Origin of the sequence: Microbispora sp. NPDC046973, from assembly GCF_040644495.1 — a bacterium.
In the GTDB taxonomy this organism is placed as follows: Bacteria; Actinomycetota; Actinomycetes; order Streptosporangiales; family Streptosporangiaceae; genus Microbispora.
Genome location: NZ_JBEYWQ010000018.1, coordinates 56,519 through 113,106, shown reverse-complemented (window position 1 = coordinate 113,106; position 56,588 = coordinate 56,519). Strand labels below are relative to the sequence as shown.

Sequence of the window (56,588 nt, the reverse complement as noted above, 5' to 3'; positions counted from 1 at the left end):
AGTTCCCACCGCTCCCGCCAGAGTTCCCACGTCGGAACCGCGGCCAGGGCCGCCGCGGCCAGCCAGGCCGGAACGGCATGGCCGGCCCGCAGACGTGGGCGCCTCACGTCCTGTCCAGGTCCGGCCGGAACTCGTGCACCACTTCGATCAGGCCGGAGATGTGCCCGTTGAACTCGTCCAGCTCCTCGGCGGGCACCCACAGTTCGAGGATCGTCTCCCCGCCGACCTGCCGGACCGGATAGCGGGCCAGGAAGTCTTCGGGCAGGTGAAAGCGGGTCACATAGCCGACCCCGTAACGAGGAGCATTCCAGTCACGGGCGATTCTGATCGCGTAGTCCTCGTTGAGCACCGGATAGAAGATCGGCTGCTCGGGCAGCCGCGGCGGCCACGCCCGCCACCCGGACCGCCGAACCAGCTCCAACTCCTCCGGCCCGGTCGGCCGCCACAAGGTCGTCAACTCGTCTGACATGATCATCCTCTCCCGCGACCCCTCAACCTAACCGGCCGGCAGTGGGCAGGCAGCCGAAATGATCAGGCGAAGCGTACGGGGGCCGGGGACGGCTCAGCGGGCAGCGCGCACGATCTCCCGCGCCTCACGGGCGAGCTTCTCGTCGTACGGCCGGCCCAGCCCGCGCGCGAGCTCGATGGTGCGGTCGAGCAGCGCCAGCGCCTCGTCGTAGCGGCCCGCCGCGCGGCACGTCTCGGCGTAGGTGTGCAGGACATCGATCTCCAGCTGCACCTCGGCCAGCGGTTCCAGCAGCTCGAGAGCCCGCCGGTGGTGTTCGAGCGCATCCTCGGGTGAACCCGTGATCCGCAGCGCGACACCGAGATAGTTGTGGCACCACGCCTGGTTGTGCTGGAGATTGTGCTGCTCGGACAGCTTCAACGCGTCCTGCAGCGTTCGCAGTGACTCCGCCGGCTCGTCCGGCGCCAGTGCGAGACCGAGGGTGACCAGCCCGGTGATCCGTGCGGGCCCGTCCGCCAGGGCGACGGACGCCCGGGCGAGTTCGACGGCTTCGCCGCGCCGTCCGAGGCGAAGTGTCACCCATCCGTCGAAGGCCAGCGCCTGGGACTGCCCCATGTGGCGCCCGAGCTTCTCGAACAGGGTGCGCGCCCGCCGGAAGTGCGCCTGTGCCGTTTCGAGGTCACCGAGATCCCGGCGCACGAAGCCGATGCGCAGCGCGAGAGCGGCGGCGATGTCGTCGTCCGGCCCCGACCGCTCGGCCAGTTCGTAGGCGGCGAGCGCCTCGTCGAGGCGTCCGGCGGCGGCGCGGACGTAGCCGAGGTCCGCGAGCAGCGAAGCCCGCTCCTGGTCGCGGCCGAGACGCCCCGCGGCGTCCGCGGCGGCTTCGAGCAGGCGTGCCTGGTCGTCGGTACCGCGGTGCCGGAAGAACCAGACCCGCATGGCCTGCGGCAGCCCGGCCACCACCTCGTCCATGCCGAGGCGCACGGCGGCGTCGAAGCAGGCCACCAGGTTGACGTACTCGTGGTCGAACCAGGCCATGGCCGTCGCCGGATCGCCCGGCGAGGGGTCCGTGCGGTGCGGCGAGGGCAGGGTCCGGTCGTGGGCGACGGCCTGCGCCAGATAGTGCGTCAGGACCCGGCGCAGGGCGGCTTCGGCCCGTGGCTCCTCGTCGGCGGCGATGTCCGCCGCGTACTGCCGGATCAGATCGTGCATCCGGTAGCGCCCGGGTGACGGCTCCTGCACCAGGTGGGCGTCGACCAGCTCCTCCAGCGCGGCGGCGGCCCGGTCGGGCGGCATGTCGGTGAGCGCGCCCGCCACCGCCGCGTCGAAGTCGGCGCCCGGCAGCACGCCCAGCAGCCGGAACATGCGGCGCTGGACCGTGTCGAGCTGCTGCAGCGACATTCCGAAGGCGGAGTCGAAGCGGCTGGGGGTGGCGCGCAGCCGCTCGGCCAGCACGGCCACCGTCCAGCCCGGGCGGTGGCGAAGCCGCGCGCCCGCCATCCGCAGCGCCAGCGGAAGCCCGCCGCACTGCCGCAGCACCTGGCCGACCGCTTCCTCTTCGCTGAGCGAGAGCCCCGCCGCCCGGCCGAACAGGTGCACCGCGTCGTCGTCGGTCAGCGGCTCCAGGGACACCGGCGGCACTCCGTCCAGGCTGACCAGCCGGTGGCGGCTGGTGACCAGGACCGCCGACTTCCCCGCGCCGGGGAGCAGCGGACGCACCTGCTCCGCGTCGACCGCGTTGTCGAGCAACACGAGAACCCGCAGGCGGGACAGCTCCGACCGCCAGAGCGCCGCGCGTTCGGCGGTGCCCGCCGGGGGGTGCGTGACGTCCAGCGCGCCCAGCAGCCGGCCCAGCGCGGCGTGCGGCTCCAGCGGCTCCTGCCCCGGTGTGAAGCCCTGCAGGTCGAGATAGAGCCCGCCGTCCGGATACGCGGGGACGAGCCGATGGGCCACATGCACGGCCAGGCTGGTCTTGCCCACGCCCGCCATGCCGTCGACCGTGGCCGCCCCGGCAGTGCGCAGCAGCTCTTCGACCAGCGCGGACTCCGCTTCCCTGCCCGTGAAGTCGAACAGGTCGGCCGGCAGATCGTTGCGGCGCCGGGCGGGCGCCGCGCCGGCTTCGGCCGCCTCGGCCCACAGCGCGCGCAGTGGCCGGGGATCGCGTCCCACGGCCCGGCACAGCGCCACGACGGCCTCCCACGGCGGCACGAGCTGACCGGTCAGGTAGCGGGACAACGACGAGCTGCTCAGGCCCGTCTGGCGGGCGAGCGCGCGCAGGCTGAGCCCGCTCAGCTCCTTGATCCGCGCGAGCTGAGCCACCAGTCGCTCCTGGGGGCTGGACACGTGCAACACCGTACCCGTCCCGGCCCACACAGACGGATCGGCGATGCGTTTGCGCTGTTCAACCGGCTTCTCCGTGTCCCACGGTGTCCCACGGACCAGGCGGGACCCGGGGTGCCGATGGTCGGATTACTCCTGTCGGAAACACCCGCGTTGAAGGAGAAGCGATGTCGACCGAGCGCATGCCGAACCCGGCGGCTTTGATCCCCGAGGCGATGGAGGCCCTGATGGCGGTCAACAGGGCCGTCGCGGGCGCCGGAGTGGACGGCAGGCTGCTGGCGCTGAGCCACCTGCGGGCCAGCCAGATCAACGGCTGCGCTCCGTGTGTGGCCGGGGGCGTCCACCAGGCCCAGCGGCACGGCGTGACCGCGGACCAGGTGCATGCCGTCGCCGCGTGGCGGGAGACGCCGTGGTTCAGCGACGAGGAGCGCGCCGCGCTGGCCCTGACCGAGGCCGTGACCCGGCTCGCCGACCAGGCGGACCCGGTGCCGGACCAGGTGTGGGACGTCGCCGCCAAGCACTTCGACCAGAAGGAACTGGCCGCACTGCTGCTCAACATCGCGCTCGCCAACGCCTTCAACCGGCTCAACGTGCCGACCCGCCAGCAGGCGGGCGCATGGTGACACCGCCCCCGCCCGCCATCACCCGAAGCCACAGATCACAGAGAGAGGAAGTCCTCATGTCGAACACGACGAAGACCACCACCGCCAAGGGCCAGAAGTACGACGGGTTCACCGAAGAAGAGCGCGACGCGATGAAGGAGCGCGCCAAGGAGCTGAAGACGGGCGCTCGGCGGGGCGCCAAGGCCGACACGGAGAGCGAGGTGCTCGCGAAGATCGCCGAGATGCCGGAGCCCGATCGAGTGATCGCCGAGCGGCTGCACGCCGTAATCAAGGAGAGCGTGCCCGCCCTCACGCCGAAGCTGTGGTACGGCATGCCGGCCTACGCCCGCAACGGCAAGATGATCTGCTTCTTCCAGCCCGCGGCGAAGTTCAAGGCCCGGTACGCGACACTCGGCTTCAGCGACGAGGCGAACCTCGACGAAGGCGCCATGTGGCCGGCCTCGTACGCCCTGACCGAGCTGACCCCCGACGTCGAGGCGAGGATCGCAGCGCTCCTGACGCAGGCGGTGAGCTGAGAGCCGGACGCGCCTCCGTTGCACAAAGCCCTCCCCGGTTTTCGGGAGGGCTTTGTGCGGTGGAGCCGCCCAAGAGATCGAACCCTCGGCTCTCCCTGCTGACTCGTTTCTCGTCCTGCTTACAGCACCCTGCCACGCATGGCGGCGCGGGCGTAGTCGTCCAGGGACGCGCCGATTGTCGGCCGCTGACGCAGGAACTCCCTGACGATGCTCTCGGTCACGTCCAAGTAGGTGATGTGCCAGTGCCCCAGCCCGTGCAGAGCGCTCTCGACGCAGGCGACGTTCTCACTGGACAGCGTCTCCTGCATGACCCCGAGCAGCACTTCGTCGATCCTGCGCGCGACGGGATCACCCGGCCTGCCCCAAGTGGGAAAGACGTCCCACCACATGTAGCAGATGCTATTCAGGGGATTTTTCACTGATTCGCCGTTATCGCCATGACTCAACGCGTTCTGACACCGAGGTTCGAACAACTGGACGTACAACTGCCTGATCGCGGCGGCGCACCGGATTCGCAGGTTCTCGGGCACGGACGGGTTGTACAGTTCGCGGAACAGCTCGGAGTCGCCCGCGAGGAACCACAGGCCGTCCGCGACCTGCTGGGTCGGGTACGTCTCCGCCGCCCGACCGGCAGCGGTGAGGAATTCCGTCAGCGAGAGCACGCTGACGAGAGGATCTTCCGGGAAGTCGCCGCCGTCCCGCAGGACGAACAAGCGCTGCGTCCACGCTTCGGGATCGATCGCCACCTCCCGACTGTCTCACCCCACCGAGGGGCATGCACAGCTGCCGGCCGGTCTTGGCGCCCACGGTGGCGAGGATCAGCCGCCCGACGATAGGCGATAGCCGGTCTTCGACCCGCTCTCGCCACTGGCCGTTTCCATCCTGCTCAAGCCCCCGCCGAGTGACCTCGGCCAGCCGCCCGATGCGGGACGCCGCGGCCGGGGAAGGCTCCGCAAGCGATCTTCAACCGTCGGTAACTCCGCTGAAAGCGGTCCGGCGTACATCCAAGGTGGCACCCGTTCCCGGAAAGGACCCCCTGCGATGACACGCACCATCCGCGCTCTCCTCAGCGTCGCCACCGCTCTCGGAACGGTCGCCGTGACCGTCGCGGTCAGCACCTCCCCCGCGAACGCCGCGGCCTGCGACCCGTCCCGCGTGGCGCCGCCCGGCAGCCTCATCGGCGACCTGTGGCGCTCCAACGGCGGAGAGACAAGCGTCTACGGCTGCCCGGTCACCAAGGAGTACGGCTACGCCGACAAGCGCGGCTCCTACCAGGAGTTCCGCAACGGGAAGATCGTGTGGTCCCCCGGCATCGGCGGCGGCGCCTTGGTCCGCGCATACTACGCAGACGGCAAGGCCGTCTTCCGCTGGAGCGGCCTCGGCCGCGACTGGGACTTCTTCCAGGTCCGCTGGAGCCCCGCCGGCGGCCGGACCACCCAGGTGAAGGTCGGCAGGCTGACTCCGTGGAGCGGCGTGTATTCGGTGGACCCCACCTGCTACTGGGATGGTGGTGAAAACGTCTGCACCACCACCAATGGCCACGGGGGATACGTCAAGGCCTCCTTCATCGTCCAGGGTTGCGACCGCGGCACCTTCGGCTCCGACTGCGGCCCCTGGAGCATCCCCACCTCGGTCAAGGTCCCCCTCTAAACGGCTCGTCTCCAAACCGTATCCCCGCCTGGCGGATGTGTTTCCCGTTATCTCCCGCAGTGCCAATGGAGGGGGTGTTCGAGTGGGCGTGATACTCGCTCCAGCCGACGACGATGTCACCAGTCCGGACGTGAGCTGGTCGTGCACGTGGTTCGGCCACTTCCGAAGGGCACTGGCGGCAGCGGAGGGATTCGACCTCGATTCAATGGCCGGATTCGGTGGTGACGCGCCATGGAACACTGTGGAGACAACTCTCGCCCCTCTACTGAATCACCCGGATGACAGTGGCGACCTGACGGCGGCTGAATGCGCCCAGGTGATACCTCGCCTTACAGAGATCATCTCGTCATGGCGCGATGAGCCGTCGGAGCACTGGCAGGCGTACGCGGAACGGGGACACGACCTCATCGAGGTCTTGCAGGTGTGTGTGCGGCAGGGCGTCTCCCTCATGTTCTGCTGATACATCAATGGAAGAGCTTGACCGGCAGCGCCGTCACGGTCGTCCAGTAGACGGCCCGCCCACGCGGCCGCGAAGACGTGTCCGTTTCTTCCTCACGGCCCGTCGAGCAAAGCCGCACGCTCGAACTCAGAACGGCACTTCGACTCCGGCGTCACGCAAGTGTGCAAGCGCGAAAGAAAGGCACTGCCCCGCGCTGACCCCATCAACCCGAATGCCTCCGCTCAGCGGGCCGCCGCTAACGGCGAACGTCCATGGAGGCAGTCCCTCAGCCAATCTTTCCGCGTCAACCCTGATCATGGCGTTTATGCCCTGTTCGGCTAGCCATTCCAGGATGAGCAGCGCAGCATCTTCGATGCCGCTGTTCTGATCGACCTTCGGCCATCGCCTCTTACGCGCCGTCACGACAGGACACTACCGACAGGCCGAGCAAATGATCAGCCCAAGCGGCGGTCGGATCATCTGTCAGGGGCCTTCGGGGCCGTGGCGCGGGCGGCTCATCACGACCGATCTGGACGGTGGAGACGAGCAGGGCTTCGGCGTAGCCGGGTGGCGTCCGATTGTGTTCAAGCGAGGCCGACTTCGACAAGATCAAGACGGTTCGCGCGAACGCCATGTCATGGGAGGAGGCGGCGGCGTCTCGCCAGGATGCGGAACCGCCGCCCACCCTCCGTCACAAACCCTTGCCTTACCTATCGAGATTCGATAGATTTCCATCGCAACTCGATGGAAGGATGGGCCATGGGAAAGCTGACAGTGCTCGCGCTGCGCGCCGTGCTCGTGGTGGTGCTCGCCGGCACCGTGTTCGTACAGGCATCGATGGTGTGGGCGTTGGCCACCGACCCGGAGGACGGGTCGCTCCCGCTGACCCCACTGCGCGTGATCACAATCCTGGGCATGGTGTCGGTCCAGGTCGCCCTGGTCTGTGTGTTGCGGCTGGTGACGATGGTGCGACGCGGAACCGTGTTCTCCCACGCCGCCTTCCGGTACGTGGACGTCATGATCGGCGCGATCGTGGCCTCTGCCCTCGTGTGGTTCGCGGTCACGGTCCTCAATGCGCCGGGCCAGCGGGACGACCCAGGCGTCACCGTCATCATGGGCGGGGTTGGCGTGGCCATCCTGGGGGTCGCGCTCATCGTGCTCGTGCTGCGGATGCTGCTCGCCCAGGCCGTCGCGCGCGACGCCGAAGCGGCGCAGATGCAGGCCGAGCTGGACGAGGTGATCTGATGCCGATCGCCGTCGACATCGACGTGATGCTGGCCAGGCGGAAGATGTCCGTGGGCGAGCTCGCGGACCGCGTAGGGATCACGCCCGCCAACCTGGCGGTGCTCAAAAACGGCCGCGCCAAGGCGGTGCGCTTCTCGACGCTCGCCGCGCTCTGCGAGGTGCTGCAGTGCCAGCCGGGCGACTTGCTGCGCTGGGAGGCCGAGGACGCCGCGGGCGGATGACGTGCCCCACGATCGGTGCAGGCGCCCGAGCGAGACCGTTCCGGGCGTAGCGGTTTTCAAGAGCACTACCGGTTCTCCGCCCGCATCGGCCCTGACCCGCGGCTCAGTCTCTAGCAGAGGCCCGGCCCGGCGAGATCATCCCGCGCATCGCGGATCACCCAGCAGGGTAGCCCGCAGGTGATCTCCATCCCCTGGTATGGCTCCGAAGCTCCGCCCTATCTCGCGTTCAAGGTCCTCGCCACCTTCGCCCAACCGAGTTGCTGACGCTGGATGGTCCGGGCAGGTAGATCGCCTGAGCGCTGTTAGCAAGGGTGTTGGCAAAAGGCCCTCCCGGGTGGTCCGGGAGGGCCTTTGAAGTGGAGCCGCCTAAGGGAATCGAACCCTTGACCCCTTCATTACGAGTGAAGTGCTCTGGCCGACTGAGCTAAGGCGGCACGCCGCGAACGGCTTCGCACAGTCTACAGGGTCATCGCGGTTCTCGTGCACCGTCGCCGCCGGGAGCGTCGCGCCCTCTGATCGACTCCAGGAGCCCGATGCATTCCACGGAGATCGGTAAAACTTCCCCAGCCACCTACGGAATCTCCCTTTACCCGATGACCAGCGGAAACAGGCATACCAGGCGCATCTGTCACAGGAAAAGCGCCCTGTCTCGCCCCGCGGCGCCCACAAGCCGCCGGACAGCTTTGCCGCCCTCGCCGTAAGGTCGCCGCCCGCCGTCGGCAGGCGGCATGCTGGTCCTCGTCACGCAGGCGACGGCAGGGGAAACGACGGGTATGCGATCGGCCGGACAGAAAGCGAAGGTCACACCGACTCGTACGCGCTACGGCGGCGGTCCGAGCCAGCGGATGGCGATCGCGGCGCTGGCCGCGCTGCTGCCGTTCACGGCGTGTTCCAGCCACGCCCCGACCACCTCCGAGCAGCCGAGCGCAGGCGCGAAGGCACAGCCGGCGGTCGGGGCGCCCACGGCCGAGCTGCGGCCGTTCTACGAGCAGCGGCCCGCGTGGCGGGCATGTGGCGACGGCTTCCAGTGCGCCAAGATCAAGGTGCCCCTCGACTACACGAAGCCCTCCGGCGAGCGCATCGACCTCAGCGTGATCCGCCTGCCGGCCAGCGGCAAGCGCGCCGGCTCCCTGCTCATCAACCCCGGCGGGCCCGGAGGCTCCGGTATCCAGTACGCGCGGGCGGCCCGGTCCGTGGTCAGTGACAAGGTGCGCGCCCAGTTCGACGTCGTGGGGTTCGACCCGCGCGGCGTGGGCGAGTCCACCCCCGTCACGTGCATGACGGCCTCCCAGCTCGACGCGTACATCGGGATGGACTCGAGCCCTGACACGCCGGCGGAGGTCACGGCGCTCGACAAGGAGTCCAAGCTGTTCGCCGACAGCTGCGGAGCCAAGTCGGCCCGTCTGCTCCCCCACGTCGGCACGGCTGACGCGGCCAGGGACATGGACGTCCTGCGCGGCGTCCTCGGCGACCCCGGTCTCACCTATCTCGGCAAGTCGTACGGCACCTACCTCGGCGCGATGTACGCCGACCTGTTCCCCAAGCACGTGCGGGCGCTCGTCCTCGACGGCGCGGTGGACCCGGCCGTGCCGTCGCTGAAGTCCAACGAGGTGCAGGCGAAGGGCTTCGAGGTGGCGCTGAAGGCCTTCGTCGAGGACTGCTTCCTCAACGGCTCCTGCCCCTTCAAGAGCCGTACGGTGGACGGCGCGATGAAGGAGATCAGCGACCTGCTGACGAGGGCCGACCGGCAGCCGCTGAAGAACGACCTCGGCGACGGCCGGGTGGTCAACGAGGCATGGACCGTGATCGGCATCGCCACCCCGCTGTACGAGCGCGCGGCCTGGCCCCGGCTGCGGGGGGCCCTGGGCAAGGCGATCAACGAGGGCGACGGGACGGACCTGCTCAGAATGGCCGACCTGCTGGTCGACCGGCGGTCCGACGGCTCGTACTCGAACCAGACCGAGGCGAACATGGCCGTCAACTGCGTCGACCACCCCTACCCCAAGGCGCTCGACGTCTACCGGAAGGCCGCGGGCGAGGCCGCCAGGACGGCGCCGCACTTCGGGCCGTTCGTGATGTGGGGTTCACTGCCCTGCGCCTACTGGCCAGCGAAGTCCGTCGGCACCGACAAGCCGCTCAAGGCCGCCGGCGCGCCGCCCATCCTCGTCGTCGGCACCCTGCGCGACCCCGCCACGCCGTACGAGTGGGCTCAGGGGCTCGCCTCGGAGCTGACCTCGGGCGTGCTGCTCGGGTACGACGGCGACGGGCACACGGCCTACCGCAGCGGCTCGACGTGCGTGGACAACGCGGTCGACGACTACCTGCTCGCCCTGCGCGCTCCCAAGAACGGCACCGTCTGCCCGAAGACGGGCTGAAGGACGCTCAAGGCCTTCGACGGCGCGGCCCGATGATCGTCACGGTCGTGCCGAAGCCCAGCACGGGATCGGGCACGCCGTCTTCCTCGGCGCGCGGCCGTCATGGCCGTACGCCGCGAGCGGGGCGTTTCGGACGGGCCACCTGTCCAGATCTCTACAATTGCGGCACATGGCTTACCGGTGGCGATCACGCGAGCTGACCGTTCCAGTGACCATGGTCGCGGTCCTGACGGTGTCCGGATGCGGGGTGTTCGGCGGTTCCCGGGCTGCTCCCTCCGAAGGCGCCTCGCCGGCCCGGCCGCGGCCGTCCGTCACGTCCGCGGCGGCCTCTCTGGCCAAGGAGGGGTGGTTCGGTCCCACCGGCCCCCTGCACGCGCGGGTGGAGATGCGCGGGGTGGAGCGGTTGGCCGGCAGGTCCGTCCTCCGTTTCACGGTCACCTCGCTGGAGGACGAGGCGCGCCACACCGGGAACTCGTTCGGGACGGCGGCCGGCGACTTCGGCAGCTACCGCATCCCTCTCATCGATCCGGTCGGCGGCAAGGTCTACCACCCTCTGACCGACCAGGTGGGGACGCTGGGCAGCAAACCCGGGTACTACCAGCCCGGCGTGCGCTACGAGACCGTCGTCTACTACCCGCCGATCCCGGCGGACGTCCGCACGGTCACCGCGATCACGGCGGGTACGGCGGGCGAGTTCACCGGCGTGCCCGTGGTGGACGGGACCGGTGCCGGCGGCCCCCTCTCGCCGACGGCCGCCCCCGGCGCCACGCCCGCGCCGGGCACCACGGTGTCCTGGCCGCTGCGGGAACCGGCCGGGCAGGTCACCAGCACCGTCCAGGACCTGTACGGCATCACCGAGGGTGTGGAGAAGACGACCATCGCGAGCGGCGGCGACGAGACCGTGGGCCTGCGCACCGACGTGCTGTTCGCCTTCGACTCGGACAGGCTCACGGCACGGGCCAGGGCCGTGCTCGACGACGTCGCGGAGGAGACCCGGGAGAAGGCCGATCCGGGCAGGCCTCCCGTCCTCGTCGAGGGCCACACCGACGGCAAGGGCACGCACGCGTACAACATGGCCCTGTCCCTGCGGCGCGCGGAGGCCGTACGCAAGGAGTTGCAGGCGCGCCTCGGCGGGGCGTACCGATACCGCGCGACGGGCAGGGGCGAGACCGAGCCCGTGGCCCGCGAGGGCGGGGCGGACGACGAGGAGGCGCGCGCCAGGAACCGGCGCGTCGAGATCTCCTACCGGATCAAGCAGCCGACCGGCGGGCCCATGGCCTCGCAAGCCGCCGGGACCCATTCCGACGAGACCGCGACAGGCGGGGGGCGGCCGGCCCCGTTCCACGCGGACGACGGCGCGACCGTCGCCAGCCGGACCACCACCAGGCAGCCGTCCGGGCAGCGCCTCCGCCTCGACGTGAAGCCCTTCTACCGCGACGGCGCCTACCTCGTCGCGGTGTTCGACATCGTCAACCTCGGGCCCGGGGACCTCGGCGCGGGGACCGGATACGGCGGGGACGTCGCCTACATCGGCGGGTGGTACACCGGCTTCTCGGTCGTCGATCCCGCCTCGCAGACCGTCTATCGCGCCGTACGGATGGGACCGGACGACCCGCGGGGCCCTGACGACTACGTGGACCCGGGCTGGGCGACGTTCAACGTCAAGCCGAGCACGGGCAACCGCGGCTTCTTCTACGTGCCGACGCCGCCGCCGGGCGTCACGAGCGTGACCTTCGACGCCGGCCCCTTCGGCAGGATCGACCACGTGCCCGTACGTTAACCGGACCAGAACTGAAAGTTTCATGCGCGGTCGCCCCTTAGGGGAGCTCCGAAACCCAGTTCGGCCCAGTGACCGGGCTGCCGGCCGCCACATCGGACAGGCCCGGCACCTTGACCGTCCCGCGCGCATGAGGTTGGCTCCGCCGCATGACCGCGGTCGCGATCCGTGGTTTGTTAACGCTCACATTAAATTTCGAAGCGCGCGCGGAGAGCGACACCACCTCAGGAGGCGCATGTGAGATTCGCTTTTTCGCCGTCCAGACGCGCAGTCGCCTGGATCGTGGGCCTGCTGTGCATGCTGGCGTTGCTCCCGGCGGGGATGGCCAGGGCGGACAACCCGATCATCCAGACCATCTACACCGCCGACCCGGCGCCGCTGGTCTACAACGGCCGGGTCTACCTCTACACCGGGCACGACGAGGACGGCTCGACGTACTTCACCATGAAGGACTGGCGGGTCTGGTCGTCGGCGGACATGGTGAACTGGACCGACCACGGCTCCCCGCTCAGCGTCGCCAGCTTCAGCTGGGCGAAATCCGACGCCTGGGCGGGACAGGCCGTCTACCGCAACGGCAAGTTCTACTGGTACGTCCCCACGACCAACCGCGCGACCGGCAGGATGGCCATCGGCGTGGCCGTCTCCGACAGCCCCACCGGGCCCTTCAAGGACGCCCTGGGACACCCGCTGGTCGAAAACGGCGAGATCGACCCCACCGTCTACATTGACGACAACGGGCAGGCCTACCTGTACTGGGGCAACCCGAACCTGTGGTACGTCAAGCTCAACGCCGACATGACCTCCTACTCCGGCAGCCCCACCAAGGTCGCCTTGACCACCGCCGGGTTCGGCACCCGCACCGGCGACGCCAACCGGCCGACGCTGTTCGAAGAAGGCCCCTGGTTCTACAAGCGGGGCAGCCTGTACTACATGGTGTTCGCGGCCAAGTGCTGCTCGGAGTTCATCGCCTACTCGACATCCTCCAGCCCGACCGGGCCGTGGACCTATCGCGGCACGATCATGTCGACGCAGGGCAGCAGCTTCACCAACCACCCGGGGATCGTCGACTTCAACGGCAATTCGTACTTCTTCTACCACAACGGCGCGTTGCCGGGCGGTGGCGGTTACACCCGTTCGGTCGCCGTGGAGAAGTTCACCTACAACGCCGACGGCACGATCCCCACGATCAACATGACCACCACCGGGGCGCCCCAGGTCGGCACGTTGAACCCGTACGTGCGTCAGGAGGCCGAGACCATCGCCTGGGAGTCCGGCGTGGAGACCGAGCCGTCCAGCGAGGGCGGCATGAACGTCGGGTTCATCGAGAACGGCGACTACATCAAGGTCAAGGGTGTCGACTTCGGCACCGGCGCCACGTCCTACAGCGCACGGGTGGCCTCGGGCGCCAGTGGCGGAAAGATCGAGCTGCGGCGCGACAGCGCCACCGGCACGCTCATGGGCACCTGCGACGTGCCGGGCACCGGCGGCTGGCAGAGCTGGACGACCGTCTCCTGCCCGGTCACCGGCGCGAGCGGCACCCACGACCTGTACCTCAGGTTCACCGGCGGCAGCGGCTACCTGATGAACGTGAACTGGTGGCAGTTCAGCGGCAGCGGGCCGACCACCAGCCCCTCCCCCACGCCCCCGGCGTCCCCCTCGGCGTCCCCCTCGCCGACGGGCACTCCGCAGGCGGCGAACGCGATCCGGGGTACGGGCTCGGGCCGGTGCCTGGACGTCAGCGGGGCGTCACAGGCCAACGGCGCCCAGGCGCAGATCTGGGACTGCAACGGCCAGCCCAACCAGCAGTGGACCTCCACCAGCGCCGGTGAGCTGCGTGTCTACGGCAACAAGTGCCTCGACGTGAACGGCGGCGCCACGGCCGACGGCACCAGCGTGATCATCTGGGACTGCAACGGGCAGAACAACCAGAAGTGGCGCTTCAACTCCGACGGGAGCGTCACCGCCGTCGGCGCGAACAAGTGCCTCGACGTGTACAACAGCGGCACCGCCAACGGCAGCAAGGTCATCATCTGGACCTGCAACGGCCAGAACAACCAGAAGTGGACCCGCACCTGACGCTATCCCCGTCACCCCGGCCGCCGCGGTGAAGACACCGTGACGGCCGGTGGTGCGGCGATCGAGGGCCAAACGACCAACCAGGTGAGGGGCGGCGCGCCGAGCGTCGTCCCTCACCTGTATGAGCCCCTGATTCCGGCACCGCGCAGCCACGCGGAGGCCGTCGCGCGCCCGTGCGCCCGGCGGTCGCTACTCCTCGGGATCGCTCACGGCCACCGCCTGGGCGTCGCCGTACATCGCGTCATGCTGCTTGCGCGGGGCGCAGACGCTGGCCTTGGAGCAGGCGCAGCGGCGGCCGCCCTCGTTGAGGCGGACGATGACCGAGTCGGACGGCACGTTGTGCCCCACCACCGTGCCCGGGCCCTGGGGGGTGTCCACCGCCAGGCCCGTGCGCGGCGCCGACGCCCGGAACTCCTGATAGAGCGGGTGCTCATACTTCAGGCAGCACATCAGCCGGCCGCAGGCGCCCGCGATCCTGAGCGGGTTGACCGGGAGGTCCTGGTCCTTGGCCATCCGCACCGAGACCGGCTCGAAGTCCTTGAGGAACGTCGCGCAGCACAGGTCGCGTCCGCAGGGACCGATGCCGCCCTGGAGCCTCGCCTCGTCACGCGGGCCGATCTGCCGCAGCTCGACCCGGGCACGCAAGTTGCGGGCCAGGTCGCGCACGAGCGCACGGAAGTCGACCCGGTGCGGCGCGGAGAAGTAGACGGTGTAGACGTTGTCGGCGTCCAGGTAGTCGACGCCGACCACCTTCATCGGCAGCTCGTGCCGTTTGATCAGGCGCTTGGACACACTGCGGGCCTCCGCCCTCCGGCGGCGGTTAATCTCGTCGCGGGCCAGGTGCTCCTCGGCCGCGATGCCCTGACAGACGGGCAGGCCCTCGACGTCCTCGCTCACGTACTGCGGCGCCCACACGCACTCGGCGACCTCCGGGCCCGAGTCCGTCGGCACGAGCACCTTGTCGCCCACCTTGGGAGAGTGGCCGCCCGGATCGAGGTAGTAGAGCCGTCCGTAGCGAGTGAAGCTCACCGCCATCATCATGCCCAAGCGCCGGCCCTCCTCGATCGCGTACGGCTAACGCGTCCGAACCCACCATACGTGCCCCACGGCACCGGCAATCATCATCTGTGGACAACCTCGGGCGGACCGGGAGGCCCGGCCCGCCCGAGGACGGCTCCTACAGGTCGCCTACCAGGCCGCCGTCCGCGCGACGTCGCCGTCATCCGTGAACAGCGCGCGATACCCGGATTCCGTCACCTGCCCCGTCTCCCCCGGCCCGGCCACCAGCACGAACCGCCCGGTGCCGTCCACGTCGACGCGCTCGAAGGGAGGCCGTCCCTCCTCACGGCGATAGAGGGTCCGCACGGCCCGCCCGGTGCCGACGTCGTACGCCACGATCTCGGCGACAGCCCCCGCGAGCTTGGTCACTCCCCGCACCTGTTCCAGCTTGCTCCAGCCCACCGTGGCCAGGACACGTCCTCCATCCGGCGTGAGGGCGACGTCATAGACCCCGTCCGTCGTCGGGTCGGACGACCCTCCGAGCCTGATCGAACGCGCGTCGTCGAGGCCGCCGGGGGTTCCGGTGTCGAGCACCCACACCGTGCGGGAGGCCGAGCACTCCCAGGAGACCCTCGTCGCCCGTTCGCCGGGGGGAGGCGTCGTGTCCGAGGCCGGGCGCTCCGCCGGTTGGGCCGGCAGCAGGCAGGTCCACCCCTTGGGCAGCGGCGGAGGGGCGGACTCGGCCGGCGACGCCACGAACCGCTCTCGCGGCGCGGGCACCGCCGCCGAATCAGCGGGGAACGGCGTCCCGGATTCTGCCGGAGTCACAAGCGACTCCCGCAGGACGTCGCCGCCGTCCTGCGGGAGAGCCGATGCCACGGTGGCGGCAGGCCTCGGGGTCGCCTCCGGCGTGACTTCCGGCTCCCCGGTCACCGGCGGCTCCCCGGTCACCGGCGGCTCCGCGGTAACCGGCGGCTCCGCGCTGACCGGCGGCTCCGCGGGCGCTTCCGGCTTCGGGGGCGCTTCCGCCGGGACGGCCTCCGCCGACGTACCCCAGACCGCGCCCGCCCGGCGGAACACGAGCGTACGGCCGTCCTCGCTCATCGAGACGTCCTCGACGGCCGACGTGCGCGCGGACGTCCAGGTACGGCTGTCGCCGGTCGCCGTGTCCGTGACGACCAGGGAGACCCCCGTGCCGCCCGGCGTGCAGGAGGCCAGCCCGTAGGCGAGCGTGGAGCCGTCCCCGTTCACCGCGAGCGAGGTGACGGCGGCGCCCTCGGGCGGCGTGAACGGAAGCGTGCGGATCGCGCCGATCTCCCCGCTGTCGTCGAGACTGAAGCGGTAGAAGCGGGACCGGCACGTGTCCTGCTCGCTCACCGCGTAGAAGAGCCGGTTGTCCCGGGCGGCCTGCACCTGGGTGAACCGCTCGCCCTCCGGTCTCGGCACCGCGGCCGTCACGTGGCCGTCGGCGACGCTCCTGACCGCCATGTCCCCGGAGCGGATCTCCACGAGGAAGGACGGCTCGGCGGCAGGGCCCGCCGTCGTGCCGGCGGCGGTGTCCATGGTTCCGCCGCCGTGGCGCGCGATGGCCGCCCCGCCCGCGACCGCGACCGTCACGGCGGCCGCCGCCGCGACCGGAATCAGCCAGGCCCTGCCTCGCGCGGAGCCCGCCGTACGCGTGCGGGCGCCGCGCCGGGCAGGACCGACGGCCGGGTCGAACGGCGGGACGGCCTCGACCGTCTCCCCCACCGCGTGGGCGGCGTCCTGCAACCGGCGGATGACGTCGTCGTTCATCGGGTCTCTCCCAGGAGGCGGCCGAGCGCGTCGAGCGCCCGGGAGGTGGTGGACTTCACGGTGCCCCGGCTGATCTTCATGACCCGGGCCGTCTCCTCTTCGGACAGCTCGGCGTAGTAGCGCAGGACCAGGGCCTCCCGCTGGCGCCGGGGCAGGCGGTGGAGGGCCTCCATGACCTCCCGCCGCTCCGCGCCGAGGATCGCGGCCGACTCGGCCGACCAGACGGGCGGGTCGTACGTGCCGGCGAACCAGGACGGCAGCCGCCGCCTGCGCAGCACGGAGCGCGCGTTGTTCAGCACCGCGGCGCGCACGTAGACGAGCGCCTTGTCCCGGTCGCGCAGGCCGTCGAAGCGCCGGTGCAGGCCGAGAAACGCCTCCTGCACCACGTCCTCGGCGCTCTCCCGGTCGCCGACCATGATCAGGGCCAGCCGGGTGAGGCCGAGGGCGTGCTCGGCGTAGAGCCCGCTGATCGTGTCGTCGGCGCCCGCCGACAGAGGCGGGACGCTCACGGGCCCCCCGGATTGCTGATCGAGATCGAGCGTTTCGGCCTTCATGTACCAGAGACGCCGTACGCCCGCCGGGGTTGCTTGCGTCCTATGCGGGCGAGCGGAGCGCGAGGGTCATGGCCTCGACCGCGATCTGCGGGTTCACGTTGGCCGCCAGCCGCTCCCGGCACTTCATGATCGCGTCCGTACGGCGGAGCGTCTGCTCGGGAGTGGACGCGCGCGCGACGGCCTCCACCTCATGCCTGCGGTCCTCGTTGGCCAACTCGACCGAGGCCCCGAACTGCACGGCCAGCACGTCGCGGTAGAACGCCACGAGTTCGAGCAGCGCGAGGTCGAGGGAGTCGCGCTTGATCCGGGTCGCCCGCGACTTCTGCATGGTCTCGAGTTCCTTGAGCGCTCCCGCGCCGCCCCGCACGAGGCCCTTGTTGAGCCCCTTGCCGGAGGAGCCCTCGCCGTAGACCTTGCGCAGCTCGGCGGTCTCGGCCTCGTTCAGCGCTGTCGTGGCCGCGTCGGCGTCCTCGGTGGAGGTCTTCACCAGCCGCTCGGCGGCGGTGATGCACTCCGCCACACCGGTCAGCGACCGGGGGATCGACAGCACGTCGTCGCGCCGGCGCCGCGTCTCCTCGTCCAGCGCGAGCCGCCGCGCCCGGCCGATGTCCCCCTGAGCCGCCCGCGCGGCGTCGAGCGCCACGTCGTGGGACACCCCGTCGCGGGTCACCAGCACGTTCGCGACCGCCTCGGTGGAGGGCGTGCCCAGCGTCACGACCCGGCAGCGCGAGCGGATAGTGATGATCATGTCGTCCGGGGAGGGCGCGCACAGCAGCCACACGGTCCGCGGCGGCGGCTCCTCGATGGCCTTGAGCAGCGCGTTGGCCGCCGCCTCCGTCACCCGGTCGGCGTCCTCGAACAGCACGATCCGCCAGCGGCCGAGCGTGGGCGCCCCCGCCGCCTTGAGCACGAGCTCGCGCGTCTGCCGCACGCTGTACGACAGGCCCTCGGGCCGGACGAACGTGACGTCCGGGTGGGAGCCGACCTCGACCTGATGGCAGTCGTCGCAGTGGCCGCACCCCTGGTCGGGGCAGAGCAGCGAGGCCGCGAACGCCGTGGCGGCCGCGGACCGCAGGGCCGGCCCGGTGAACAGCCAGGCGTGGGTCATGCCCGCGCCGCGGCCTCCGGCGACGGCCTCCGCGGCGGCCGACGCGGCCCGCCGCATCACGTCGATCGCCCGGTCCTGCCCGATCAGATCCCCGAAAACGGTCATGTGCGGCTACCCGAAGTCGCGGATGGCGGGCATGGTGCCGGTGGCCTCCTCGGCCTCCTGTGGCACCGGGTCGGGCAGGATCTCACGCACCCGATCCTGGATCAGGCGCGTCACCTCCCGCTGGTCCAGCGTGCCGTCCACCAGGAGGTAGCGGTCGGGGTCGGCCGCCGCCAGCGCCCGGAACTCCCGCCGCACCCGCTCGTGGAACTCCAGCGGCTCGGCCTCGATCCGGTCGGCGGGCGAGGCCATCCGCCGCAGCCCGACCGCGGGCGGCACGTCGATGAGCACGGTCAGGTCGGGGACGAGCCCGCCCGTCGCCCACCTGTTGATCCTCGCGACGTCCTCCGGGTCGAGCGAACGCCCGGCCCCCTGGTAGGCCAGCGACGAGTCCACGTACCTGTCGGAGATCACGGTCGAGCCGCGCTGCAGCGCGGGCCTGATGACCTTCTCCACGTGCTCGGCCCGGTCGGCGGCGTACAGCATCGCCTCGGCCCGCGGGGACAGGCCCTGGTGGGCGGCGTCGAGCAGGATCGCCCGCAACCGCATGCCGACCTTGGTCGAGCCCGGCTCGCGAGTCTGCACGACGTCGAAGCCCTGGTCGCGCAGCCAGATCGCGAGCAGCCGCGACTGGGTGGTCTTGCCCGAGCCCTCGCCGCCCTCGAAGGCGATGAACAGCCCGCGCTCGGGGTCCGCCTCCTCCGGCACGAACCGCTGCCCGCGCAGGGCGGTCAGCAGGTCGACCGCGATGGGAACCCCCGGCCGGTCGTCCATGTGCCGCAGCGCGATCACCCCGACGGCGATCGCCAGCAGCGCGCCCAGGAGCAGCACGAGGTTCGTGCCGTCGAAGCGGTAGCTGATCCCGGCGATCCCGAGGGCGTGCGTGCCGAACAGCGCCGCTAGCGTCGAGGCCACCGCCACGACCAGCAGCAGCACCACCCGGGCCAGCGACTGCAGGAAGGAGAACGTGCGGCCGCGCAGCCCGTCCTCCACCTCCAGGCCGATCACCGTGTAACCGATGATCCAGGCGATGCCGGCGCAGGCGCCCAGCACCACGGTCAGCACAACCACGACGACCAGGTTCTGGATGAGCGCGACGGCGGCCAGCGTCAGCCCCGCGAGCACGATCGACAGCCCGAACAGCCGCCGCCTGGACAGGCCCTTCAGCAGTCGCAGGCCGAAGAACATGCCGAACGCCATGCCGAGGAAGACCGCGCAGAACACGGTGCCGTACCCCGCGTCACCACCGCCCAGCGCCTGCACGTACGCCTTGGCGACGCCGACGACGGCGCCCCCGGCGGCGAACGCCCCGAGCATGCCGATGATCAGGCCGCGCACGACGCGGTTGCCGCCGACGAACCGCCAGCCCTCGGTGATCTGCCGGAGCACCGAGGGCGTGGACACGTGCCTGATGTGGTTCTTCGGGATGGCCCGCAGTGTGAAGACCATCACTGCGGAGGCGAGGTAGGCCAGCGCGTTGGCGTACAGCGCCACGCTGGTGGCCGCGACGTCGAACGACGGGGCGGCCGCGGAGATCGTCGTGACCACGCCCGACACGATCGCGAACAGCGCCGCGGCCACGGGGGCGGTGCCGTACGTGACGAGGAGGTTGAGCTGGTTGGCCTCCTCCAGCCGCTCCTTGGGCACGAGGTTGGGCACGGTGGCGTCCTTGGCGGGCACCCAGAAGAGGTTCACGCACTCGACCAGGAACGTCGCGATGATCACCCACTGGTAGTTGCCGACCAGCGGGATCGACAGCACCACCGCGAACCTGGCGAGGTCGGCGACGACCATCGTCAGCCTGCGGTCGAACCGGTCGGCCACCGCTCCCGCGAGCGGGCCGAGCAGGATCGCGGGCAGCATCTTGGCGACGAAGACGCCGCCGATGGCGAGGCTCTGCGTCTGGAAGCCGGACCCCGCGGTGAGGTTACCGGCCAGGGCGGTCAGCGCGATGATGTTGAGCCAGTCGCCGAGGCTGCACGTCGCCATCGCCGTCCACAGCCTGCGGAACGGCGCGTTCGCCAGCACGTGCGGCTGCTTGCGGCGCGCGGCGGCCCGGCCAGGGGTGCTCATGATGTCAGCGTATCCAGGTGCTCGCTGGGCTTGGGAGACGGACGAGCGGGCCGCTGGGGCCTGCCCGTCGCCTGAGGGTATTACGTCCGCCTCGTCCTCGCTGTCGAGATGGCGGCAATGCTCTGCCCGGTTCCGCTTTCGGGAACCGCGCGGTCAGGTGCGCAGCTCGATGAGAGTGATCTCGGGCGGCGCGCCCACGCGGACCGGCGGCCCCCAGAAACCCGCACCCCGTGTCACGTAGACCTGGGTGTCCCCGCCGCCCGTGCGCGGCACGCTCGCCAGCCCCGCCACCACGGGCTGCTGCAGCGGCACGAGCAGATTGAAGGGCGCCATCTGTCCGCCGTGGGTGTGCCCGGACAGCTGAAGATCGACGCCGTGCGCGGCGGCCTGCGTCACCTGGACGGGCTGGTGGGCCATGAGCACGACGGGCCGGTTCGCGTCGCGGCCCCCGAGCGCCTTGTCGAGGTCAGGGCCGTCGCCCGACGGCAGGCCGTTGAGGTCGTTGACGCCCGCGAGGTCCAGTACGGCTCCCGCGTGCCGGATCTCGACCCGCTCGTTGCGCAGCGGCCGGACGCCCAGCGAGCGCAACTCCTCGATCCATTGCTGGGGGCCCCCGGCGGTGTAGTACTCATGATTGCCGGTCACGAAATACGCGCCATAGCGGGATTCGAGCGATCTGAGCGGCGTGGCGAGACGACCGAGCTCGGCGACCGTGCCGTCCACCAGGTCGCCCACGATCGTCACCGCGTCGGCCTCCAGGCCGTTGATCATCCGGACGATCCGCTCGGTGTGACCCCGGCCGGTCAGCGGGCCGAGGTGAATGTCGCTGACGACCGCGATGCGCAGCCCGCTCATCCGGGGGTCGAGCCGGGGCAGGCGGATCGGCACCCGCTCGATCACCGGATCGCCGAGGGCCCGGCTCACCCCGTACCCCACGGTCGCGAACGCTCCCACCGCCACGACCGCGGAGGCCGTGCGGGAGATGAACAGCCGGCGGTCGATCGCCGGCGCGTCCGCGGCGGCCCCCTCCGCCGCCGGCCTGCCGGTCGTGGCGGTTCCGTGACCGGTGGCGCCTCCCCCGGCCGCCGCGCCGGCGAGGACCACCTCGTCCACCGGGGCCGTCTCCTCCTCGGCCCGCCCGGCCGAGACCGCAGGCCCGGCCGTACGGCGGCGTCTGGACACGACGAACGTCGCGACCGCCCTGGGCACCTCCATGACCAGGCCGTACACGAACAGGTAGAACATCACGGCCAGCCACAGGTAGCCGGGCCAGGCCACGATTCGCTCGACGTCCATGCCGAGACCGAGCCGGCTGCCGGCGAAGGTCACCACCATCAGGACGGCCAGGATCACGAGCGCCCACGTCAGCACCCGGCGCGGACGCGATCCCGGCGTCGTCGACGCCCTGACCAGCCTCCGCCACAGATAGGCGTGCACGACGACGACGGCCGCCACGATCATGCCGACGAACCCCACGAGAACTCCCCTCGACCGGCTGGCGATCAAGGGCCGGCTGACGACGATGCTACGAGCTCGCCCCGGCGGCCGCGTCCGCTGTCCACAGCCGGGCCGGCTGTGGACAAGCCACGCGGCCGCGCCCTGGCGGGCCGCCGTCCGCGCAGACCGAGGTCAGGACTTCGCCGCCGGCTTCTTCGCGGTGGTCCTGGCCCGGGTCGTGCGCTTGGGGGCGGGCGCCCGCTCCCGCCTCTCGGCCAGCAGCTCCGCAGCCCGCTCCAGCGTGATGTCCTCGACCGTGTCGCCCTTGCGCAGGGACGCGTTGGTCTCGCCGTCGGTGACGTACGGACCGAAGCGGCCCTCCTTCACCACGACCGGCTTCTTGGAGTTCGGGTCGTCACCCAGCTCACGAAGGGGCGGCGCGGCGGCGGCACGGCCGCGTCCGCGGGCCTTCGGCTGCGCGAACAGCTCCTTGGCCTGCTCGATCGTGACCGTCAGCAGGTCCTCCTCGGACGGCAGCGACCGCGAGTCGGTGCCCTTCTTGATATAGGGGCCGAACCTGCCGTTCTGCGCGGTCACCTCCTCGCCGTCGATCTCGCCGACGACCCGCGGAAGCTGGAGCAGCTTCAGTGCCTGCTCCAGGGTGATCGTGTCCAGGTCCATCGTCTTGAACAGCGAGCTGGTGCGCGGCTTGGGGGCGTCCACCTTCTTGGTCCGCTTCTTGCCGTCCGCCGGAGCCGGCTCCTCGGGCAGGATCTCCGTGACGTACGGGCCGTACCGGCCGTCCTTGGCCACGATCGTCCGGCCGGTCGCCGGGTCGACGCCCAGCTCGCGGTCGCCGCTCGGGCGCGAGAACAGCTCCTCGGCCTTCTCGGCGGTCAGCTCGTCGGGCGCCATGTCCTCGGGGATGTTCACCCGGGCGCCGTCGCGGTCGAGGTAGGGCCCGTAACGGCCGACCCTGATCACGATGTCCGTTCCCTTGATCGGGAACGAGCTGATCTCCTTGGCGTCGATCTCACCGAGGTCGGTGACCATCTCCTTCAGGCCCTCGTCGCCGTCCCCGCCGCCGAAGTAGAAACGGCGCAGCTCGGGCACCCGCTCGGCGCGGTCGTTGGCGATGTCGTCGAGGACCTTCTCCATCTCGGCAGTGAAGTCGTAGTCGACCAGGTTGCCGAAATGCTGTTCGAGCAGGTTGACCACGGCGAACGCGAGGAACGACGGCACCAGGGCGGTGCCCTTCTTGAACACGTAGCCCCGGTCGAGGATCGTCCCGATGATCGACGCGTACGTCGACGGCCGGCCGATCTCCCGGTCCTCCAGCTCCTTGACCAGCGACGCCTCGGTGTAGCGCGAGGGCGGCTTGGTCGAGTGCCCGAGCGCGGTCAGCTCGGCCGCGGTGAGCCGGTCGCCCTCGGCCAGCGTGGGCAGGCGCTTCTCCGAGTCGTCGCGGTCGGTCGAGGGGTCGTCCGCCCCCTCCACGTACGCCTTGAGGAAGCCGTGGAAGGTGATCGTCCGGCCGGTGGCGCTGAACTCGACGTTCTCTCCGGCGCTGGACGTGCCGCCGACCTTGACCGACACCGACTCGCCGACCGCGTCCTTCATCTGCGAGGCGACCGTGCGCTGCCAGATCAGCTCGTACAGCCGGAACATGTCCCCGGACAGGCCGGTCTCGCCCGGCGTCCGGAACTCCTCGCCGGACGGCCGGATGGCCTCGTGCGCCTCCTGGGCGTTCTTCACCTTGCTGGTGTAGACGCGCGGCTTGTCCGGCACGTACGCCGAGCCGTACAGCTTGATCGCCTGGCTGCGGGCGGCGGCGACGGCGGTCTCCGACAGCGTGATGCTGTCGGTTCGCATGTAGGTGATGTAGCCGTTCTCGTAGAGCCGCTGGGCCACCTGCATCGTGTACTTGGCGGAGAAGCCCAGCTTGCGGCTCGCCTCCTGCTGCAGGGTCGTGGTCCGGAACGGCGCGTACGGCTTGCGCGTGTAGGGCTTGCGCTCGACCGACCGCACCGCGTAGGCCGCGCCCTCCAGGCGGCCGGCGAGGGCCGTCGCGGCGGCCTCGTCGAGGTGGAGGACGTCGGAGCCCTTCAGCCTGCCGGTGGAGGCGAAGTCGCGGCCCTGGGCCACGCGCCTGCCGTCCACACCGGTCAGCGTCGCGGAGAACGTCCGCGGGTCGTCGCCCGCCCGGCCGGTGTCGAACAGCGCCTGCAGGTCCCAGTAGTTGGCGGCGGTGAACGCCATCCGCTCGCGCTCGCGCTCCACCACCAGCCTGGTGGCGACCGACTGGACACGGCCGGCGGAAAGCCGCGGCTTGACCTTCTTCCACAGGACCGGGCTGACCTCGTAGCCGTACAGGCGGTCGAGGATGCGCCGGGTCTCCTGGGCGTCGACCAGGCGGAGGTCGAGGTCGCGGGGGTTGGAGACCGCGTCCCTGATCGCGTGCGGGGTGATCTCGTGGAACACCATGCGGTGCACCGGGATCTTGGGCTTGAGCACCTCGCGCAGGTGCCAGGCGATGGCCTCGCCCTCCCGGTCCTCGTCGGTCGCGAGGTAGAGCTCGTCGGCTTCCTTGAGAAGCTGCTTGAGCTTGGACACCTGCGATTTCTTGTCCGGGTTCACGACATAGAGCGGCTCGAACTCATGGTCGACGTTCACCCCGAGGCGGGCCCAGGCCTGGCTCTTGTACTTCTCCGGGATGTCATCGGCCTTCTCCGGAAGATCACGGATGTGACCGATGCTCGATTCGACGATGTAGCCGCGCCCGAGGTACCCGGCGATCGTCTTCGCCTTCGCGGGCGATTCCACGATCACCAGGCGGGTTCCGCCGGCGTTGCCGTTGTTGGCTGGCACGCTGCTTCCTACCTCGCTGTCCGCTGTCGTTCCCCGTGCTGCCGGGCTTCGTACTCCCGGCTCATGACACCCTCGTCGTCCGGGCCGGAGGCGCTTACCCCCTTGGGGCGCCGACGAGGCGCCGCTTTGAAGGTACCTGCCGCCGCACGTTCCTCCCCCTCGGGCTACCCGGTTATGTCCGGGAATGTAACCCGCTTGGCGCTGTTATCCACGGAGACGCAGAATAGAGCCCATCGAGTTCCCTAGCACGCCCCGGAGACCAATGGCTGTGCTCGACTACTCCTATCTGGACCTCTATCTCCCTCGGGACACCCCTCGTGAGGTGGCGAGGCAGATGCTCACGGAGCATGCCGAGCACGGAGATTGGGAGCTGGAGCGACTACGCCTTTATCCCGACGGCAGCAGGCGCGTCCGGCTGCGTCGGAAGATCATACGGGCCGCCCGGACCATGTGAGCCCCGAGGGCGCGGACGCCACGGTCAAAAGGGCTTTGCCCACCCGTAATGCCGTCGGTGCCATGACCGCAACTGCTCCATCCGTCCCGAAACAGTACCGGACAAAAGAGCTTTGCCCGCCCCGGGCCGCGCCCCCGGAACGGGCAAAGCGTTCGTGCCTCCCTCCACTGGCGGTGGGGGGGCGTCCTGGTCGCCCGCGCCGGGAGCATCCGTCGGACACTCCCCGGCGCGGGCGAGTGATATCCCTCGCCTCCGTCAGTCGCGCGCCGCCGGATCACTTCCGTACGGCCGTCGCCGCCGGAGGCGTTCCCGTGCCGTCACGCGCGGCTGTACGGTTACTTGCGGCCGAACCGGAGGCGGCGGGTGACGGCGAACAGGCTCGCCGAGGCGGCGAACATGGCGCCGAGGGCCAGGGCGAGGAACGACGCCGGGTTCATCCCGGTCAGGCCGACCGGCTGCTCGGCGCTCATCAGCTTGAGCCCGCTCAGCTTGCCCAGCGGCAGCACGTCGGCGCTCTTCCCGAGGTCACCGGTCGGGAGGCTGCGCGCCGTGTCGGCGACGGGCAGCGAGCCGGTCGCGTCCTCCAGCGTCTGGTTGGTGGGCAGCGAGCGAGTGGCGTCGTCGAGCGTACCGCCGGCCTTGGAGACGGCCGCGGGGGTGCTGCCGGCCTTCGTGCCCTTTCCGGCGGGAACGGCGGGCAGGCTGGGCGTCTCCGGCAGGCCGAGCATGTTCGGCAGGTCGCCGATGACCGGAGCGGAAGGGGTGGCGGCGGCGCTCATCGGCTGCACCGTGTGCTTGCCCGACAGCACCGACGCGCCCGGCATGGCGGGCATGACCGCGCCGCGGGCGGCCTTGTGCTGCGGGTGGGCCCAGTAGCCGTGGCGCTTCCAGCCGCCGCCCGCCTGGGCGCCGCCCAGGCACCCCGCGGCGGCGTCGCCGAGCACGGCCACCGAGTTGCCGCAGACGTTGATCGGCGCGGTGATCGGGGCGACGATCTGGTTGCCCGCGAGGATGCCGTGCCGGCCGGAGGTGATGTTGCCGCCCGCGCCGGCGCCGCCGCCGAGGACCGAGGCGCCGCCACGGCAGCCCGCGTGGGACCGGCCGATGACGCTCACCGCGTTGCCGCAGACGTTGATCGGGGCCGTGATCGGGGCGACCACCTGGTTGCCCCCGAGGATCGAGCCGCGGCCGGAGGTGACGTTCCCGCCGGCGCCCCAGCGGCCGCCGTGCTTGCTCCAGCCGCCGATCACGGTCGCGCCGCCGCGGCAGCCCGCGAAGGCGTCGCCCGCGACCGCGATGGCGTTGCCGCAGACGTTGATCGGCACGGTGATCGGCGCGACCACCTGGTTGCCGCCGCCGACGCTGTGCACCCCGCTGGTGCGGTTGCCGCCCGCGCCGGACCAGCCGCCCGACCAGCCACCGTGACCGCCGTGACCGTGGCCACCGTGCCCGCCGTGACCGGGAGTGGATCCGCCGTGGCAGTTGCCCGAGCCGTTGCCGCACACGTTGGCCGGCGTGGTGATCGGCGTGACCACCTGGGTGCCGCCGCCCACGGAGTAGCGGCCGTCGGTGTCGTGGCCGGTCGAGCCGGGACGGTGCCAGTGACCGCCTCCGTGGTGACCGCCGTACCCGCCGTGCCCCCCGTGGCCGTGACCCCCGTGCCCGTGGCCGCCGTGGCCGCCGTGGCCGCCCACGGACGAACCGCCGCGGCAGCCCGAGAACGCGTCGCCGAGGACCGCGACGGAGTTGCCGCAGACGTTGATGGGCGCCGTGATCGGCGCGACCACCTGGTTGCCGCCCAGGATCGAGCCACGGCCGCTGGTGCGGTTGCCGCCGGCGCGGACGCCGTCACGTCCGCCGCCGACGAACGCACCGCCACGGCACCCGGCGGTGGCGTCGCCGAAGACGGCGATCGAGTTGCCGCACAGGTTGACGGGCGCCGTGATCGGCGCGACCACCTGGTTGCCGCCCCCGATGCTGTGCACGCCGCTGGTGCGGTTGCCGCCCGCGTTCCCGCGCCGTCCCGAGCCCTTGACCTCCGCGCCGCCCCGGCAGCCCGCGTCGGACCGGCCGAAGACGGACACCGCGTTGCCGCAGGCGTTGATCGGCGCGTTGATCGGAGCGACCACCTGGTTGCCGCCGAGGATGCTTCCCTCGCCGGAGGTCTTGTTCTGTCCGGCGCCCACGCCCGCGCCCTGTGCGGTCGCGCCGCCCAGGGAGGAGGCCCGGGAGTCGCCCGCGACCGCCACCGCGTTGCCGCTGATGTCGATCGGCAGGGTCACCGGGATGTCGACCTGGTTGCCGCCGAGCACCGAGTGACTGCCGTCGGTGTCGGCGAAAGCCGTACCGCTGCCAAGGGCCATGACGCCGGCGGCCAGAAACGCCGCGGAGGCCGAGCCCTTCGCCCACGTTCGCATGATGAATGCTCCTAGTGGTTCTTCTAGGGGGTTACCTGACAACTCGCGACTCGTGTCCAGGCCGCATGAGCACAGCGGAGCCGTGGACGGTCACGAGGATGGGGAATTCCGCGTCACCCGCGGGAGCCTGCCGCCCGGGCACCACGAGCGAGGGCAGGCGGTGGCACCGGTCGCCGTACGACGGGGACCGGCACGAAGGCGGGATCAGTCAGGAGAGAAAGACGGGTCGTCCGCCGCTGTGCGGACCACCGGGGGAACAACCGCCGCCAGTGGGGCGGGCAGCTTGGTGAAGCGCGGTTCGAACACGTCCCGCGCGACATCCCCGAAGAGGATGTTTCCACCGCTCGACTGCGGGACCAGGCCCTGGTCTGCGGGCGCGTGGTCCGCGGTGGAGGGCGGAGGGAGCAGAGGCTTCGACTGGCTGGTGAGCCCGTCGACCGTGCGCCCCGCCATCGCCTCGGCGTTCACCGAGACGTCGTCCGCCGCCGTGGGGAAACCGTCGGCGCTCTTCCCGTGGGACTCGGCCGCGCCCGGTGAGGACGGCAGACCGAGGTCCGGACCTGAGAGACGATCGGGAAGAACCGACCCGGCGACGTCATGTGAGGGTGCGGTCCCGGCCACGGACGTCGCCGTGCCGGAGACACCGAAGATCACGCCGAGCAGCCATCCGGCGGCGATCAGCCCGCCGATGACCAGCAGACGGCCCAGACGGGAACCGGCCGCGAACCGCGCCATCCGGCCCCGCTCCGCAGAGCCGGGAGACGTGACGCGCACGCCGGGAGCGGCGACGGGCGAACTCGCCCTCCGCTGCTCCTGCGACGTGCGCGTCACGCGACCTCCCCAAACCGCTGAGTCAACAGTCCGCTGGGTCCACCCGGTGCGGATCCAACCCCCAACGGAGAGTTACTGTAGCGGCACGGCACGTGATCGCAAGAGCTTTCTCAGCAGTATTCGAGGAAACGGTCAAGGACCCGGACGCCAAACCGGAGCGAATCGACCGGAACGCGCTCGTCGACGCCATGGAACATCCCGGAGAAGTCCAAGTCTTCGGGAAGCCGCAGCGGCGCGAAGCCGTAGCCGCTGATGCCGAGGCGGCTGAACGCCTTGAGGTCGGTGCCGCCGCTGAGCGTGTACGGCACGGCCCGCGAGCCCGGGTCCTCCTCGTGCAGCGCGTCGGCCATCGCCTTGACCAGCGGGCCCTTGAAGGGCGTCTCGACCGCCACGTCGTGATAGACGAAGTCCCTGGTCACGTTCGGCCCGAGCAGTTCGTCCACGGTCTGGAAGAACTCGTCCTCGTACCCCGGCAGGAACCTGCCGTCCACGTGCGCGGTCGCGATCTGGGGGATGACGTTCGCCTTGTAACCGGCCTGGAGCATGGTCGGGTTGGTCGTGTTGCGGAGAGTGGCGCCGATCATCCGGGCGAGCGGCCCGAGGGTGGCCACCGCCGCCTCCGCGTCCTCCGCCTTGATCTCCACGCCGAAGACCTCCTCGAAGAACGCCTGCACGGTGGGGGTGAGCCGCACCGGCCACTTGTGGCGGCCGAGCCGGCCGACCGCCTCGGCGAGCTCGGTCACGGCGTTGTCGTCGTTGAGCATCGAGCCGTGCCCGGCCCTGCCCTTGGCGGTCAGGCGCATCCAGGCGATGCCCTTCTCCGCCGCCTCGATCAGGTAGAGCCGGCCCTTCTCGGTGGTCACGCTGAAGCCGCCGACCTCGCCGATGGCCTCGGTGCAGCCCTCGAAGACCTCCGGATGCCGCTCCGCCAGCCACTGGGCGCCGTAGTGGCCCCCGGCCTCCTCGTCCGCGGTGAAGACGAGGACGACGTCCCTGGGCGGCCTGCGCCCCTCGCTCAGCCGCCGCCGCACGACGGCGAGGATCATCGCGTCCATGTCCTTCATGTCGACGGCCCCGCGGCCCCAGACGCAGCCGTCGGCGATCTCGCCGCTCAGCGGGTGGTGGGTCCAGTCGGCGGCGTCGAACGGCACCACGTCCAGATGACCGTGGAGGACCAGGGCGTCCCTGCTCGGATCGGTGCCCTCGACCCGGGCGACCACGTTCGCCCGTCCGGGGTCGGACTCGAGGATCCTCGGCTCCAGGCCGACCTCCGACAGCTTGCCGGCCACGTACTCCGCGGCCTCGCGTTCCCCGGGCCCCGCGTTGTCCCCAGCGTTGACCGAGTCGATGCGGATCAGGTCGCGGCACAGCTCGGCGACCTCGTCCTCCCCGTAGCGTGGGGTCATTACGCCTCCTCCTGCCGGGCGGGCCCGTCAGCGGCCCCCGGCCTTTCCTTCGTACGGCTCGCGCCTCCATCCTGCCGCCGTACAGGCGTCACGTTCACCCCCGGGATCCGGCGATCCGCACGCGGGCCGTTTCCCGGTATGAAGCAGGGCCGGGAGAGTGCTAACCTGTATCAGCCGACGCGGGATGACGATCCCGCGTGAGGCACCACGTCCGGGTGGCGGAATAGGCAGACGCGCTAGCTTGAGGTGCTAGTGCCCAGTGATGGGCATGGGGGTTCAAGTCCCCCCTCGGACACGAACCTTTTCACTGTGTGAGGGCTGAGATTCACCTCGGCCCTCACTTTTGCTTTGCCGGGGTGGTAGGTCAGCCGTAGGCCGAGGCGCTGGTAGACCTCGCTTTTGCGTTCGGTGGGGACCTCGGTGATGGCTCTGGCCATGTCGCCGATCTCGGCGACAAGGGCGGTGATCTCTTCCCGGGACATGCGGGCGCTCCTCGTGGTCATGCGGAGTTCCGCCTCTGCCCTGACCCGCTCGGCCTTGGCCTCGGCGATTCATTTGCCGATCTCTTCCGGGTCGCCTCCGGCTTCGAGGGCGGCTCGGTAGCGGGCCATCTTGGTCTCAGCCTGAGCGATCTTCGCCTTGGCGATCTCGGCCTTCGCGTCGTGCCCGGTGTCCACGCGTCGACCACTGGCTGTTTAAGGCGTTCGCGCCGCATCGCGTGGCCCAGACGATCGACGAGATGTACGTGGACCAGGTTCCCGACTACCGTTGCACGTTTCCGCGTGAGTACGCCCTGGGCAACAAGCTCGACCACCCGCGCAACGTCTACCTGCGTGAGGACGCCATCCTCCGGGCCCAGGCACACGTCACCGCGCCCATCAGCCGGGCCGGGGTTCGGCCAGGTTGATGACGGCCCAGTCGTAGAAGCGGTGCCCCTTGGCGCCGGCCCCTGCCGATAGCTTCTGCCAGGCCCGCTTGGGCACCTTGGCGGCCAGGGCATCCGCTCGGAACTTCCCGGCCGCGGTGGTGACTTCGTGGGAGCAGGCGACGGCGAGCACGTAGCCGACCCCGCGCTCTTCCATCGCGGACCGCAGTTTCGGGTTGCCGCCGTAGACCTCGTCCCCCGCCACCCGGTCCGCGCGGTGCCCGGCGTCAAGGAACCGGCCGATCATGCCGTGGGACATGCGATCCGGACCGCTGCCGGGCTGCGTTGCTGGCCGCCCGGTTGCGGCGATCTCAGGAATGGTGCGGCGTCTCACCCGCGGACACGCCGCGACGCGCCAGCAACCACGGACCCTCACTCGCCAATTGAACCGGCTCTAACCTGCTCTAGGATCATCAAGGCGGCGTGACACTGTTACCGAGGGCAGGCATTTTGCGGGGGGACCGTGTACTTCGGGGGTCGTCCATATTCCTGCCGTAACCCTGACCCGTCCAGTAGGTTCCAATTACAGCCTTCGGCGCTCCCGCCGATAGGACGATCGGAAAACTTCGGATCATGGCCTCAGCCATGGCCGGCTGGCGCTCATGCTCTCGGGCCAGGCGGCGGTGGCTGGTCGGCCAGGCCGGCGACCTTTCGACGACCCACCGCCACTCGATCACCGCGAATCCGATTTGCCCGGGGGCCTTGCGGACGATATGCAGCACGCGCTGGGTCCAATCCACCAGCACGCGAAGCCGGCGTCGGCGAACACGTACCGGACCGGCGTGACCAGGTACATGCTGAGCTGAGTGTCCTGGCTCCGTCGCGGTCTTGCGCCGAGGCGGCTGCCGCGGTTCCAGAACCTGCCTCGGCGCGATCAAACAGGTCCCGAACCGCTGTGTTACAACAACACGCGGGCCCGCGAGATCCTCAACGCGTTACGAAATCTGCCCTGCGGAAGCTGTGAACTGGGATTGCTTACGCGACCTGCCCGTTCACTTCCAGGGTGACACCCGGCTTCTCGGCCCAGAAGGCGAGCCGTCCCCTGATCTGCTCGACCTGCGCGAATGGTTCCGGGTAGGACCAGACGACGTCTTCAACCGGAGCCTCGCCGGTGTCAACCGACCAGTACACCGCATCTCCCTTGTACGGGCAGTGTGACGTCGTCGTCGTCGAACGCAGCAGATCCATCTTCACATCCTCCTGCGGCAGGTAGTACCGCGGTGGGCAGTTCGTCTCGGTGAGTACAAGCGCCCGGGATGAGGTCGCGACGACCGTGTCATTGATTCGCACCACGACGTGGTCCGACGCGTATGTGAGCTCGATGCGATGTTCCTGTGTATTCATGTGAATCCCGTCAAACATCTCCGGCGATGGCCGATGTTCACCGGCCGTGCGTCCACTGATCGCGTATTCCACCGTAACACAAATGCGTCGCCACGCGGCAAAGAATGCCATGCGTATTAGCTGAGTAATTCCAAGCCGAACGGAGAGCTGATTCAGATTCGCATGCACCGGGGAGCCGCCCGAGTGGCCGGCCCGATGCAGTGTCCGATACGGACAATGTCAGTTATGTGATCGTCTCGCTCACCCAGGGTCCGCCTCAGGTACGGCAGATTTCACGACGTCGCGTCGGCTCCCCGGAACATGTCGTCTTCGCGTGGCAGCAGCCAGTCGTACTGTTTGGCGACCAGGCGGGCGCACTCGACGAAGGCTCTGACCTGAGGCGTGTTCTCGACGGCAGGTGCGATCATCATGGCCCAGCTGAACACCGGCACAGGCTGGACGAGCGGGCGGAACACCAGGTCGGCAGGCGGTTCGTTCCAGCGCGTCGTCGGTGTGACGCAGAGCCTCTCGCGCAGCACGTCCGCCGCGCCATGCGAGCCGTAAGTGACGCCCGGCCACCTGCGCACTCGGATGCCCGCCTGCCGGCAGAACTGCGCGACGAACTCGACCCACTCGACGGCCACCTCTTCGGTGGGCAGCAACAGCTCGAAGTCGGCCAGCCGCGCCACCGGCACGACCTCCAGATCCGCGAGCGGATGGTCGGCGGCCATGCCCAGCACGATCGTCTCCCGCCGGATCACCTCGGCTGGAATCTCGATCGGACAGTGAGTGGCCAGCCCGAGCAGCACGTCAAGGCGGCCCTCCTGCAAGGCGACCAGGCCGCGGGTGACACCTTCCTCGATTTGCAACACCGGAATCTGCGGGTGCAGTCGCCGGAAGTGGCGCAGCAGAACTGCCCCGGTCTGCAGGCCACTGGAGGAGATGTCGACCCGCAGCGAGCGCTCATACCCGCCGTTACCGGCCCGCTGCGCGGTCTTGAGTACGTCCTCGGCCGCGGCGATCGACTGCCGCGCGGGGCCGAGCATCGCCTCACCCGCGGAGGTCAGCCGCACGCTGCGGGTGGTGCGCTCGAATAGCTTGACGCCGAGCTGGTGTTCGAGCTGCTGGATGATGCGGCTCAGCGCCTGCTGCGAGACATAAAGCCGCCGGGCGGCCCTGGAGAAGCTCAGGTCCTCCGCAACGGCGACGAAATACCGGAGATGCTTGAGTTCCGGTCCCATGTCAACTGGCAACTTTACCCACAAGGGATGATCGGTGCCACCGACCTTCCCGACGGCCACGGCCACGGCCGCAGTCACGTCGGCCCGGGAGTCGGCGCAGGTCACGGGGAGCCGCCGGGTGGACCTGGCCTTCGTCGCGCGGTCGGCGGCGGGCTTGTTCCACGTAGGTGATCAGGGGCAGGGTGCTCACAGTGTCACGCGGACATGCTCGGCGCGTCCGCGCGACATCAGCATGGCTCAAATGCCTAATTTTGCTTCTGTACTTCGGCGACCGCCTCGGGGGTGTCCATCCGGCCGAGGAGGGTGGCGATCGCGCCGAGCAGTGTGATGACGGTGCCGACGATTGCGCCGACGTGCAGGGCGGGGATGTAGTCGTTCGGGTCGGTTTTGCCGTCGAGCGAGGCGCTCACGCCTGTGGCCACCAGGGCGAGGCCGAGCCCACCGCCGACCTGGAGGGCGGTCTGCTGGATGCCGGCCGCCAGACCCTGCTGTGAGATACCGACCCCGGTCACGCCGCCGATGGCGTAGGTCGGGTAGGCGTTGCCCACGCCGAGACCCAGGCAGATGATCGATGAGGGCAGCAGCACGGTTACGTAGCCGGTGTCGGCGTCGACAAGGGCCAGCATGAGGAATCCGACTGCGACCAGGAACAGGCCGGCGAGGCTGCCGGTGATGCGCATGCCATAGCGGCGGATGAGGGCTGGCGCGATGTAGCGGGATACCAGGGCGGACACCACCGCCGCCGGCAGCAGCGCCAGACCGGTCTTCAGCGGCGAGTAGTGCAAAACCTCCTGTGTGTAGAGGGTGACCACGTAGGAGTAGCCGAACGGGGCGGCCAGCACGGCCAGCGACGAGATGTCGGCGTTGCGGAGGGTCGGCATCCGGAAGATGCCCAGGGGCAGGAGAGGATCGGGGTGCTTGGCCTCGTTGACGACGAACGCGATCAGCAGGACCACGGCGGTGACCGCGGACGCGATGACCAAAGGCACCGGGACAGTGTGGTCGGCGATCTGCGTGACGGTGAACGCGATGAGGAGTAGACCGGCGGTGCCGAGCACGCCGCCGAGCAGGTCGTAGCTGCGCGAGCGGTCATGGGGCTCGGCGCTGTGGGGGATGACGCGGACCGCGATGATCAGTGTGGCGGCCACGATCGGGACCTTCACGAAGAAGATCCAGCGCCAGTTGAGCAGGTCGGTGAGGACGCCGCCGAGGATCAGCCCGGCGGAGAATCCGGAGGCGGCGGCCGCGGAGAAGACGCCGAAGGCACGGTTGCGCTCGTGGCCCTCGGCGAACGTGCCGGCGATGATCGCGACGCTGGAGGGCACGGTGAGAGCGGCGCCGATGCCCTGGACGGCGCGGGCGAGGATGACCACAACCGCGTTCGGCGAGAGCCCTGCGACCAGCGACATGACGCCGAAGATGGTCAGGCCGAAGAGGAAGACGCGGCGGGCGCTCAGCAGGTCGGCGGCGCGGCCACCGAAGAGAAGGAAACCGGCGTAGGTGAGGACGTAGGCGTTGACGGTCCACTGCGCGCCGGCCGTGGACAAGTCGAGGCTTCTGCGGATGTCGGGGAGCGCGACCTGAGTGATGGACAGATCCAGGGCGTCGAGCAGGATCGCCGTGGACACCACGAGCAGGACCAACGAGGGGTGTCGGCCGGCTCGCTTCTCGGAAGGAACGCCCCTGACACCGCCGCCGGCCGAGGCCGTGCCCTGGCTCATGACAGCTCCTTGTTCACGATATTCCTCGGTTCCAATTGTCGTCGATTTCAAATCTCGGTTGCTGGAAATTGCGTAGGCGAATGTGAATGTCGGGTGCGGCGCCGTGCAGGCGAGGTGAATTCGGGGCTCCTACGCTAGCGGCATGCTCGACCGAGTGCAGCAATCACATGACACGGTTTCGGAGTGAATGAACAGAGGATCATTGTTATTCGCGGGGACGGCGACGGTAGCGTGGCCGGCCGTCGGGAGCATGAAGCGCGGGCATGCCGAACGGGCGTGACCGTGTGGAATTCTGTAGCCGAGTCGCACGCTCCCAGAGCTGTTGGCAAGCAGGCAAGGCACCGGATTGGGGTCATCCGCCCGCGGGGCAACGCACCGGAGAACCCCGCCTTCCCGCGGGGTGCGATCACCATCGACCTGTGACCCGACCCGCCCGGCCACGTGCGTCTGCCCCCGCACGGACGATGAGGTAATCGCGCGCGGGAGTCGCGTTCCAGGCACTCGCCGGCCGGAAAGTGAAGCTGCTGACCGGAGACATCGGCATGTCGACCCGGGCGTGGATGACCGGTCTGGAGGAGATCCGGCTCGACCTGCCCGACGCGACCCACAAGCCAAAGAAGCCGCCGTTGTGGCACCCGGCATCCGGATCTGAAGAACACGCGCGGGGACAGGCTCTCTGCCGGTTTCGACGCCGTCCCTCGGGTGATGGAACAGGATGAAGGGCTATGTCCTACTCCCTTGAGTTCCACTTCGATAAGCCGCTGACGATCGGGAGCGTCGCCCGGTACCTCGAACTCCTGCGCTCCGCCAGCGCGATCCGATGACACAATCCTTGGAAGAGGTGCACCCCTACCAGGACGACTCGCTGTTGATCGGGTGGACGTACAAGACCGAGAGCCTGCCCGCCACCTCGGACCGGGCAGAACTGACGCTGCCGGCGCCCGTCGTCCGCGACGCCATCGACATGCTCAACTCGGTCGCCGACTCCGATGGCGATGTCCGCAGTTTGCTGGACGCGGTGGAAGGCGTCCGGTCGGCGCCGCGCAAGGCGATCATGGCCAAGCTGGGCTTGCCGGAGGTCCGAGCCTCAGGTCTCGGGTGATTGCCCGACCCGCTTTCCCGCCCGTGAGTGACGTGCTCACGGGTGGGGTGCCGCCCTCGTTATGTGCGCAAGTGATCGCGTTTGCTCTGGATCACGCGTCGGCGAGGATCTGGCCGATGCGCTGGTGGGACAGGCCAAGGGCACCACGGCTCCGGTACCCGCACCGGCAAGCAGTGGACCGTCACCGTCCACGACCTCCCCGGCGGAGCGGATGCCTTTCTCGCTGCGAACACGGGCGCGTTCTCGGCGCTGCACGCCATCGCGAAGGGCTCGTTCCCCTCGACATACCTCGACTCCTACATCAGCGCCGTCTGGTCGTACTACGCCACGCACACGTTGACCGTACAGACGTCGCTGGGCAACTTCACCGGCACGACCAGCGGCACGAACTGGACCTTCAGGGACGGGTCCGGCAACGTCATCGGCACGCTCACAAAGCCGACGACGAGTGACGTCTTCGCGTGTGCCGGGGGCACGCAACCGCAGAACCAACCGAACGAGACGGCGATCCTCGCGGTCGGAGCGCGCGTGTGCGGCGCTCAACCGGGCGACGCTGTCGACGGCGAGTCGCGTCATGTACGACATGCAGCCGACGACGGACGCGACGAAGTTCTACGGGCAGTACGCGTCGAACCTCTTCAGCAAGACGATCCACGTCAACTCGCTGAACGGCCTCGCGTACGGCTTCTCCTACGACGACGTGGGCAGTTTCGCCCCGACGATCGACCAGCCGAACCCGACGTCCGCCGGCATGACCATCGGCGACTTCGGCACGGGCGGCGGTGGCGGCGGCACGGTGAGCGGCCAGCCGATCACGGGCCCGGGAGGCAAGTGCGTCGACGTCGCGGGCGACGACACGGGCGGCAACGGCGCCCCGGTGCAGTTGTGGGACTACCAGTCCTACGCCGTCGACCAGCACTACACGATGGTCGGGAACACGCTGCGCACATTCAACGGCGGCAAGTGTCTCGACGTCGTGGACAACGGCACCGCGAACGGGTCGAAGGTGCAGATCCGGGACTGCTTCGGCGCCGGCGACAAGCAGTGGGAGCTGCAGTTCGACGGTTCCACCAAGAACGTCGGCTCCGGCCGGTGCCTCGACTCCCCCGGCGGCGCGACCGGCAACGGCACACGACTGCAGATCTACGACTGCAACGGCAGCGCCGCATAGCGCTTCGTCGTCCAGTAACGGAGCCACGCCGGCCCGGCATTGCACCCGTACTGCCGGGCCGGCCGTCACGACGGCGTGTCGAGCTGTGCCGGCATGCACCTCCGGGCGCAGCGCTCCGAGTCTCTGCGCAGGAATGACCCATCGGGTTCAAAGGTGCTCGCCGGCGTGACGATGTGCGAGCGAGCGACATCGGCGATGTCCCGCCGCAGCGAGGGAACCGGCTTCCAGAAGGCGATTGACGGAATGGCATTCGGTCGCCATTCGGCGTATCGTCGCCATCACCCCAGGTCAGAACGTGTTTGGAGGAACAACCATTCCGACCCGATGACTTACCGATGGACAGGACTCGCATTTAATCGCGTTTCGGCGGAGACGATATCGAACTGAAATAAACAGATTCTATGAGCCTGTTTGGCGCTCAATTACGTGGTTATGAAGAACGGCGCCTCCACCCCCCTACCCAACAAGGTGGTGACGTTCATGCGTCTTGTGAGACGCGGACTCCGAATCCTCGGCTGCGCCGGGGCGGCCGTCATCGTACTCGCCGGCCCCTCCCTCGCCTCGGCCACCGGCACCGTCAACGCGGCCGTGACGGCCGTGAACACGGAGATTGGTGCGAAGATCCGGCCTTACGAGAAGCTGTACGAGCGGACGACCACGCGGACCCGAGCGCTCCCCGCGCAGCCTAAGCAGGCTCTGCTCCAGGCCGCCTCGGCCCTGTCCGCCGAGCTGGGACTCGCGCAGAACCCCACCCAGATCCTCGACGCGAACCTGTCGCCGGAGGTTGCGGGACGGCTGGCCAACGTGCTGACCGACCTGCTCGCCTGCCACCGGCTGACCGAGCCCGCCTTCGCGGCGATCCCGCCGGGCCTGCTGCCCGCGGTGCTCACGACCGGCGGCTCCCTCAACCCGGCGGCTTACACCGGGATCCGGCTCTGCGGCGAGTCGGCCTGGCAGTCGACCAACGAGCTGGAGCTGGCCGTGGCGGAGGAGTCGAACGCCGCCGCTCCCGGCTGTCAGGCGCTCGGCCAGGTGAACCTCGACATCTGGCCCGTGCTGCGGGTCGACGGCGCCTGCCGCGACAACCGCTACGACAACGACTACCTGCTCACGCTCGACGTCGGCGGCAACGACACCTACGCCAACAACGCCGGCAGCAACCTCGTCGACGTGAACTTCTCGCCGGCCGGCTCCGCCGTACCCGGACTGCGCGGCACCGGGCCTGCCAAGGGCTGCCAGCGCGCCATTCCCGGTCTCACGGCCCTCGACTGCGTTCCCACCGCGGCGGTCGTCCTCGACCTGCAGGGCAACGACGTCTACGGCGTCAAGCAGAGCCCCGACCACGACACCGGGTGCACCAACGACCCTGTGGTCCGCCGGATGATGACGGGCGGGGCCGGCTTCCTCGGCGTGGGCATCCTGCGCGACGTGGAGGGAGACGACACCTACACCGGCAAGACCGGAGCGCTGGGCGCCGGCCACATCTTCGGCGTCGGCATCCTGTCCGACGGCGCGGGCGACGACACCTACCGCGCCGTACGCAACAGCCAAGGCTTCGCCCTGGTCGGAGGCGTAGGCGTGCTTCGCGACGAGGCGGGCGACGACAGCTACGGCTTCTACATGCCCGCCCCGATCGACCCGAACGCCCCCAACCAGACCGAGGGCGCGGGCGGCGTGCGCGACGACGAGGGCGAGGGCCTGTGCGACCGCATTCCCCGCTTCACCCAGGGCGCGGGCAACGTCGCCGGTGCGACCGGCATCTTCCTCGACGACACCGGAGCCGACAGCTACCACGGCGCGTTCGTCCTGGAGTTCGTCGGCCCGTTCCAGGTGCCGAGCACCCGCGCGGGCAGCCTCGGCTTCGGCAACAACCAGGGCCTCGGGGTCTTCCTCGACCGCGGCGCCGTCAGCGACCAGTACACGGTCGACGACGAGCCCACCGTGGCCGGGGTGCCGAAGCGCGGCGACAACGTGACCGTCCAGCCCAACAACGAGAGCACGGGCTCGGGCTTCGGCCAGGGCCTTTTCGTCGACCAGTGATCGCGGGCGGCGAGTGATCAGAGCGCGGGCGCCCGGACCGGGCGCCCGCGCACGCTTTTCCCCGGCACAGTAGACGCGCTGGACAGGGCCCTCTGAGGAATTGCCGAAGCGCCTGGCCCTCCAGCTTCCGCTCTATCCGGAGACGGCGCTGCCATTCGACACCGACTCCGGCAGGGCTACGACCCACTGCGCGACGTCAGCCGTGCGTATGCCCGCAAGCTCGCCGACGCCGGGAACGACCTGACCTACATCCATCACCCCGACCTGACCCACGGCTTCATCCAGTTCACCGGCCACTCCAAGCGCTGCCTGCAGGGAGCGTGCCGACATCAGGAACATCTGAGCTCGGCGAGGAGGTCCGGCGGCGCTCGCAATGGGGGGCGATCGTCGTCGTCTACAAGATGCTTAGTCGTCTCCTCAGTGAGCTCAGCAAGGACATCGAAAACTCAGCCAATGGCAGGCAGCCCTCAAGCAGTACAGGGACCGCCACTACGGCTACGACTCGTACGAGCATGAGTCCCGGTGGTTCACTGTGGAGAACCCCCGAGGCTGACACCCGGGCTTCCCCGCACCCCGAGGCCGTTAGTCCTGCCGCATGGACCCGGGCACCCTCACCTCTCAGACTTCAGGCTGCGCGAGTTCACCGCCCCCGACGACGTGGACGCCGTACTGGCCATCTACGGCGACCCGCACGTCACGGAGCACCTGAGCTTCGCGCGCGCGACCGCACCTAGGTAGAAGCCACCCTCGCCACCGTGATCGAGGCTGCCAGGGACGAACCGCGGACCGAGCACTCCTTGACCGCGGTCCGCCGCCCGAGCCGCTACCGGTCAGCGACTTCGTGCTGTCGGCGCCGCCCATACCGCTGTCGGGACATGCCCTTCGCGTCGGACGTGCCCTTCGCGTTCGAGGCCGCGGCCGACGACCCTGCGCTCCGAGGCGGTGTTCCCCTTGCTGTCGTTGATCCCCGCGCTCGTCAGCTCGCCAGAATCGCACTCGCGACGACATCGAGAAGGTGGTCGGCACGTGGCGCGAACGAGGGTTGGTCGCCGAGCCATGCGAGCGCCGCTACCAGCGCGAACAGATCGGTGCCGTCGATGTCGGATCGCGCTGCGCCCGCGGCCTGAGCGCGAGCGAGGAGTCCCGTACCGGCCGCGCGCATGGCGACGCACGAGGCGTGGAGTGCGGATTCGGAGTCCTCGATGGCCGCTGCCATCATTTCTGTCACCCCCCGGTACTCGTGTGCGACCGTGACGCATTCGCGTAGCCACGACACGAGGGCGTCCCGGGGTGAGCTCGATGTCTCGAGCTCACCTGCCCTTGCCGTCAGCGCGTCGAAGCTCGTGCGGAGCAAAGCGTCGAGCAGTGCCTCGCGTGTGGGGAAGTGACGCAGCAGCGTGGCGAGTCCCATGTCGGCCCTGCGTGCGATGTCGCGCAGCGATGCCTCGGCGCCTTGCTCGGAGACGACGGTGCCCGCGACTGCGAGCAGGTGGTCGCGGTTCTTCCTGGCGTCTGCCCGCATCTGCCCTCCTGGCTGTCCGGATCAGCGATCCGATTGACAACTGGATCAGTGGTTCATATATTCGGATCACTGATCCGGATAATCGGATCAGTGATCCATTCAGCGTACGCCTCCGTAAGGGGCAGGAGAAAAGCGATGCCGACCCACACGATGAAGGCCGTCCGGCTGCATGAGCACGGCGGCCCTGAAGTCCTGGCCTACGACGAGGTGCCGACTCCCGTGCCGGGGCCGGGTGAGGTGCTCGTCCGCGTCCACGCGGTCGGCGTCAATCCCCCGGACTGGTACCTGCGCGACGGGCTGAGCAACATCCCCGCGGAGGTCAGGCCGAAGTTCGACCTGCCCGTGATCCCGGGCACGGACGTGTCGGGCGTCGTCGAGGCCGTCGCCGCGGACGTGGACGGCTTCTCCGTCGGTGACGAGGTCTACGGTCTCCTCCGTTTTCCCAGCTTCGACGGCCAGGCGTACGCCGAGTACGTGGCCGCGCCCGCGTCGCACATCGCACGCAAGCCGGCCGGTATCGATCACGTCCACGCCGCCGGGGCGCCCATGTCCCTGCTGACGGCGTGGCAGTTCCTGATCGAGCTCGGACACGACCACCCCTCGCCGTTCCAGGAGGCGCGGCATGTTCCGGTGGCTCTCGACGGCGCGACGGTGCTCGTCAACGGTGCCGCGGGGGGCGTGGGCCACTTCGCGCTGCAGCTGGCGAAGTGGAAGGGCGCACGGGTCATCGCGGTGGCCTCGGGCGCGCATGAGTCGTTCCTTCGCGAGCTGGGCGCCGACGAGTTCATCGACTACACAAAGAGCCGTCCCGAGGAACTCGTCAACGACATTGACCTCGTCCTCGACACCGTCGGTGGCAGTGAGAGCAGCCGCTTCCTGCGCACGCTCAAGCGCGGAGGCGCCCTGTTCCCCGTGTTCTTCGGCGAATACGACGAAGAGGAGACCGCGAAGCTGGGCGTCACGGTCTCGGGCACACAGGTCCGCTCGCACGGCGCGCAGCTCGCCGAAGTGGGACACCTGCTCGACGCCGGCACGGTCCGTGTCGCGATAGACAGCACGTTTCGGCTCGCGGACGCCAGAGCAGCGCACGAACGCGCCGCCAGGGGCCACATCCAGGGCAAGATCGTGCTGACCGTCGTGCAGTGACACCGCGTACACGACGGACCGTCACATCACCGTCACCGAAGACGGCGAGCCGGCGGCCCGACGGCGAAACGGTCGCCTGGGCGCAGCGGGCCGCCGAGGTCACGCACCGGCCCTCCCGCCGCACGCTGCGCGGCCGCGCTCACCGACCACGCCCCGTCGTTCACCCGAATACTTCACCCGACGACCGAGCACGAGCAGCGAGGCCTGACATGACGACAACCGCGGCTTTCGCCTGGGGAAGCAGCCATCTCAACACGACACCGGCAGGAGAGGTGAATCTCGACCCCGCAGAGCAGCTCGCCGTCCAGCAGGCGCTGGTGCGCTACGTCTTCGCACTGGATCACGGAGATCTGGAGGCGTTGGAGGGCCTCCTGACCGAGGACGTCAGCTGGACCGCCGTGATCGCCGACGCGGTCAAGCAAGGCCCGTACCTCGGACGCGCGGCGGTTCTCGACCTGGTACGGGGTGCGACGGAAGCGCAGACCGATCAGCGGCGGCATCACCTGACCAACATGGTCTTCCGCCGCGCGGACGCCGACACGGCCGTGGTGTGGTCCTACCTGATGCTGACGACGAACGCAGGGGGGAACCCGGCCCTGGTCTCCACCGGCTTCTACACGTTCACGCTGCGGCGCACAGAAGGCGAGTGGCGTATCGCGAAGCTGCTCGTCGGTCTGGACAGCGCCGTCTGAAGCGCAGCGACTACCGGGGACACCGAGGACGACACGTCGTATGCGCCCGCGCTGACGCCGGAGGTGTGAGTCGCCCAGAGCCGTGTACTCCTCCTGCGTGTCCGCCCGGGCGGGGCGGCGAATGACGGCACGGCACTGGCGACGGCCGACGTCAACCGACGCGTGGGATCGCCCTCGCGGTGCTGGTGATCTCAGCATCGCCCCCAGCAGTAAAACAGCCAGATGGTTTGTATAAGTGAGAGGTTTTCCCATGAGCACTGCGACTCCCATCCCCGTCCGCCGCTGACGAGCGCCCTGTCCGGTACGACCGCCGTCCTCGTCGGCGGCACAGACCATGTGCTCGTCACCGCGGGCGGCATCGGCGGCAGCGGCCCGGTGACCGGCCTGACGGCCGACGAGATCCGGACGACCGTCGGCTCCCGGCTCCAGGCCGCCTTCAGCGCCGCGCGTGTGGCGGCTGACCGGCTTCCCGCGGGCGGATCGCTCACGCTCACTTCGGGAAGTCTCGCGGTCCGTCCCATTCCGGGAATGGCCGCCCTGGTGTCGGCCGTGGGCGCGGTGGAGACGCTCACCAAGGCCCTCGCCGTGGAACTGGCGTCTGCGCGTCTGCGCGTCAACACCGTCCGTTTCGGCCGGGTCGACACCCCACTCATGCGCTCGATGCCCGGACTTGACTCGGACGAAGCGGTCGCCGCGGCGGGATCGGCCGCTCCCCTGGGGCGCTTCGCCACCGCCGAGGAAGCCGCCGCCGCGGCCCTCTTCCTTATGGCCAACAACTACATCACAGGCCAGGTCGTCACCATCGACGGTGGCGAGAGCCTCATCTGACCGCCCCGGCCGGGCAGGCCCGGCCCCGCATCACCGGCCCGCGCGGCGCCGGGGATGCTACGCGGCGGCTACGAACGCCGCGAACTGCCGCTCCAGCGTCTTGGCCGCACCGCCACGCCAGCTCTCAGCGATCGTCTCGGACACGGGGTCGGGGAAGATGTCCTCCTCGCCCTTCTCCACACCGTCGAAGACGGCTCGTGCGACGGACTCCGGAGATGCCTTCGGTATGTCCAAGTTTCGGGACATGTCGGTGTCTATAGGTCCGGCCAGGACGGCGTGGACTGCGACGCCCTGTTCGGCCAGAAGAGCACGCAGCGCCTGCGTCATGGAGAACGCGGCCGCCTTCGAGATCGCGTAAGCCGGCTGGACCGGCACGGCCGCGATGGCCGACAGGGACGAAACGGTGACGATGGCGCCCCGGGAGCGGGTCAGCAGCGGCAGGAAGCCCAGGGTGACGTCGTAGGTGCCGAAGAGGTTGACGGCGAGAAGCTGCTCGAGAGCGGAGCGGTCGCCGAGGTCGCCGTAGAGCGCCAGGCCGGCGTTGTTGACGAGGACGTCGAGAGTTTCGACTTCGTCGACGGCCGCCCGGATCTGCGCCGGGTCGGTCACGTCCAGGGTCAGCGGCGTGACCCGTCCGTCCACGTGGGTCAGGGGGCGGCGGGTGGCGGCGTACACCCGCTTGGCGCCCCTCCCCAGGGCCTCCTCGACCAGTGCCCGCCCGAGGCCGCGGTTGGTTCCGGTGATCAGAACGGTCTTGTCTGCGATGTTCGCCATGACGGCGATCTCCTTTTCTTCGTCCTTGTGTGATGGGCCGGCCCGCCGGTCGTGGTCGCCTCACGGGCGATCACGGCTGCGCCCGGCTCAGATCGCGAGCGTCGGCGCGAGACCGAACGCCGGCACCAGGCTCGGGGCGATGAATGTCGTGATGCGGCTGATCCGGGCCCCGATCAGGGTCAGGACCTGGACTCCGTACGCTTCGTACCGGCCGTCGTCCACGCGCTGATGGACGACGACGGCGGGCTGGCCGTTGGCCCGGGTGGGCTCCATCCGCCACAGGCCGGGGACCAGTACCTGATCGGCCAGGAACCCGACGACGGCCTGCCGGCCGGTGAACCAGGTGGGGATCGGCGGCATCTCCATCTCGACATCGGCCCGCAACAAGGTCACCAGCGCGCCGGCGTCGGCCCGGGTGAACGCGTCGACATAGCCGTCGAGGAGGACTCGCCGGGCCTCCTCGTCCGGCTCGGCCAGGTCCTCCTCGACGGGCCAGGCCGCGGCCAGGCGTGACCTGGCGCGGCGCAACGCGCTGTCGACGGCGGCGGCCGTCGTGTCCAGCATGTCGGCGACCTCGGACGTGCGGAAGGCCAGCACGTCGCGCAACGTCAGCACGGCCCGCTGCCGGGCGGGCAGGAGCTGGAGCGCGGCGATGAAGGCCAGCCGCACTCCGGTCCTGCCGGCCACGATCGCCGCCGGGTCGCCGGTGCCGAGCAGCGTGTCGGGCGCCGGCTGGAGCCACGCCACCGACGGCTCGGCAGGTGGCACGGCGACCCATCGATCATCTGAAGGCGCGCCCAGTCCCGACGGGAGCGGCCGGCGCGAACGGGTTTCCAGCGCCGTCAGGCAGGCTCTGGTAGCGATCTTGTACAACCACTGCCGTACGGAGGCGCGGCCCTCGAACCGGCCGAACGCGCGCCACGCTCGCAGATAGGTCTCCTGGACCAGGTCCTCGGCGTCATGGATCGAGCCGAGGATCCGGTAGCAGTGTGCGAGCAGCTCCCGCCGGAACGGCTCGGTCAGTGCGGCGAAGTCGGCGTTCGTCGGCATCACGGGTTCTCCTGGGATGCGGTCACGGAATTTCCTCCCGGAGGAGACTCGCTGGAGTGGGACGGATCAGTCGATCGGATGCGGCCCGGAGGCGGTGATCCGGTATTCCGTCGCGCCTGCCTGGTCACGGGCGAGGTCCACGACGGCCTTGGCGACCTGTTCGACGGTGAGGATCGGCTGCATTCCCTCCGCGAAGGCGGCGGGGTCCACACCCTGGCGGGCGGCGTACGCGGCGACGGCGGCCGAGCCGAGGCCGGTGGCCGGGGTCAGTTGCGGATACAGCGTGACCAGCCGGATGCCCAGCCCGGCCTGCTTCGACTCCTCGGCCGCGTACCGCCCGATGTAGCCGATGGCGGCCTTCGCGCCGGCGTATCCGCCGCTGAGCGGGGACCCGGCCTGGACGGCCCCGCTGGACATCGTGACGATCACACTGCCGGGAGGCAGCGGCTCGCGCAGCCCCGCCCGGACCCAGGTGAAGACGTGCCGGGTGTCGGCGTGCCAGTTGCGGCTGAAGGTCTCCCAGGTCTGTTCGTGCAGGGGCGCCATGTGCGGCACCGCCCCGGCGTTGAGGACGATCAGGCCGGGCCGGTGTTCGCGGATCACCTCATGCGCGAGCGTCTCCTCGGTGGCGTCGGCGACCAGGGGGGTGAAGGCCCTGCCGAGGTCGCGGCGGACGGCACCCAGCGCTTCCTCGTCGCGCGCGATGCCGATCACGTCGGTGCCGGAGGCGACGAGGGCGGCGGCGATCGCGCGCCCGAAGCCCCGGCTCGCACCGGTGACGACGGCGGTCGTGGAGGGGTTCGACATCAGCGGCTCCGTGGGGTCGAGGAATCCAGGTTCGACATCAAGACCTGTCACCGGGGGAAAATCCGGCGCGGCATGCGAAAACCGAAGCAGTGATCTGAGTCACATTCCGATGCCTCCTGGGCCGGGGTGCGTACGGTTGTTCGGGTGGATGTGCTCGCCGACGCGCTGAAGGCCATGCGCACCGCACGGCCGCGGTCGGCGCGGGCAGAGGTGCGCGCACCCTGGGGCCTGCGGTTCCCGGCCTTCACGGGTACGACGTTCCATGTGGTGCTGCACGGCTCCTGCTGGCTGCTCGACGGCAAGCCCGGGGAGCCCGGGGAGCCCGGCGAGGGGCGGCACCTGCGGCTCGGCCCGGGCGACGTGGTGTTCCTGCGCCGGGCGACCGAGCACGTGCTCGCCGACGATCCGGCCAGCCCGGTCCGTGCGTTCGAGCCCGAGGAGGTCGGGACCGACTCGCTGGGCCGGTTACGCCTGGACGGCCCCGGGGAGGCCACGGTGCTCCTGTGCGGGGCGTACCTGCTCGACGGTGAGCGCCCGCATCCCCTGCTGGCCGAGCTCCCCGGCGTGCTGCACCTGCCGGCCGGGGCGCACGGGCGGCTCGGGCGGCTCGTCGACCTGCTCGGGCAGGAGTTCGACGACCCGCAACCCGGCAGCGACGGCGTGGTCCCGGCTTTGGTGGACGCGATGCTGCTCTACATCCTGCGCGCGTGGATCGCCGGTCGGCGCGACGTACCGGGCGGCTGGGCCGCCGCGCTGACCGACCCCGCGATCAGCGCGGCGCTGCGGGACATCCACTCCGAGCCGGAACGCCCGTGGACGGTGGCCGCTCTGGCGGCCCGCTCGGCGATGTCGCGGACGGTGTTCGCGCAGCGATTCACCGAGTTGGTCGGGCGGCCCCCGCTGACCTATCTCACCTGGTGGCGGATGACCGTCGCGGCCCGGCTGCTGCGGGAGTCCGGCGCGCCGCTGGCCGTCGTCGCCCGGCAGGTCGGCTATGTGTCCCCGTACGCGTTCGCCAGGGCGTTCCGCCGCGAGTACGGCATCTCGCCCGGCCGGTATCGGCACGCCCGGTCCTGACCCGGCCACCGTGGCCCCCGGACGACCGGGCATCTTCCGCGGCTGAACAGTCATCGACCGTCCGCCCTCTCCGCTTCTAGCGTCGAGGCACACGATCATGCCGAGGACGGAAGGTGAAGAGGATGCGGATCCTGGTCATCGGGGCGACGGGGAAGACCGGCGCGCCACTTGTGGCGGCTCTGGCCGAGCGGAAGGTCCCGGTGCGGGCGGCCGGCCGCCGCCCGCCGGCTGCCGCCGTCGCCGGAGTGGAGCCCGTACGCTTCGACTGGACTGACCGAGCGACCTGGGCGCCCGCGCTGGACGGCGTCGACGCGATGTACCTGGTCGGCCCGTACGCCGAGGACGAGCGGGCGGTGCTGGTCCGCGAGCTGCTGACCGCCGCCCCGCGCGTCCGGCGGGTGGTGCTGCTGTCGATCCTGGGCGTCGAGTCGCTGCCGGACGCGATCCCGATGGCGGCCTGGGAGCAGAACGTCCGCGAATCGGGCAAGGAGTGGACGATCATCCGTCCCAACTGGTTCCACCAGAACTTCGGGCACGGCGGCTTCACGGCCGGCCTGCGCGAATCGGGCGAACTCGCGCTTCCCGCGGCCGACGCCGCGGTCGGCTTCGTCGACACACGCGACATCGCGGAGGTGGCCGCCCGCGCGCTGACCGAGGACTCGTACGGCGGGAGCGTCCTCACCCTGACCGGGCCGCAGGCCCTCACCCACCGTCAGGCGCTTGACGAGATCGGCAAGGCGGCCGGACGTCCACTGCGCTACGTGCCACTGGCACCGGAGGCGTTCGCCGAGGGGATGCGCGCCGCGAACGCTCCCGGCTACACCGTCACCTGGCAGACCGGCCTGTTCCGGCTGATCAGGGAGGGCGCGAACGGCATCGTCACCGAGACCGTGGCCGAGGTGACCGGCCGGCCCGCCCGCAGCCTGCGGTCCTACGCCGAAGAGTTCGCGACCGTGTGGCGCTGACCAGGGCGACCGCGTCGCGAAGGCCGTCCGGCTGCCGGGGGATCCGCTCCGGAGCGGGGAAAACCGCGATGCTAACCTAAGTCAGTCGCTTGAATTAAGGGCGCACCGCACCCCGACCGCGCAACGGAGAACCCCGCGCATGTCCCCTTCCTCCGTCGCTCACGCGAGAACGGCGCGCCGGCTCAGAAGCGCCGCCGCCGCCGGCGTGGCCGGGGTGGCGCTGTTCGCCCTCAGAGACAAGATCCCCGACCCGGACGCGGTCTGGGCTTCGGTCCGGCGGGTAAACCCGGGCTGGCTGGCCGTCGCCGTGATCGCCGAGGGCCTCTCGATGCGCCTGTTCGCGGGGCTGCTGCGCCGCCTGCTCAGGAGCGGCGGCGTCACGCTCACCCGGCCGCGCTCGATGGCCGTCGCGTACGCGCGCAACGCCGTGTCCGGCTCCCTGCCCGCCGGACCGGTGCTCTCGGTCGCCTTCACCATCCGTGAGCTCGGCCGGCTCGGCGCGTCCAAGCCGCTGTCGGTCGCGACGCTCGTGCTCAGCGCCGTGTACTCGACCGCCGCCTTCGCCGTGCTGGGGCTGGTCGCGCTGCTGGGCGGCGACGCGACCCGGATCCCGGCACTGATCGCGCTGGCCGTCGTCGCGGCAGCCGTCGTCGCGGTGGTGCGGCTGCGCCGCCGGCCCGGCGGACGCCGCACCGGCGCCTCGCTCCGGATCCTCGCGGCCGGGGACGCGATCAGGCCGACCGGCGGGGACCGGCTGGTCCTCGCCGTCCTGGCGCTGGCCAACTGGCTTCTCGACGTGGCCTGCCTGGCCGCCGTGTGCGCGGCGGCGGGAGTCGGGCTCGGGCCGCACACCGTGCTGCTCGGCTACGTCGCGGGCAAGATCGCGGCGACGGTCGCGGTCATCCCCGGCGGGCTGGGCGTCACCGAGCTCGGCATGGCCGCCACGTTCGTCGCTGCGGGCGTCACCGGCAGCATGGCGGCGGCCGTCGTCGCGCTCTACCGGCTGATCTCGTACTGGGCCGTGCTCGCCGTCGGCTGGGTCGCCTGGCTGCTGCTCCGCGACGGGGTCCGGGCCCGGCTGGCCGCGGCCGGGCGGTGGCTGGCCGGCGTCGCCGGCCGTGGTCGGGACGAGGCGGGCGTACGTCCGGCGGGGTGAGGCTCACGGGTCATGGGTGACGGGCGCCAGCCACAGCCCGACGAGCGCGTCGATCAGGCCGGTCGCCGTGCCGTGCCAGCTGGATCTGGGCGTGGGGGCGCCTTCGGCGAGGGCGCGCTCGCGTTCTGCGCACACGTGCGTGATCAGCTGCCGCGCCATGTCGCCGCGCTCCGCCCGGACTTCGGCGGGCAGTTCCGGCAGGCAGCGGTTGAACCCGTCCAGCGCCTTTCGCAGCGAGGCGTGCGTCTCCTCGGCGATGATCGCACGCAGCGAGGGATCGGTCACCGCCTGGGCGAGGAAGCGGGCGTACCAGGTCGGGGTGCCCTGGGTGGCCAGATGTTCGGTGACCGGGCGGACCAGGCAGGCCACCCAGTCGCGTACGTCGGCGGAGTCGCCGATCTCGGCCAGCATCCGCTCGCGTATCCGGTCGACCGGCTCGGCGTGCCTGCGGGCGATCGCGCGTACGAGATCCCCCTTGGTGCCGAAGTGGTAGCCGACCGCGGCGTTGTTGCCCTGCCCCGCGGCCTCGCTGACCTGGCGGTTGGACACGGCGACCACGCCGTGCTCCGCGAACAGCCGCTCCGCCGCCGACAGGATCCGCTCGCGGGTCACGCTGACCCGTTCGGCTCGTAACTTCCCGGTCACCCTCACCACCGCACCGGAATCGATGCGGTAAGTCAAGCAATTGAATTATTCCGGCGCTCGCGGCTGCGGACCGCCAGGGTCACGGGGATGGCGTGGCCCAGCACTCCGACGCCCCAGCCCAGGATGGGCCAGATCGGCCACGGATACCAGACGTCCGTCGCCCGCCCGACGACGAGCCAGACGGCCACCATGAGAAGGGACATGCCGGCATAGGCACCGGCGTGGATGCGCACCCCCAGCCTGGCCGCCCTGGCCTTCCGGGCCCGGCGCAGCGCCCGCTCCCTCGACGTACGCAGCCTGGGCGGCAGGTCGGCGAGGAGGGCGTCGAGCTCGGTGCGGTGCCGCGCTCGCGCGGCGACGTCGAGGCGCTCGTCGAACTCCTCCTTGGTCAGGTAGCCGGCGCCGAACGCGTCGCCGAGCAGTTCGACGGCGCGGTCGCGCTCGGCGGCGCCGACCCGGGGAGCGCCGGCCGGGGCGGCGGCGGGCCTGGAGCGCAGTGCTGTGCCGGAGTCGATGTCCAAGGGGGACCTCCCGGGATCGGGCGGGCGATGACCGCGATCGTGGATAACCTCAGCGTCGTGCGTACGCTAGAGCTAATGTAATACGCTACAGTTAACATATGTCAACTGAAGAAGGAAGGCAGACCGATGGAGGGGTCCTCGACGACCAGCCCTTCACGCCGCCAGAGGGTGCGTGACGCCACACTGCGTGAGCTGATCGCGGTGAGCCGCGAGATCCTGACGACCCAGGGAGTCGAAGCGCTGACGATCCGGGCGGTCGCCCGGGAGATGGGGATGACGCCCCCCGGGGTCTACCGCTACTTCGACGGCCACCGGGCCCTCCTCGACGCGGTCACCGTGGCGATCCTGGACGAGCTCACCGAGTTCATCGCCACCGGGGTCGGCGAGGTGGACGAGGCGGACACGGCGGGCAGGCTCGTCGTCGCCAGCAGGGCGTTTCGGCACTGGGGGGTCGAGCACCCCCGGGAGTTCCACCTCTCCCTGGTCGTGTCCCCACCGGAGGAGGAGAACCCGGCGGTCGGCCGCGCGCGACGCAAGGTGGGCACGCTGTTCGGAGAGATCTTCGCCGAGGTATGGCGGGACTACGGCAGCGTCTCCCCCGCCCCCTGGCCTCGAGAGCCGCGGATCGAGCCGCTGGCCGAGCGGCTCGTCCGGATGCTGGAGATCACGATGCCCTCCACCGCCGCCGCGGCCGCCTTCACCCGCTGCTGGACGCGGCTCTACGGAATGGTCTGCCTGGAGTCGCTCGGCCTGCCGCGGGTCATCGGCGACGAGGCGGGCGATCTGTTCGAGGCGGAGCTGGCGGACCTCGCGCGGGCGCTCGGCCTTCCCGAGGCCGCCCTTGACACCGCTCACCGACTTCCCCACCACCATTCCGCATAGGAGTGCCCGATGACCCCCCTGCAGCTCAGCCAGCCGACCCAGTCGATCGCCGGTGCCGTCCTGCTGACCGTCGTGACCATCGAGTTCGGCGGGTGGTTCCTCACCCGGATCGTCCGCGGCGCGGTGCCGATGACGCCCTTCCAGCAGACCTTCGCTCGCGCCGGGCACGCGCACGCGGGGGTGCTGGTCACCCTCGGGCTGGTGTGCCTCCTGTTCGTCGACGCCACCGGCCTCGACGGCGTCGCCCTGTGGATCGCCCGGCTCGGCGTGCCGGCCGCCGCCGCGCTGATGTCCGCCGGATTCTTCCTGTCGTCCCTCGGGCGGGAGGTGACCCGGCCGAACCGGCTGATCATCCTGCTCTGGATCGGCGCCCTCTGCCTGGCCGCGGGCGTGCTGACCCTCGGCATCGGCCTGCTGACGAGCTGACCGGTACGCCCGGTGCGCAACCCGGCGCACAAGAGGTGTGCATGAGGCCGGATTCCGGGGGTAAGCGAGAGCGGGAGAGTGCGCTACGGGGCCCGCGCGGGACGCGGCGGACAGACCGCCCGTCACGTCCCGCGCGGGCCCCGCTCACCTGTCGTGGACGGTGACCGCATAGCCGTCGGGGTCGCTGAAGGAGAACGTCCGGCCGAACGGCCCGTCGACCAGCCCGGACAGCGTGCGGCGACGTGCTCGAGATCGAACAACGGATGACCGCCCACCTGGACGCGGAGCAGGCCGGCTTCCTGCTGGGCCACCTGGAGCGGATGACGGACGCCTTGGAGGACCGCCCGTCCCCGGTGCGCCGGCAGCGGTAGCGGAGCCGCCACCCCGGGCCGGGCAAGGGGGGCCCGCCTAAGTCCGTCCCAAGTGCCGCCTAAGCCCTGCCGCCTAAATTCCCCGGCGTAAGGAATTCCGCAGCGAGGGAGCATGGGATGTCCCTGTCGCCCGCGTCCGGCACGGCCGGGCGCACGAACTGGCCCGCCGAGGTCCTGCCGGTGCTCGAACACGCGCTGACGTGCGAGTACGCCTCACTCACCCGCACCGGCGCGCCGATCACCTGGCCGGTGGCGCCCTACCTCGCCGAGGACGGTCGTACGGTCGACGTCTCGACGGGCCTGACCTATCCGTCCAAGGCCGAGCGGGCCAGACGCGACCCCAGGGTCGCGCTGCTGTTCTCCGACCCCACGGGGTCGCCCGTCTCCGGCCCTCCCGTCGTGCTCGTCCAGGGCCTGGCCACCGTGAGGGACGCGGATCTGCAGGCCAACACCGACCGCTACCTGCGGCGGACTCTGGCGAAGTATCCGCGGGCCGTCGCCCGGCAGCCGTGGTTCCTCCTAAGACGCCAGGTCTGGTACTGGGCGCGGATATGGATCGAGGTCACTCCGCTGCGCGTGCTGTGGTGGCCGGACGGGCGGCTCGACGCGCCTCCCCTGCGGTGGGAGGCGGCGCCGGAGGTGACGGCGCCGCCGTCGGATCCCGCCCCCACGGGATCCGGCGCTCCGGGGTGGCTGGAGCCGCCCGCAGACTGGCGGCCGCGTGCCGACCACGCCGTCCGCCTCGGTGATCCCGTGCTGACCGTGATCGGCGAGGACGGCTGGCCCCTGCCGCTGCGATCGCTGGGCGCGGCCCGCGTGGACGACGGCTTCCTCGTACGGACCGGCCCGCCCGGCGTCCTTGCGCGTGGACGGGCCTGCCTGACCTTCCACGCCCACGGCGCCGACATGAGCGGCCAGGAGAACGTCGTGCTGGTCGGCGAGGCCACGCCCCTGCCCGACGGGGTCCACGTGCGGATCGAGCGCGCCCTCGCGGACTTCAGTCTCAGCGGGAGCCGTCTCGGGCAGGTGCGGAAGATGTTGCGGACCGCCCGCGCCCTGGCACCGCGACTCGAACGGGAGGCCGCGCGACGCGGGCAGCCCGTTCCCGCGCCCCGGCGTCCTCGCTGATCACAGGCGCGCGAGCGCGTCACCGGCCGCCTTCTCCCAGTGGGGGGAGCCGATCTGCCGGGCCACCTCCACCGCTCGGCCGTAGTGTCCCGCCGCGGCCTCGGGCCTGCCGAGGAAGACGGCGAGGTCGCCGAGCGTGTGGGCCACCGGGCCGAAGGTGACCGACGCGGTGTTCAGACCGGCCATCTCCCCCTCCACAGGAAGGAGCTGCTGGTAGCACTCTCCGGCCGCCTCACGGTCCGCCAGCGCGATCGCGCTCGCCGACCGCGCCGCCATCATGCCCACCCAGGAGAAGTCACGGCGCGGGAGGACCGCCGGCCACAGGGCCCTCGCCTCCTCCAGGCGGCCGGCCGCCACGAGAGCGCGGACGTACAGCTCTTCGACCTCCTGCGGGATCCGCTCCCACACCGGGGCGAGCGCCTCCACGCACTCGTCGAAGCGCCCGGCCGCGAGACGGACCGCGAAACAGCCCACGGCGCCCATGAGGGCCGAAATCGAGGCTCCCGTCTCCATCAGCCGCTCGCCCAGCGTCGTGTACGCCTCCTCGGCCTGCTCGAACTCTCCCCGTACGAGCAGGTGGAGGGCGTCGAGGAACGCGAGGATGCCGAGGGCGTGGCCGAGCTGGCCGCTCGTGGACAGTTCCGCCCCCCGGTCGGCGTGGTGCCGGGCGCCGGCCCAGTCGTTGCGGCCCAGCGCGACCATGCAGAGCGCCGCGTGGCCGAGCGTCTGGTAGCCGAGCAGCCCGGCCGACGAGGAGACCCGCAGCAGCTCGTGCCCCAGCCCTTCCAGCTCCTCGCGCCTGTCCGGGGCCTGGCAGGCCCAGTATCGGGCGTTCAGCGCCATGCACAGCAGGTGCGGGTCGCCGATGCCGCGGGCGATCGCCACCGCCTCCGCGCTCGCCGTCTCCACCCGGCCGGGGTCGTGTCCCTCCAGGACGTGGCACAGCGTCGTGAGGAGGCGGCAGCGCAACTCGCCCGTCTCACGAGGGACGGCCTCCTCGATGAGCTCCGCGAGATCGCGATCGAGCCTCCGCTCCGGCTGGATGGTCCAGATGACGGGCGCGTCGAAGGCCACGGCCGCCCGGGCGACGGCCTTCCGATCGGCGGTTCTCCGGGCGAAAGCCAGCGCCCTCGCCCGGGCGTCGAGCGCCCTTTCCACCTCACCGGCGTGCGCCAGCGCGGACACCAGGCGGCACATCAGGTCGAGTCGCAGCGCCTCGGGCGGGGCGGGCGCGAGATCGAGCGCGCCCAGCGCGCCGTCCAGGAAGGCCGCCGCGTCCCGGTAGGCGTACAGCGCGGACGCCTGGGCCGCCGCGCGCGAGGCGTACTCGGCCGCGACCGGCGCGGTCGCGGTGGTCGCGGCGGCGAGGGCGTGGTGCCCCAGCGCCCCGACGTCCCCGGGCCGCACGGTCTCCAGGGCCGTCACGACCTTACGGTGCATCCGGGCGCGCCGCAGCCGGGGAACGTCCTCGTAGAGGGTCTCGCGGACCAGCACGTGGGCGAAGCGGACCCGCCCGGGCCGGGGTTCCTCCAGCAGCCCGGCCAGCACGCCCGCCTCCAGCCCGTCGAGCACGGTCTCCTCGTCGGCTCCCGGCATCGCGATGAGCACGTCGGCGTCGACCTCCCTGCCGAGCACCGCGGCGTTGCGCAACGTCGCCTGGACCGCGCCGGGGAGGTGGGCCACCCGCCGCCGGATCAGGTCCCGCACCCCGGGCGGCAGCACGTTCACCGCGGAGGGGCCGTCGATCGCGAGCAGCCGCGCCGTCTCGCTCACGAACAGCGGGTTGCCGCCGGTGCGCTCGCCGACCTTCCGCGCGGTCGCCTGATCCACCTCCATGCCGGACCGCTCGGTGAGCAGCCGGGCGACCTCGTCCGGCGCGAGACCGCTCAGCTCCAGGTTCTCCACGGTCTGGACGGCGAGGGCGGCGGCGGTCGCCATCAGGTCGGCGCTCGACTCACCGGGCCGGTGCGTGAGCAGGACGAGAACGGGTGTCGCGGCCAGCCGTACGGCCAGATGGCGCAGCAGCTGAAGGGTCTCCTCGTCGGCCCTGTGGACGTCCTCCAGCACGACCAGCAGCGGCCCCGGCACGCCGTCCAGATAGTCGCCCACGGCCCTGGCCAGCCAGAACTGGCCGACCGGCGCGGCGTCGTCGGTCAGCAGCGGCGCCAGCCGCGCGGCGGTCTGCGGCGGGGGCGGCGTGGACGCCGCGAGATCGCGCAGCACCTCGCTCCACGCCCACGCGGGCGGCACCCCGCCCGTCGTCTCCGGGCAGCGGCCGACGACGGTCCGCCAGCCCCGCGACGACAGGCACCCCACCAGGGCGTCGGCCAGGGTGCTCTTGCCCAGCCCGGCCTCTCCGCCGAGCCACGCGACCCGGAACCCGCCCCCGGCCTGCTCGGCGGCGGCGACCAGGCGGGACAGCTCCCTCGTACGGCCGACCATCCTGCCGGGGGACGGCGGGCGCGGCCGGTCGGGCGGCACGACCAGCGGCGCGGGCGCGGGCTCCCGGACGATCAGGTCGAGCGAGGGGGCCTGGGCGAGGATGTCCGCCTCCAGGTTCCGCAGCGCGGGCCCGGGGTCCACGCCGAGCTCCTCCGCCAGAAGGGCCCGGGTGCGGCGCAGGGCCGCGAGTGCCTCCCCCTGACGGCCGGCGCGGTAGTAGGAGAGCGCGAGCAGCCGGACCGCGTTCTCCCGCAGCGGATGGGCGGCGACATGCCGTTCCAGCTCGGGGACCAGTTCGGCGTGGCGGCCGAGCGCAAGGCCCGCCTCGGCGCGGTATTCGACCGCGACCGCCCGCAGCTCGATCAGGTGGCCCACCTCGGGCACGGCCCACTCCTGGTCGGCGAACTCCGCGTACGCCTGGCCCGTCCACAGCGACAGCGCCGCACTGATCGTGTCGAAGGCGCCGGCGGGTTCGCGCCGGGAGAGGAGGCCGGCCGCGGCGTCGACCAGCTTGGGGAAAAGCCAGGCGTCCACGTCCTCGGTGTCGAGTGCGAGGCGATATCCGGGCGGCGCGCTCACCAGCACGCGGGCGGCGGCGCGTGGCGCCCGCTCGGGCTCCAGGACGCGGCGCAGGTTCGAGACGTACACCTGCAGGGCGCCGAGCGCCTTCCGCGGCGCCTGGCCCTTCCACAGGTCGTCGATGAACCGGTCGGTGGACACGATGTGCCCCTGTGCGCAGACCAGCCGGGCCAGCACGGCCCGGTGGAGTGACGTGCCGAGCTCGACAGGACGGCCCGCCACCTCCGCGCCGATGTGGCCCAATACCAGAACTCGCACCATAGCGGGTAAAGCATAGGTCTGTT

The 56,588-nt window shown here is 70.6% G+C and carries 51 protein-coding genes, 2 tRNA genes and 3 pseudogenes (1 of these 56 cut by a window edge); 27 read left to right on the top strand and 29 right to left on the bottom strand.

From position 1 onward, the window contains the following. The 3 genes from ABZ860_RS28775 to ABZ860_RS28765 form a co-directional block, all read right to left on the bottom strand. On the bottom strand, window positions 1-107 hold the 5' portion of the coding sequence (locus ABZ860_RS28775; RefSeq protein ID WP_357225822.1) for an RDD family protein. It extends 931 nt beyond the left edge of the window; only the first 107 of its 1,038 coding nucleotides appear in the window; it begins with the start codon at window positions 105-107; its stop codon lies off the left edge, out of view. After that, entirely contained in the window at window positions 104-469 is a 366-nt protein-coding gene (locus tag ABZ860_RS28770) for an ADP-ribosylation/crystallin J1 (protein WP_357225821.1), read from the bottom strand. The genes ABZ860_RS28775 and ABZ860_RS28770 overlap by 4 nt, the downstream gene beginning before the upstream one ends. Window positions 470-562: 93 nt before the next feature. Further along, complete coding sequence (locus tag ABZ860_RS28765; RefSeq protein ID WP_357225818.1) at window positions 563-2,809, bottom strand: tetratricopeptide repeat protein; 2,247 nt, start codon at window positions 2,807-2,809, stop codon at window positions 563-565. A gap of 164 nt (window positions 2,810-2,973) precedes the next feature. On the opposite strand from ABZ860_RS28765, the gene ABZ860_RS28760 reads away from it, so the two are divergent. Together ABZ860_RS28760 and ABZ860_RS28755 are read left to right on the top strand one after the other, a co-directional pair. After that, complete coding sequence (locus ABZ860_RS28760; protein ID WP_357225817.1) at window positions 2,974-3,429, top strand: carboxymuconolactone decarboxylase family protein; 456 nt, start codon at window positions 2,974-2,976, stop codon at window positions 3,427-3,429. A gap of 56 nt (window positions 3,430-3,485) precedes the next feature. Next, complete coding sequence (locus ABZ860_RS28755) at window positions 3,486-3,944, top strand: DUF1801 domain-containing protein (RefSeq protein ID WP_357225815.1); 459 nt, start codon at window positions 3,486-3,488, stop codon at window positions 3,942-3,944. 119 nt (window positions 3,945-4,063) lie between these two features. On the opposite strand, the gene ABZ860_RS28750 is transcribed toward ABZ860_RS28755, so the two are convergent. Continuing rightward, complete coding sequence (locus ABZ860_RS28750) at window positions 4,064-4,690, bottom strand: hypothetical protein (protein WP_357225813.1); 627 nt, start codon at window positions 4,688-4,690, stop codon at window positions 4,064-4,066. A gap of 295 nt (window positions 4,691-4,985) precedes the next feature. Here ABZ860_RS28750 and ABZ860_RS28745 point away from each other — a divergent pair, with 295 nt between their 5' ends. Both ABZ860_RS28745 and ABZ860_RS28740 read left to right on the top strand, forming a co-directional pair. Then, a complete protein-coding gene (locus ABZ860_RS28745) occupies window positions 4,986-5,594 on the top strand; it encodes a hypothetical protein (protein WP_357225811.1) in 609 nt (202 codons plus the stop codon). Between the two features lie 82 nt (window positions 5,595-5,676). Then, on the top strand, window positions 5,677-6,054 hold the full coding sequence (locus ABZ860_RS28740) for a hypothetical protein (RefSeq protein WP_357225809.1): 378 nt from the start codon (window positions 5,677-5,679) through the stop codon (window positions 6,052-6,054). A gap of 126 nt (window positions 6,055-6,180) precedes the next feature. Here the strand turns inward: ABZ860_RS28740 and ABZ860_RS28735 are convergent, their stop codons facing one another. After that, the gene (locus tag ABZ860_RS28735) at window positions 6,181-6,456 is read right to left on the bottom strand and encodes a hypothetical protein (protein WP_357225807.1); all 276 of its coding nucleotides are present in this window, start codon (window positions 6,454-6,456) and stop codon (window positions 6,181-6,183) included. A gap of 336 nt (window positions 6,457-6,792) precedes the next feature. On the opposite strand from ABZ860_RS28735, the gene ABZ860_RS28730 reads away from it, so the two are divergent. Together ABZ860_RS28730 and ABZ860_RS28725 are read left to right on the top strand one after the other, a co-directional pair. Next, window positions 6,793-7,278 (top strand): DUF2975 domain-containing protein, encoded by a 486-nt coding sequence (locus ABZ860_RS28730; protein ID WP_357225804.1) that lies wholly within the window; start codon window positions 6,793-6,795, stop codon window positions 7,276-7,278. Then, window positions 7,278-7,499, top strand: coding sequence for a helix-turn-helix transcriptional regulator (locus ABZ860_RS28725; protein WP_357225803.1), 222 nt, complete (start codon window positions 7,278-7,280; stop codon window positions 7,497-7,499). Before ABZ860_RS28730 ends, ABZ860_RS28725 begins: the two co-directional genes overlap by 1 nt. Before the next feature lie 357 nt (window positions 7,500-7,856). Here ABZ860_RS28725 and ABZ860_RS28720 read toward each other — a convergent pair. After that, window positions 7,857-7,933 (bottom strand) — tRNA-Thr (locus ABZ860_RS28720). Between the two features lie 411 nt (window positions 7,934-8,344). Here ABZ860_RS28720 and ABZ860_RS28715 point away from each other — a divergent pair. The 3 genes from ABZ860_RS28715 (at window position 8,345) to ABZ860_RS28705 (ending at window position 13,727) form a co-directional block, all read left to right on the top strand. Then, window positions 8,345-9,874 (top strand): alpha/beta hydrolase, encoded by a 1,530-nt coding sequence (locus ABZ860_RS28715; RefSeq protein WP_357225801.1) that lies wholly within the window; start codon window positions 8,345-8,347, stop codon window positions 9,872-9,874. 169 nt (window positions 9,875-10,043) lie between these two features. Continuing rightward, window positions 10,044-11,654 (top strand): OmpA family protein, encoded by a 1,611-nt coding sequence (locus ABZ860_RS28710; RefSeq protein WP_357225798.1) that lies wholly within the window; start codon window positions 10,044-10,046, stop codon window positions 11,652-11,654. A 234-nt stretch (window positions 11,655-11,888) separates the two neighbouring features. Beyond that, on the top strand, window positions 11,889-13,727 hold the full coding sequence (locus tag ABZ860_RS28705; protein ID WP_357225797.1) for a lectin: 1,839 nt from the start codon (window positions 11,889-11,891) through the stop codon (window positions 13,725-13,727). Window positions 13,728-13,916: 189 nt separating this feature from the next. Here the strand turns inward: ABZ860_RS28705 and ricT are convergent, their stop codons facing one another. From ricT to topA, 7 genes are all read right to left on the bottom strand, one after another. Then, a complete protein-coding gene (gene ricT, locus ABZ860_RS28700) occupies window positions 13,917-14,768 on the bottom strand; it encodes a regulatory iron-sulfur-containing complex subunit RicT (protein ID WP_357225928.1) in 852 nt (283 codons plus the stop codon). Between the two features lie 147 nt (window positions 14,769-14,915). Then, entirely contained in the window at window positions 14,916-16,520 is a 1,605-nt protein-coding gene (locus ABZ860_RS28695; protein WP_357225794.1) for a hypothetical protein, read from the bottom strand. Then, a complete protein-coding gene (locus ABZ860_RS28690; protein WP_260615986.1) occupies window positions 16,517-17,029 on the bottom strand; it encodes a SigE family RNA polymerase sigma factor in 513 nt (170 codons plus the stop codon). The genes ABZ860_RS28695 and ABZ860_RS28690 overlap by 4 nt, the downstream gene beginning before the upstream one ends. A gap of 85 nt (window positions 17,030-17,114) precedes the next feature. After that, complete coding sequence (locus tag ABZ860_RS28685; RefSeq protein WP_357225790.1) at window positions 17,115-18,287, bottom strand: DNA polymerase III subunit delta'; 1,173 nt, start codon at window positions 18,285-18,287, stop codon at window positions 17,115-17,117. 6 nt (window positions 18,288-18,293) lie between these two features. Further along, a complete protein-coding gene (gene tmk / locus ABZ860_RS28680; RefSeq protein ID WP_357225787.1) occupies window positions 18,294-20,357 on the bottom strand; it encodes a dTMP kinase in 2,064 nt (687 codons plus the stop codon). Window positions 20,358-20,510: 153 nt separating this feature from the next. After that, complete coding sequence (locus tag ABZ860_RS28675) at window positions 20,511-21,833, bottom strand: metallophosphoesterase (protein ID WP_357225785.1); 1,323 nt, start codon at window positions 21,831-21,833, stop codon at window positions 20,511-20,513. 153 nt (window positions 21,834-21,986) lie between these two features. Further along, window positions 21,987-24,662 carry a type I DNA topoisomerase gene (gene topA, locus ABZ860_RS28670; RefSeq protein WP_357225782.1) on the bottom strand — a complete coding sequence of 892 codons (2,676 nt, stop codon included), beginning with the start codon at window positions 24,660-24,662 and terminating at the stop codon, window positions 21,987-21,989. 268 nt (window positions 24,663-24,930) lie between these two features. On the opposite strand from topA, the gene ABZ860_RS28665 reads away from it, so the two are divergent. Continuing rightward, the gene (locus ABZ860_RS28665) at window positions 24,931-25,116 is read left to right on the top strand and encodes a DUF5703 family protein (protein ID WP_142624889.1); all 186 of its coding nucleotides are present in this window, start codon (window positions 24,931-24,933) and stop codon (window positions 25,114-25,116) included. A gap of 335 nt (window positions 25,117-25,451) precedes the next feature. Here ABZ860_RS28665 and ABZ860_RS28660 read toward each other — a convergent pair whose 3' ends face one another. The 3 genes from ABZ860_RS28660 to ABZ860_RS28650 form a co-directional block, all read right to left on the bottom strand. Beyond that, window positions 25,452-27,533 (bottom strand): chaplin family protein, encoded by a 2,082-nt coding sequence (locus ABZ860_RS28660; RefSeq protein ID WP_357225781.1) that lies wholly within the window; start codon window positions 27,531-27,533, stop codon window positions 25,452-25,454. 204 nt (window positions 27,534-27,737) lie between these two features. Further along, complete coding sequence (locus tag ABZ860_RS28655; protein WP_357225779.1) at window positions 27,738-28,364, bottom strand: hypothetical protein; 627 nt, start codon at window positions 28,362-28,364, stop codon at window positions 27,738-27,740. 110 nt (window positions 28,365-28,474) lie between these two features. After that, window positions 28,475-29,770, bottom strand: a complete 1,296-nt coding sequence (locus ABZ860_RS28650; protein WP_357225776.1) for a M20/M25/M40 family metallo-hydrolase — start codon at window positions 29,768-29,770, stop codon at window positions 28,475-28,477. A gap of 209 nt (window positions 29,771-29,979) precedes the next feature. Between ABZ860_RS28650 and ABZ860_RS28645 the strand changes: the two genes are divergently transcribed. Beyond that, a tRNA-Leu gene (locus tag ABZ860_RS28645) sits at window positions 29,980-30,065 on the top strand. A 256-nt stretch (window positions 30,066-30,321) separates the two neighbouring features. On the opposite strand, the gene ABZ860_RS28640 is transcribed toward ABZ860_RS28645, so the two are convergent. After that, window positions 30,322-30,447, bottom strand: a complete 126-nt coding sequence (locus ABZ860_RS28640) for a hypothetical protein (RefSeq protein WP_357225775.1) — start codon at window positions 30,445-30,447, stop codon at window positions 30,322-30,324. 41 nt (window positions 30,448-30,488) lie between these two features. Between ABZ860_RS28640 and ABZ860_RS28635 the strand changes: the two genes are divergently transcribed. Next, entirely contained in the window at window positions 30,489-30,677 is a 189-nt protein-coding gene (locus ABZ860_RS28635) for a hypothetical protein (protein ID WP_357225773.1), read from the top strand. Here the strand turns inward: ABZ860_RS28635 and ABZ860_RS28630 are convergent. The 5 genes and pseudogenes from ABZ860_RS28630 to ABZ860_RS28610 all read right to left on the bottom strand — a co-directional run. Continuing rightward, window positions 30,652-30,933 (bottom strand): annotated as a pseudogene (locus ABZ860_RS28630) (IS701 family transposase); the annotation flags it as partial. The gene ABZ860_RS28635 and the pseudogene ABZ860_RS28630 sit on opposite strands and share 26 nt — an antisense overlap. 370 nt (window positions 30,934-31,303) lie before the next feature. Beyond that, window positions 31,304-31,470 (bottom strand): annotated as a pseudogene (locus ABZ860_RS28625) (IS5/IS1182 family transposase); the annotation flags it as partial. Window positions 31,471-31,670: 200 nt separating this feature from the next. After that, entirely contained in the window at window positions 31,671-32,111 is a 441-nt protein-coding gene (locus ABZ860_RS28620) for a DUF427 domain-containing protein (protein ID WP_357225770.1), read from the bottom strand. 200 nt (window positions 32,112-32,311) lie between these two features. Further along, window positions 32,312-33,259 (bottom strand): LysR family transcriptional regulator, encoded by a 948-nt coding sequence (locus ABZ860_RS28615; RefSeq protein ID WP_357225767.1) that lies wholly within the window; start codon window positions 33,257-33,259, stop codon window positions 32,312-32,314. A gap of 245 nt (window positions 33,260-33,504) precedes the next feature. Next, window positions 33,505-34,980 carry an MFS transporter gene (locus tag ABZ860_RS28610; protein WP_357225765.1) on the bottom strand — a complete coding sequence of 492 codons (1,476 nt, stop codon included), beginning with the start codon at window positions 34,978-34,980 and terminating at the stop codon, window positions 33,505-33,507. An 832-nt stretch (window positions 34,981-35,812) separates the two neighbouring features. On the opposite strand from ABZ860_RS28610, the gene ABZ860_RS28605 reads away from it, so the two are divergent. The 5 genes and pseudogenes from ABZ860_RS28605 to ABZ860_RS28585 all read left to right on the top strand — a co-directional run bounded on the left by ABZ860_RS28605 (window position 35,813) and on the right by ABZ860_RS28585 (window position 39,809). Then, window positions 35,813-36,082 carry a hypothetical protein gene (locus ABZ860_RS28605; RefSeq protein ID WP_357225762.1) on the top strand — a complete coding sequence of 90 codons (270 nt, stop codon included), beginning with the start codon at window positions 35,813-35,815 and terminating at the stop codon, window positions 36,080-36,082. An 81-nt stretch (window positions 36,083-36,163) separates the two neighbouring features. Beyond that, window positions 36,164-36,782: pseudogene (locus tag ABZ860_RS28600) on the top strand (beta-1,3-glucanase family protein); the annotation flags it as partial. 51 nt (window positions 36,783-36,833) lie between these two features. Further along, window positions 36,834-37,253, top strand: a complete 420-nt coding sequence (locus tag ABZ860_RS28595) for an RICIN domain-containing protein (RefSeq protein ID WP_357225925.1) — start codon at window positions 36,834-36,836, stop codon at window positions 37,251-37,253. Between the two features lie 480 nt (window positions 37,254-37,733). Beyond that, window positions 37,734-39,293, top strand: coding sequence for a hypothetical protein (locus ABZ860_RS28590; protein ID WP_357225760.1), 1,560 nt, complete (start codon window positions 37,734-37,736; stop codon window positions 39,291-39,293). A 99-nt stretch (window positions 39,294-39,392) separates the two neighbouring features. Continuing rightward, complete coding sequence (locus tag ABZ860_RS28585) at window positions 39,393-39,809, top strand: alpha/beta hydrolase fold domain-containing protein (RefSeq protein WP_357225923.1); 417 nt, start codon at window positions 39,393-39,395, stop codon at window positions 39,807-39,809. A 460-nt stretch (window positions 39,810-40,269) separates the two neighbouring features. Here the strand turns inward: ABZ860_RS28585 and ABZ860_RS28580 are convergent, their stop codons facing one another. After that, window positions 40,270-40,815, bottom strand: a complete 546-nt coding sequence (locus tag ABZ860_RS28580; protein ID WP_357225759.1) for a helix-turn-helix domain-containing protein — start codon at window positions 40,813-40,815, stop codon at window positions 40,270-40,272. Window positions 40,816-40,950: 135 nt separating this feature from the next. Between ABZ860_RS28580 and ABZ860_RS28575 the strand changes: the two genes are divergently transcribed. The 3 genes from ABZ860_RS28575 to ABZ860_RS28565 all read left to right on the top strand — a co-directional run bounded on the left by ABZ860_RS28575 (window position 40,951) and on the right by ABZ860_RS28565 (window position 43,481). After that, window positions 40,951-41,961 carry an NADP-dependent oxidoreductase gene (locus ABZ860_RS28575; RefSeq protein ID WP_357225756.1) on the top strand — a complete coding sequence of 337 codons (1,011 nt, stop codon included), beginning with the start codon at window positions 40,951-40,953 and terminating at the stop codon, window positions 41,959-41,961. 209 nt (window positions 41,962-42,170) lie between these two features. Next, the gene (locus tag ABZ860_RS28570; protein ID WP_357225753.1) at window positions 42,171-42,653 is read left to right on the top strand and encodes a nuclear transport factor 2 family protein; all 483 of its coding nucleotides are present in this window, start codon (window positions 42,171-42,173) and stop codon (window positions 42,651-42,653) included. Between the two features lie 222 nt (window positions 42,654-42,875). Beyond that, window positions 42,876-43,481, top strand: a complete 606-nt coding sequence (locus tag ABZ860_RS28565) for an SDR family oxidoreductase (RefSeq protein ID WP_357225751.1) — start codon at window positions 42,876-42,878, stop codon at window positions 43,479-43,481. Window positions 43,482-43,538: 57 nt separating this feature from the next. Here ABZ860_RS28565 and ABZ860_RS28560 read toward each other — a convergent pair whose 3' ends face one another. The 3 genes from ABZ860_RS28560 to ABZ860_RS28550 all read right to left on the bottom strand — a co-directional run bounded on the left by ABZ860_RS28560 (window position 43,539) and on the right by ABZ860_RS28550 (window position 46,163). Further along, window positions 43,539-44,255, bottom strand: coding sequence for an SDR family NAD(P)-dependent oxidoreductase (locus ABZ860_RS28560; RefSeq protein ID WP_357225749.1), 717 nt, complete (start codon window positions 44,253-44,255; stop codon window positions 43,539-43,541). A gap of 87 nt (window positions 44,256-44,342) precedes the next feature. Continuing rightward, window positions 44,343-45,305 carry an RNA polymerase subunit sigma-70 gene (locus ABZ860_RS28555; RefSeq protein WP_357225746.1) on the bottom strand — a complete coding sequence of 321 codons (963 nt, stop codon included), beginning with the start codon at window positions 45,303-45,305 and terminating at the stop codon, window positions 44,343-44,345. 66 nt (window positions 45,306-45,371) lie between these two features. Then, entirely contained in the window at window positions 45,372-46,163 is a 792-nt protein-coding gene (locus ABZ860_RS28550; protein ID WP_357225744.1) for an SDR family oxidoreductase, read from the bottom strand. A 93-nt stretch (window positions 46,164-46,256) separates the two neighbouring features. Between ABZ860_RS28550 and ABZ860_RS28545 the strand changes: the two genes are divergently transcribed. The 3 genes from ABZ860_RS28545 to ABZ860_RS28535 all read left to right on the top strand — a co-directional run bounded on the left by ABZ860_RS28545 (window position 46,257) and on the right by ABZ860_RS28535 (window position 49,310). After that, the gene (locus tag ABZ860_RS28545; RefSeq protein WP_357225741.1) at window positions 46,257-47,189 is read left to right on the top strand and encodes an AraC family transcriptional regulator; all 933 of its coding nucleotides are present in this window, start codon (window positions 46,257-46,259) and stop codon (window positions 47,187-47,189) included. A 122-nt stretch (window positions 47,190-47,311) separates the two neighbouring features. Next, a complete protein-coding gene (locus tag ABZ860_RS28540) occupies window positions 47,312-48,154 on the top strand; it encodes an NAD(P)H-binding protein (RefSeq protein ID WP_357225738.1) in 843 nt (280 codons plus the stop codon). 139 nt (window positions 48,155-48,293) lie between these two features. Then, the gene (locus ABZ860_RS28535; protein ID WP_357225737.1) at window positions 48,294-49,310 is read left to right on the top strand and encodes a YbhN family protein; all 1,017 of its coding nucleotides are present in this window, start codon (window positions 48,294-48,296) and stop codon (window positions 49,308-49,310) included. A gap of 3 nt (window positions 49,311-49,313) precedes the next feature. Here the strand turns inward: ABZ860_RS28535 and ABZ860_RS28530 are convergent, their stop codons facing one another. Continuing rightward, entirely contained in the window at window positions 49,314-49,991 is a 678-nt protein-coding gene (locus ABZ860_RS28530) for a TetR family transcriptional regulator (RefSeq protein ID WP_357225734.1), read from the bottom strand. Further along, on the bottom strand, window positions 49,988-50,476 hold the full coding sequence (locus ABZ860_RS28525) for a DUF1707 domain-containing protein (RefSeq protein ID WP_357225732.1): 489 nt from the start codon (window positions 50,474-50,476) through the stop codon (window positions 49,988-49,990). Before ABZ860_RS28525 ends, ABZ860_RS28530 begins: the two co-directional genes overlap by 4 nt. Window positions 50,477-50,644: 168 nt before the next feature. Between ABZ860_RS28525 and ABZ860_RS28520 the strand changes: the two genes are divergently transcribed. The 4 genes from ABZ860_RS28520 to ABZ860_RS28505 all read left to right on the top strand — a co-directional run bounded on the left by ABZ860_RS28520 (window position 50,645) and on the right by ABZ860_RS28505 (window position 53,283). Continuing rightward, window positions 50,645-51,358: a TetR/AcrR family transcriptional regulator gene (locus tag ABZ860_RS28520; protein WP_357225729.1), complete on the top strand. Its 714-nt coding sequence runs from the start codon at window positions 50,645-50,647 to the stop codon at window positions 51,356-51,358. 9 nt (window positions 51,359-51,367) lie between these two features. Then, complete coding sequence (locus tag ABZ860_RS28515) at window positions 51,368-51,784, top strand: hypothetical protein (protein ID WP_357225727.1); 417 nt, start codon at window positions 51,368-51,370, stop codon at window positions 51,782-51,784. Window positions 51,785-52,026: 242 nt separating this feature from the next. Then, window positions 52,027-52,155, top strand: a complete 129-nt coding sequence (locus tag ABZ860_RS28510; RefSeq protein ID WP_357225724.1) for a hypothetical protein — start codon at window positions 52,027-52,029, stop codon at window positions 52,153-52,155. Between the two features lie 117 nt (window positions 52,156-52,272). After that, window positions 52,273-53,283, top strand: a complete 1,011-nt coding sequence (locus ABZ860_RS28505; protein WP_357225722.1) for a hypothetical protein — start codon at window positions 52,273-52,275, stop codon at window positions 53,281-53,283. On the opposite strand, the gene ABZ860_RS28500 is transcribed toward ABZ860_RS28505, so the two are convergent. Continuing rightward, a complete protein-coding gene (locus ABZ860_RS28500; RefSeq protein ID WP_357225719.1) occupies window positions 53,284-56,565 on the bottom strand; it encodes a BTAD domain-containing putative transcriptional regulator in 3,282 nt (1,093 codons plus the stop codon). Window positions 56,566-56,588 lie beyond the last annotated feature (23 nt).

Excerpts from the sequence above, each read along its gene's own strand:
- ABZ860_RS28555 (WP_357225746.1), bottom strand. The coding sequence starts at position 45,305 with ATGCCGACGAACGCCGACTTCGCCGCACTGACCGAGCCGTTCCGGCGG.
- tmk (WP_357225787.1), bottom strand. The coding sequence starts at position 20,357 with ATGAGCACCCCTGGCCGGGCCGCCGCGCGCCGCAAGCAGCCGCACGTG.
- ABZ860_RS28565 (WP_357225751.1), top strand. The coding sequence starts at position 42,876 with ATGGTTTGTATAAGTGAGAGGTTTTCCCATGAGCACTGCGACTCCCAT.
- ABZ860_RS28515 (WP_357225727.1), top strand. The coding sequence starts at position 51,368 with ATGACCCCCCTGCAGCTCAGCCAGCCGACCCAGTCGATCGCCGGTGCC.
- ABZ860_RS28650 (WP_357225776.1), bottom strand. The coding sequence starts at position 29,770 with ATGACCCCACGCTACGGGGAGGACGAGGTCGCCGAGCTGTGCCGCGAC.
- ABZ860_RS28760 (WP_357225817.1), top strand. The coding sequence starts at position 2,974 with ATGTCGACCGAGCGCATGCCGAACCCGGCGGCTTTGATCCCCGAGGCG.
- ricT (WP_357225928.1), bottom strand. The coding sequence starts at position 14,768 with ATGATGATGGCGGTGAGCTTCACTCGCTACGGACGGCTCTACTACCTC.
- ABZ860_RS28695 (WP_357225794.1), bottom strand. The coding sequence starts at position 16,520 with ATGAACGACGACGTCATCCGCCGGTTGCAGGACGCCGCCCACGCGGTG.
- ABZ860_RS28725 (WP_357225803.1), top strand. The coding sequence starts at position 7,278 with ATGCCGATCGCCGTCGACATCGACGTGATGCTGGCCAGGCGGAAGATG.
- ABZ860_RS28580 (WP_357225759.1), bottom strand. The coding sequence starts at position 40,815 with ATGCGGGCAGACGCCAGGAAGAACCGCGACCACCTGCTCGCAGTCGCG.
- ABZ860_RS28710 (WP_357225798.1), top strand. The coding sequence starts at position 10,044 with ATGGCTTACCGGTGGCGATCACGCGAGCTGACCGTTCCAGTGACCATG.
- ABZ860_RS28595 (WP_357225925.1), top strand. The coding sequence starts at position 36,834 with ATGACCATCGGCGACTTCGGCACGGGCGGCGGTGGCGGCGGCACGGTG.
- ABZ860_RS28770 (WP_357225821.1), bottom strand. The coding sequence starts at position 469 with ATGTCAGACGAGTTGACGACCTTGTGGCGGCCGACCGGGCCGGAGGAG.
- ABZ860_RS28660 (WP_357225781.1), bottom strand. The coding sequence starts at position 27,533 with ATGCGAACGTGGGCGAAGGGCTCGGCCTCCGCGGCGTTTCTGGCCGCC.
- ABZ860_RS28730 (WP_357225804.1), top strand. The coding sequence starts at position 6,793 with ATGGGAAAGCTGACAGTGCTCGCGCTGCGCGCCGTGCTCGTGGTGGTG.
- ABZ860_RS28715 (WP_357225801.1), top strand. The coding sequence starts at position 8,345 with ATGGCGATCGCGGCGCTGGCCGCGCTGCTGCCGTTCACGGCGTGTTCC.
- ABZ860_RS28610 (WP_357225765.1), bottom strand. The coding sequence starts at position 34,980 with ATGAGCCAGGGCACGGCCTCGGCCGGCGGCGGTGTCAGGGGCGTTCCT.
- ABZ860_RS28560 (WP_357225749.1), bottom strand. The coding sequence starts at position 44,255 with ATGGCGAACATCGCAGACAAGACCGTTCTGATCACCGGAACCAACCGC.
- ABZ860_RS28535 (WP_357225737.1), top strand. The coding sequence starts at position 48,294 with ATGTCCCCTTCCTCCGTCGCTCACGCGAGAACGGCGCGCCGGCTCAGA.
- ABZ860_RS28615 (WP_357225767.1), bottom strand. The coding sequence starts at position 33,259 with ATGGGACCGGAACTCAAGCATCTCCGGTATTTCGTCGCCGTTGCGGAG.
- ABZ860_RS28570 (WP_357225753.1), top strand. The coding sequence starts at position 42,171 with ATGACGACAACCGCGGCTTTCGCCTGGGGAAGCAGCCATCTCAACACG.
- ABZ860_RS28590 (WP_357225760.1), top strand. The coding sequence starts at position 37,734 with ATGCGTCTTGTGAGACGCGGACTCCGAATCCTCGGCTGCGCCGGGGCG.
- ABZ860_RS28745 (WP_357225811.1), top strand. The coding sequence starts at position 4,986 with ATGACACGCACCATCCGCGCTCTCCTCAGCGTCGCCACCGCTCTCGGA.
- ABZ860_RS28500 (WP_357225719.1), bottom strand. The coding sequence starts at position 56,565 with ATGGTGCGAGTTCTGGTATTGGGCCACATCGGCGCGGAGGTGGCGGGC.
- ABZ860_RS28685 (WP_357225790.1), bottom strand. The coding sequence starts at position 18,287 with ATGACCGTTTTCGGGGATCTGATCGGGCAGGACCGGGCGATCGACGTG.
- ABZ860_RS28540 (WP_357225738.1), top strand. The coding sequence starts at position 47,312 with ATGCGGATCCTGGTCATCGGGGCGACGGGGAAGACCGGCGCGCCACTT.
- ABZ860_RS28505 (WP_357225722.1), top strand. The coding sequence starts at position 52,273 with ATGTCCCTGTCGCCCGCGTCCGGCACGGCCGGGCGCACGAACTGGCCC.
- ABZ860_RS28575 (WP_357225756.1), top strand. The coding sequence starts at position 40,951 with ATGCCGACCCACACGATGAAGGCCGTCCGGCTGCATGAGCACGGCGGC.
- ABZ860_RS28755 (WP_357225815.1), top strand. The coding sequence starts at position 3,486 with ATGTCGAACACGACGAAGACCACCACCGCCAAGGGCCAGAAGTACGAC.